The sequence below is a fragment of the Aliarcobacter trophiarum LMG 25534 genome (genome assembly GCF_003355515.1).
Lineage (GTDB): Bacteria > Campylobacterota > Campylobacteria > Campylobacterales > Arcobacteraceae > Aliarcobacter > Aliarcobacter trophiarum.
Genome location: NZ_CP031367.1, coordinates 1,730,143 through 1,787,813, shown reverse-complemented (window position 1 = coordinate 1,787,813; position 57,671 = coordinate 1,730,143). Strand labels below are relative to the sequence as shown.

Below are 57,671 nucleotides of genomic sequence, written 5' to 3'. Positions count from 1 at the left end.
GAACTTGAACAATTGGTTAATCATGGAAGCCGATTAATTGGAGTTTTACAAGTAATTGAAAATGAAGTTGTAAATTCAACAAATCGATTAAATCAAGCTGTAAGAACTAATGAAAATGTAATACAAAGATATTGGAATACAGAAAATGATAGACAATGGATTTATCATAATGAAGTTAATAAATATAATGATTTAATGTCTAAACAAAACAATTTACTAGAAAAAATCAACTATCCTGAAATTAAATTATGGCGATTCAAGAATTTATTGTATTTTCGTACCAATAGTGGACAACTTATTATAGATAATCATATTGAAATACAAAAAGAGCTTTCAAGTAGATATGGTGCTGATGTAAATATAGTAAATGATATAAACGATGTTTTAAGAAATAACAATCAATATAGAGTAAATACAATTTTCGTAGCAATAAACAACATTATTATTGTTGAAGAAGAGGTATTTGATAATAATCAATCATTTGAGATTTTTAATACTTATAATGGTGTTTGGAAAAGAAATTTATTAGCATTTACAAGATTTAACAAAAAAAGGATTCCTAGATGAGTAACAATAAGAACTGGTCAAATACAAGGTCAATTATGCAACGCATAATTGAAAATCCATCTTATAATGCTAAAGAAAGCATATCCCAATGGATTGGCAATATTGGTACAAATAAAGACACAATGCTTTTATTAGTGGGTAATAAATCAGTATCGGAAGATTTTGTAGTAAATAAAACAATTCAAGCACTATTTGATACAGGTATTTTTGCACATATAACAGCTGAATCTCTATCCAAACAAAGTTTAGCAGAAATAGTAAATGGAAAATTGTTTCTTTATATAAATCATATACCAAAGGGTGAAGAGGAACAACAAAAATTAAAAGAACTGATAATTTCTGTTGTAATTCACAAAGCAATTAAAAGTGATGGCTATAAAATACCTACACAAGCTAAAATAATAGTTACAATTGATGAAGCACATGAATTTTTTAGAGATTTTTTGGAATTATGTACTACATTATTTATCGATTCAAAAGAAAATATTTTATCAAAATTCAAAGTTAATAGCACTACACCTTTATATCAAGCTATTGAGTCCTCGTTGGATCATTATTCAGATGAAATTAGAGTTATGGAAAAAGAACAATTAGATATTAGAGTAAATGAAAATCAAAGATATATTGACTTACTTAGTGAAAGAAATGTAGCTGAAAATGAAGTAAGTTCTAATAATTTACCAATTTTAGATCCATATAGTAATGATTTTGAGAAATATTTCCCAATAGGGGAATTTCATACCTATCTAACGGGATTAACTCGTATAGGAAAAAGTTTTCTTCTTCTCTCATTAATTATGAAGCATATACATAGAAACGATTGTAGTATAATTGGAATGACCCCAAGTTAGTAGACACTTTTTTAATCAGTTAACACCTTTGGTTGAGTAACACTATCATTGTATCTTTTCTCAAATTCATTTGGACTTATAAAATCTAAAAAACTATGTCGTCTTTTTGAGTTATAAAACATTTCTATATATTCAAATATTTTATCTCTAGCTTCTGCTCTTGTATGAAATATAGTTTTTCTAACTAATTCTTTTTTTAATGTCTTAAAAAAACTCTCTGCTACTGCATTATCATAACAATTACCTCTACGGCTCATACTTGGGATAATATTATGATGCTTTAAAAATGTTTGGTATTCATAAGAACTATATTGGCTACCTTGATCTGAATGAAGAATCACTTTATGATTTTTAATTCTGTGAGTTGTTTTTTTCAAAGCTTTAATAATTAAAGATGTTGATTGTCTATGTCCTGTTGCCCAACCAATTATTTTTCTTGAATAAAGATCTATAACTGTAGCTAAATATAACCATCCTTCATAAGTTCTGATATATGTGATATCACTAACCCAAGATTCATTTGGTTTATATGTTAAAAAACATTGTTTTAAATGATTTGGATGTGCTTTATGAATTGAACCAGCCTTATGCTTTGGTTTTCTTTTATAATTTCCTATTCCACAAAGTTTTGCTTCTTTCATTAATCTTGCAACTCTTTTCTTATTTACATGTATATTTGAAGCCTTTAAATCTTTATGAATATTTCTATATCCATATATCCCATTTGACTCTCTATATGCTTTTTTTATCTCTTGTAAAATTTGTTGATTTTCAATCTCTAAATTTGAAATAGGTTGTTTTAACCATTTATAATACCCACTAGGATGAACTTTCAATACAGTACACATTCTTCTGATTGTGTACTGTATTTGATACTCCTTTATAAATGCGTACTTTAATTTGGGTTGTTTGCAAAGTACGCTGCGGCCTTTTTTAAAATATCCCTCTCTTCTGTAACTCTCTTTAATTCTTTTTGCAATCTTTTTATTTCAGCTGTTGTATCTTGAGTTTTTTTTATTTCTACTTCAGCTTCTGGTGATTTGTATTTTTTTATCCAGTTTCTCAAAGAATCATAATGGACACCTAACCTCTCAGCTGTTTCAACAACCCCATATCCATTTTCTATAACTTGTTTTACAGCATCTCTTCTAAACTCTTCACTATATTCTCTTCTTGCCATTTTTAATTCCTTCAATTGTTTACAATTTTCTCTAAATTGTTATTTTAATTAACTGAATAAATTTCTGTCTACTTTTTTGGGGTCATTCCAAATCTTATTTGATATTCATGGCGAACTTGGACAAAAACTTGCAAGGCTTGTGAAAGATAAAGAAAGACTCGTTTATATTAATCCTTTACTAAATGAATCATATTCTCCTACCATTAATCTTTTTGAAATAACTGATAAAAGTGAACAGAATATATCAAAAGTAGCTCAAATTATATTAGGTGTATTTAAAAGTATAAAAATAGATGATACATTTAGTGGTCAGATGGAAGATTTACTACTAAATTGTATCCGTGTTTTACTAAGAAAAGGTGGAGGAAGTTTTTCTGAGCTTTATAGATTTATGAATGATAAGAGAAATGACGATTTAGTTTCATATGCTAAAAATAGTTCAAATCCATTAGAAGAAGAATACTTCAATGATTATTTTTCAGGTGAAACAAATACTAAAAATGCTGTGAGAAGAAGACTTAGTACAATATTAGGTGATCCTCTATTTATGAATCTTATGAACGGTACAAATTCATTGAATTTAGAAAAGGAAATGAATACTAAAGGGAATATTATAATCTTAGATGTTCCAAAAGGTGAGATGAATGAAACTTATGAATATTACATAAGATTTATTTTGGAGTACATATTAGGACTAGTTCTTAATAGGGTGAAAATTCGTAAGGAAGATCGAGTTTTAACACATTTGTTCCTTGATGAATTTCACAACTTTGTGTCTTTAAATAATAACATTAAAACTATATTGACAGAAGTTGGTAAATATAATTTCTTTTTAACAATGGCACATCAGGCAATTTCTCAGATTCCTTATGCAGATTTGAAAGATATTCTTTTGAGTATGACAGAAAGAAAAATTATTGGTAAAAATTCTAATAAAACTCTTGAAGCGATGAATAAAACGCTCAATATGAAATTAGAAGATGTTGAAAAATTAGATAAAGGTGAATTTTATATTTCAGTAGCTAATAATGATATAGTAAAAATCAAAAATACTGATAGATTTTTAGATTCAAGTGAAGAAATATCTAATGAACAATGGGAAGAACATAAACAGTATCAATTAGCCAAATACTATAGACCTATTAAACAAAATATAGCTTCACAACCAACAGAAGAAGAAATTAATGAAATGATAAAACAATTTAAAGCTGATTTAATCTCAAAAAATTTAACTGAAACATCATGTTTATATAAACTTAAAACTTCTGCTCCAGAAAGATTTAAAGAGATTAAAAATGATTTTGAATTTAGAACACCTAAAGACAATGAATGCAAACCAAGAATTAGACAACAAGAAATTAGTACTATTTTTCAATTAGCTTTTGAATTAAATGAATTAATTTCTAACAGAAAATTTATTTCTCAACTTAAAAATGAAAATGTGGCTGACAAGTTTAATCAAATATATTCAGGTACTAGATCTTCTGAATTTACAGATAATGGAAAATCTAATACAGAGAATTATTACTATTTATAATGGTAATTTGACATATTTTAACCTATATTTTGTGTATGTTTTGGCTATATTTCAGAACATACACAAATGTTTTGACACTTTAATAAAAATCCTAAAACACACTCATAATATTTTCACAACAGCCTTAAAGATGGGCTTTATGAAGATTATACATTATCTCTTATTTCTTCTAAAAGCCCATCAAAATAGGCTAAAATATTCAATGTTTTGGAATATAAATGTAGCTTTTTTGATTAAACAATCACCATTAATCCACAGCCAATATGACAAGTAATTCTAATGTAGAAATGTATTTTTTATTTCGAGAAATCAATTTTTTTAATATTTAAACATTCAATTAGATATGCAAACTTGCATCTTAAATAGATTCACATCTTGCTCAAGATTCGAGTAATAATATAAAAAATCGACAATATAAATTATAAATTGGAGTTTAACTCTGTTTCAACTAACCATTCTTTTTGAAGGACTTCTTGATGATAGTTTTGAATTTATTATAGAATTTTAGGAGTTGTCTAATGCTGACGAAAATATTGAATACTACCAAAATAGGATATTTAACTACATTTTCAAAGTAGATAAACCTTAGAATAAAAATTACTACAATCTCTCATTTGCTTTTTTATAAACTTCCTTATCATCTCTTTTTTCAATTGCGATAGTGTAAATTAATAACTCTTCATTTTCAATTTCATAAACAACCTAATTTTTTTCAATCACATATCATAAGGTTAGACAAGCAAAGGAAATAATCCTAGCTTGTAAATAAAATACCCTTTAGGAGAAAAGATGAGAAAAATAAAAAACAGTTCAAGAGATTTAATCTCTTACTTTCCCACAACAATTAATCAAAAACTAATTGATGGATATAGAGTTAAACTATTTGCAAAAATCAAAGATAGTTTGGATAAGAAAAAACAATCTTTACAAAAAGAGCAAATAGAGTTTAAAGAGTTGTTAAAAGATTTAAAACCTTTTAACAATAGTTCATATTCACCATATATAGGAGCATAAGATGTCATTTCTAAGTACATTAGCAACAACTTTAGAAGTAGCAACAACAGTTGTAACAGTATTAAAAAATAGTGAAGATAAATTCTAAAAAGGATTTATCTTTAAATATGTTCGTATAGTAAAAATAGTTATACAAATCCACAAAATTAAAAAGAAAAATCAAAAAGGAAAAAATCATGTCAGTAAACCAAATAAATAAAACAGTTAAACCACTAAGCAATGATGAGCTATTTAAAGTAGCTCCATCAATTTTTAGCGAAAGTCCAATAGAAACAGTTAGCGATAAATATGCCTTTGTTCCAACATTTAAACTACTTGATACTTTTAGAGATGCAGGTTACTATCCAATAATGGCAAGTGAGAGTAAAGTAAGAGATGAAGAGAATCAAGGTTATCAAAAACATATTATTCAGTTTAGAAGCTTAGAAAATTTACTTCGACCAAATGCAAAAGATGAATATGAAGATATAGTTTTAACAAACTCTCATAATAGAACATCTAGCTTTATTGTTGATTTAGCAATATTTAGAATTGTGTGTTCAAATATGCTTGTAGTTCCAAGTAAAAGCTTTGTTCACGCTTCAATCGTTCATGTAGGATTTACACAAGAGAAAGTAAAAAATGCAATCGCTGAAGTAACATCATATATGCGAAAGATAAAAGAAATAGTTGCTACTTTTAAATCTATTTCTTTAACAAAGGCAGAAGAACAGATGTTAGCAAATGCAGCAATAGATATTAGATTTGATACAAACAGACACTATATCAAAGCTGATGAACTTTTAAAAGTAAACTATGAAGAGGATAATGTACCAACACTTTGGAGTGCATATAATCGTATTCAAGAAGCAATGATAAGAGGTGGTGTTAAGATGAAAAATCTAATTACAAATAAAACTTTTACCTCAAAAGCTATAAATGGTATTGATGCAACTATTAAATTTAATAAAGAGCTGTTTGAAGCAGTTGAACAAGTTGCACTTTTAAAATCAAATCATAATTTAGCAGCATAAGGAGAAAACAATGAAATTAGTAAACTATAAACTTCAAACACAAATGGAAAATCTAAATGAGTCTAGTACAAATACACACTTCAAAGAGTATTTAAAATCTATCTTAGAAGATTCAAATACACCATACTTCCAAAAAGCTGATTATATAGGATTATCTTTGCAAGATATAGCTTCAAAGATTGAACATATTGGAACAAATGTAAGAGAATTACAAAACTATAAAAAGAAACTACAAACTGCACTAACTCTAGCTAAAGAGTTAGTTGCAGATGTTTTTATTCAAAATGGTGTTGATAGAGTAGATGGGAACTTCATATCTTCACTTACTTTACAAGCTGAATCAACAACTTCAAAATCAGATGTTGTAATACTAAATGAGAATAAAGTAATGGGATTAGGTTATGTAAAGTTCACTCCTGATATTGAAGCAATAAAAATAGCACTTGAAACACCAAAAGGTAAAAAAGAGCTTGAAGGTCTTGTATCAGTTATTACAGAAACAACAACTATAAAACCAAAGGTAAAAGTAAACTCTAAAAAAGCTATCAATAATACAAACAATACTCAAAAACCAATAACACTAGAGTTAGTAACAAATGATGATACTAATTTAGAGAATGTTGCTTAATAAAGCCAATAGTAAAAATCTTTATAAAAAGGAGATAAAACAATGTTTGATAAAAAGCAATTAGAGATATTAAATCAAGAACTTGATAGTTCAAGAATTAAAACAAGAGATAAGGGAAATATTTCCCTATCTTACATAGAAGGTCATGATGTAATTGAAACTGCAAATAAAATATTTGGATTTGGTAACTGGTCTTATTCTATCTCAAAACTAGAACATGTTAGCCAAGAGCAAAATCAAAACCAAAATCAAGTTATTTGCTATAAGGCAATAGTTCAAGTATTAGTTCATAGTGAAAATCATACACAAGAGTTAAGCCGTGAAGATGTAGGATTTGGTACAGGAGTTGCAAAAACACAAGCAGATGCACACGAAGGAGCTGCAAAAGAAGCAGTAACAGATGCACTTAAACGAGCTATGCGAAGCTTTGGTAACCAATTTGGAAACTCTCTTTATGATAAAACAAAAAATCATCAAGCTAATAATGAATCAAAACCAACAACAAACTATAGACAATCTTCACCAACACCAACAGTTACAAATGTAACTACTAATCATAATAGAAACATTAAACAAAGCTATGACCCATACGAGTATGAATCACTATTTAAAATAGGTCTTGATGTAGTAGAGCAAAATGGATTTTTAATTGTAAGTGGTGATGATATATTTGCTAAGAAAGATAGTATCAAAGCTTGTGGTTTTAGATGGGATGGGAAAACAAAAACTTGGTACAAACAGCTTGAAGAAGGAGCTGCATAATGAGTAGCTTACTTACAAATGAGCAATTACAATCAATTCCAGAGCTATATGCTTCTACAATACTAAAAGACCCAATATGCAAATTTAAAATATTTCTACCAAATTCAAACTGGACTTGGTACATTATAGAGATTGATAAATCAGACTATAACACTTGTTATGGTTTAGTAGATGGCTTTGAGCAAGAGCTTGGATATTTTAGTCTAAGTGAACTTGAAACAATAAGTCATAGTTATGGACTAAAAGCTGAACTTGATAGTAGTTTTAAAGCTACAAGATTATCAAAAATTAAAGGATAGATTGTGAAAGAGTTTACATTTATCACAACTGTAAAAATTGCTAAAAATGTAGCAGAACTATATCCGAATTATAAAATAAATTGTTTTACTCCAAAATCACTAGCAAAAAGATTTGCTAGTGGTAATAGTGAAAAAAACAGTTTAAAAGAGTTTGGATTTGAATATAAAACAAAGGAGCTTAAAAATGTTGGCATGGGATTACTACATAATTAAAGAGAGTAAAAATAGATTCAAGGACTGGACTAAAGCTGGACTTGAACATTTACGAAAACATTATAAAAATCTACAAGATGAGAAAGAGAGGAAAAGAGTCAAAAAAATTTTAGATGATTTGAATAAGAGAGATTAATCCAAGCCTTAAATGGTTTGGGTTACATCTTAATATTTTTTCTTTTTTTTATTTATACAAACTTTGTATACATATTATTGAATAAGATAAAAATATCTTATAAAACTAAAACAAAGGATTGCAAATGCAAAAAGAAGAACTATCATCAGAAGATTTTGAACATATAGAAGATTATCTTGATTATATGCAATGTATGGAACGAAATAGAGAAGATGAAATCCATATTATTCCATTTGAACCAAGTAATGAATATTGTGCTTGTCAAAGTGTTAAAGGTGCAATGTATTGTCACTATTGCGAACCAGATAATAATGAAGAGAATCAATTTATATTTTCACCTTGTCATGATCCAAAGTATGATATTTGTGAACATTGCTACATACCAGATTAAATATATATTAAGTGATAGAAATACATAACACTGTATATTTTTTAAATTTAAAACTCTAAAGTTTCTTTATAGTTTACAAATTTAGTATACAAGGATTCGGGATAATTTAATATAGGTATTATAAATATTTAATAATATTTATAATTATATAAATAACTAATATTAAAGATATCAAAGATAACTGTATGTACATTAAGTACAGAACTAATTAAAGAAATAAAATACAAAAAGAAAGTAAGGATTAAAGATGAAGAAAGACCAAAAGTATAACAAAAGAAAAAATAGTATGGAAGCATACATAGATGCTCTAGTTGAGAACAACTCTAAAATTTGTACAATAAGAATAGATTTAGGTTATGGAACACCATATGCAAATAAAGTGACTCTCGATGATATGAACAAAGACATAAACAATCTACTTAACAATAGAAGAAGTAAAAAAACTCTATTTGAAAATAACATAGGCTATATAATAAAAAAGGAACATGGTGAGAATGGTAAAGGAGTACATGGACATGCATATTTATTTTACGATGGAAATAAAGTTCAAAAAGAAGTATATATAGCTAAACAAATAGGAGAGTACTGGAATAATAATATTACAAAAGGAAAAGGAGTTTACTATAACTGTAATGCAAAAGACTATAAGAACCGTGGAATTGGAATGTTAGATTATAAAGATGAAGAGAAAATAAAGATATTAAAAGAAAATGCAATATCTTATCTACTTAAAACAGATGATCAATCTATAGATGATATTAAAACTAACTCAAAAGATAGAGCAATAGTAAGAGGAACTATGCCAAAACCTAAAAGTAAAGCTGGAAGACCTAGAAAAATCAATTGAATTAGATATTAAAAATCTAGATTTTTAATATCCTCTTGGGCTCTTTTTGTTGAGTCTTTGTAGCTTTCAAGCAGATCTATAAGTGTATATAAAAACTTTTCAGAAGCATATGGAAGAATCTGTAATATGTAGTTATATAGATGATAGTTTGTGTCATTTTGTAGTTTTTGATTGTTTAGTTTTTCTTCAAATTTGAAGTAGTTTTCTAAAAGTTTTTGCTCTTCTTGGCTTGGATTTTCTAAAATATTTTGTAAAATTTTCACTCTATCTTTTTTGTTATCTTCAAATAACTCAGAAATACCAACATCTAAAACTTTTGCGATATATGGTAATAGCTCAGCTTTTATCTCTCTGCTACCATTTAGATAGCCATAAATTGTAGATGCACTAGGAACTTCTCTAGTTGATTTTAAAATAGGCTCTAAAGCAATTAACTTTTCTGCAAAAAATTTTTTACTCATTCCTTTTTCTTTTAAAAAAAGATTGATTTTATACGATAAGTCCAAATTGCACTCCAATATTATTCAAAATGAATAATATTAATTTGTTTATAAACTCTTTTTGGGCAAAATTCAACCCATTTTGAGTAAATATCTTTAGGGGAATATTTTTTGCAATCTATTTTAAAACTACTTCGACCGCATCAATATATTAAAAATCTATTTGTATTTGCACCACTATTTTTTACATTTTCATTTAATTTTGAGCAAATTGTAGATTGTATTGTAGTATTTATACTATTTTCATTTTTAGCAAGTAGTATCTATATTTTAAATGATTATATGGATATTGAAGAAGACAGACAACATCCAAAAAAGAAGTTTAGACCAATTGCAAGTGGAGAAGTTAGCAAAAATAGTGCAAAAATACTATTTTTTGTCTTATCAATTCCATCTTTAGTCGCTTCATATTTTATAAATATTGATTTATTTGTAGTTCTTGTAATCTATTTTATTTTGAATATTGCTTATTCTTTTGGATTAAAGCATATAACTATTGTTGATATTTTTATTATAGCTTCTGGATTTGTTTTAAGACTTTTTGCAGGAGCAAGTGTGATTGATAATCAGCTTTCAATGTGGATTATAATTATGACTTTTTTACTAGCACTATTTTTGGCAGTTGCAAAAAGAAGAGATGATGTGCTTCTTGCATTTGAAGGCAAAGAGATAAGAAAAAATATAGATGGCTACAACTTAGAGTTTGTAAATGCTGTGATGGTTTTCATGGCTGGAGTTATTGTAGTGGCTTATGTGCTTTATACAGTTTCAGATGATGTAATACACAGATTAAATAGTAGCAATCTATATATTACAGCATTTTTTGTGATACTTGGAGTTATGAGATATATGCAGATAACTTTTGTAGAGGGAAATAGCGGAAACCCTACAAAAGTAGTTTTAAAAGATAGATTTTTGCAAATAACTATTCTATTTTGGTTGGCTAGTTTTTTTTTGATAGTGAGAATATAATGCTTTTAGTTTTAAAATACTCTTTCTTTGCACTAATTGCAACTATTATAAATTTATTTACTCAATTTATAAGTTTGGCTATATATTCACAAGATTTTAGTCTATATATTGCCATGTTTTTTGGAACACTCACAGGACTTATTGCAAAGTATATCTTAGATAAAAAATATATTTTTTATTATGTGGTAAAAGACAAGAAAGAAGATAGTCAAAAGTTTATTTTATACTCAATAATGGGAGTTTTTACAACTCTTATTTTTTGGGGATTTGAAATTGGGTTTGATTATATATTTGATAGTGAGATTGCCAAATATATTGGTGCAATTATAGGTCTTAGCATTGGTTATATAGTTAAATATTTTTTAGATAAAAAATTTGTGTTTAAGGATTAAAATGAATAAAGTTATGTTAATTTACCCTCCAAGTAAATTGTATCAAAGAGGAGAAGATAGATCGCAAGGTAATGTTGAAGATTCTACTGCAACTTCTGTTCGGGCTTGTAATGATTTGGGTTATGCTGCATCAATGTTGCAGAAAAATCAATATGCAGTATTTTTAAAAGATTATCAGACAGAAGATAAATCATTTATTGATTTAGAAAATGATTTTAAAGCATTTGCACCAGATGTTATATTTATGAGTATAACAAATGCTACGATTCATAAAGACATTCAAGTATGTGAAAAATTAAAGTTGATATATAAAAAACTGATTATCATTTTAAAAGGTTCGATATTTTTTGATGCTGAAGATGAAATGTTAAACCAAATAAAATTAGATAACATAGATTATCTAATTGGAGGAGAAAGTGATTTTATTATTGCAAGACTATTAAATTCAATTTTTATAAATGATAATAAAATAGAAAACATAAATGGAATTTTATATAAAAAAGATAATAAATGGACAAAAACAAAATTTAATGAGTGGGATACAGACTTAGATTCTTTAGAATTTCCAAATAGAACATTAATGAATAATGAGCTATATTTAAGACCTGATACTCAAGAACCACAAGCCACAATAACTACTTCAAGAGGTTGTGCTGCGGCTTGTACTTACTGCTTAACTCCAAAAATTTCTGGTACTAAAGTAAGACTACGAAGTCCGAAAAATATTTTTGAAGAGTTAAAAGATTGTTATATTAATCATAATATAAAAAACTTTTTTTTCAAGTCTGATACTTTTACAATGAATAAAGATTGGGTTGTAGAGCTTTGTGAATATATAATTAATTCCGAATTATATGGAAAAATTGAATGGGTTGCTAATTCAAGAGTCAATCCTTTAGAGAAATATACACTTGAAATTATGAAAAAAGCTGGTTGCTGGCTAGTTGCATTTGGTTTTGAATCAGGAAATGAAGAAACTATGAAGAGAATAAAAAAAGGAGCTAAAGTTGCTGACAATTTAATTGCAGCAAAATATGCAAAAGAAGTTGGGCTTAAAATATATGGATTTTATCTTATTGGATTACCTTGGGAAACAAAGCAACACATTCAAGATACAATAGATTTAATGTTTAAAGTTGATGCTGATTTTGTCGAATTACATATTGCAACACCATATTATGGAACAAAATTATATAATGAAGCAAAAGCAGATGGTTTAATAAATCATACTGTATTGGGAAAAGATTATTTCAATGCCCCAACAATTGGTACTAAACATCTTTCTATAAATGAAGTTGAAAAAATTAAAAAAAATGCTATTTTAAAATATCATTTTCGTCCAACCTACATTCTAAAAAAATTAAAAGATTGTTTTAATAATCCAAAAATTTTAAAAAATTATTTTAAATTTGGTTTAAAATTATTGAGAAAAAATTTAACAAAATGAGTTATGTATTAATAATAGGTGCTAAAAGCGATATAGCAAAAGAGGTTGCAAGAGTTTATGCAAAAAATGGCTACAACCTATATTTAGCTTCAAGACAGAGTGAAGATTTAAAAGATTTGGCAAATGATATAAAAATAAGGTCAAATGTTGAAGTGGTTTTAAAAGAGTTTGATATAGCAAAGTTTGAGACACATAGTGATTTTTATAATTCACTAGAGCCAAAACCTTTGGGTGTGATAGTAGCTGCTGGTTATATGGCTGAACAAAAAGAGTGTGAGAATGATTTTACTAAAACATTAAATACTATAAATGTAAATTTTACAGGAGCTGTTAGTATTTTAAATATCGTCTCAAATGATATGGAGAAAAGTAAAAATGGCTTTATAGTAGGAGTTAGTTCAGTTGCTGGAGATAGAGGAAGAAAAGCTAATTATATTTATGGCTCTTCTAAAGCGGCTTTTAGTGCGTATTTAAGTGGTCTTAGAAATAGACTATTTGAAAGCAAAGTTCAAGTTCTGACTATAAAACCTGGATTTGTAGCTACAAAAATGACACAAGACCTAGACCTACCAGAGAAACTAACAGCACAGCCAGAAGATATGGCAAATGATATTTATAATGCTCAAAAAAAAGAAAAAGATATTTTATATACTAAAGGTATATGGAGGTTGATTATGCTTATAATTAAACATATACCAGAGGTGGTGTTTAAGAGGATGAGTGTATAATGATTGATACTATAAAAAATCAATTATTAAAAATAAATAATTATACAACATCTTTAATATTATTGATTTCTATTTATATTTATGGGGTACTCACATTTAGCGGTAGATATATGGATGATGCTTATATAACTTATAGATTTGCGAAAAATACTGCAGAAGGTTATCTATTTGCTTGGAATATTGGAGAAATGCCTATTGAAGGATTTTCAAATCCTTTATGGACAATAATTACTTCAATTTTTCATGTTTTAGGATTACTCCCTATCGAGAACTCTACATATTACTTTGCCACAATAATCATTGGATTTGTATTAATACATTTATATCACTATGCAACAAAAACTTTAAATATTAACTCATTACTAGTTGTATTCTTTATATCATTTTTTATACTTGGAGATTACTTTTGGCATAGTATGTTCAATGGTCTTGAAACATTTTTACAAATGGCGATACTCTACTTTTGTGTATATTATTTAACTAAACCATTAAATAAAAGAAATGCATGGATAATGTCTATATTATTAATGCTATTGATTTTAAATAGATTTGAAGGATTTTTATATGCCATTGTTGTAGCTGTAAGTTATACAGTAATACATTTCAAAAATGGAAACTACTCCAAATATATAAAATGGTTACCATTAATTACTTTTGTAATAACATTATTTTCTGTATTTTTATTTAGATATTTATATTTTGGAGAGTTAACTCCATTAAGTGTTGAAGCAAAATCTAGTGGAAAAATAAAAGATTTAGAATCTATATGGATATTATTACAAAATAAAACTGGTTGGACATATGTAATTAACTTTTTTACAACAACTAATTTAATTGCATTAGTACCTGTATTTATTTTAGTATTTTTTCTCAAACTAAAGAAGGAACTTCTTTTTGTTGTAATCCCTGTTATCTTTCTCTTTGGTGGTTCTTGTTTAATAGCTATTCAAAATGGTGGAGACTGGATGCCTGGATTTAGGATGCTTACTCCATTTGCACCAATTCTTTTATTAATATTTTTTATGATTTTCTCAAGGCTAAAAATTAACTATACTGTATCTATCCTACAAAAAGCTCTCTTCTTCTCTTTGATAGCAATATCAACATATTTTGGATTGTTTTCTACTTCTGATAAGCATAGATTTTATTTTGACAGATCTTATTACTATAGTTCTGCAAAAGAAGTTGCACAATACTGGAATTCTATGTTGACTTCAAATGAAGTTTATGTTACCGCTGTAGCTGGTGCTTTACCTTATGGTGCTAACTCACTAATAATTAAAGATTTCCATGGTTTAGTCAATCCATGTGTTGGAAGAGATGAAAATTTACGGGGAAATGCTTTTGGAAAAAGAAAATGGTCATGTATGTTTGCTGATAATTATATTATTCAATATGTTAATACATCTGGTTTTGCTAAAGAATTTGATAGACATTCGAAAAAAAATAAAGTTAAGTTTGATGTAGTTGTAAAAAATAATAATTTTGTTTTTTCAAAAGGTGGTTCAGTCACATTTATTCGTCAAAGTAATATAAAATCATTACAGATTAAAGACCCCTCATTAAAAATTATTTCTTTTGATGAGTATAGAAAATTACATAAATTTTAGGAGGACAGAGAATGAGTAGTAAATATTTCAGTAGTAATAAATCATTTCTTGCACTGATTTTATTAGCAATATCTTTTTATACATACTTTATCTATAAAACCATCTTTTTTATTGATGGACAAATGTATTTCACTTTAGTCGATGATGCAATGATAAGCATGAACTATGCAAAACATCTAGCAGATGGATATGGTATGGTCTGGAATATTGGAGAAGCACCTGTGCAAGGTTTTACCAATATGGGTTGGATGCTATATATGTCATTGTTGCATCTTTTACCAGTAGATCCTTCAAAAATATCATTTTTAGTAATGATTACTTCAATCGTAATATTATTATCAGTAGTGTCAATTGTTTACGCTATTACACGTAATCTTTATGCCTCTTCAAAACAAGCTGCCTTACTTACCGCAATCATTACAACATTTTACTTTCCTTTGGTCTTCTGGACTTTACGAGGTATGGAAGTGGGTTTAGTCACTTTATTAGTATACTTATCAGTGTTTTTTGCTTATAAACTGGCAGTTACTCAAAGTTACAAACATGCTTTTATAGTTGGTCTGTTAATGTTTGGGGCAATTATTACAAGATTTGATAGTGCTACTCAGATTGGATTGATAATTTTATATCTTTTCTTTGTATCATTGGAGAAGAAAAAGTTTAAGATAAATCTAATTCCAGTTGCTTTTTATATTTTTGCTTTACTTGGTCTTTTAAGTTTTCAGTATCTATACTTTGGAGATATACTACCAAATACCTATCATTTAAAAGTAGTAGGTGTCTCAAGTTTGGAAAAAATCCAATTAGGTATTAATGTATTTTTTGATTATGCTATTAGAGAATTTTCTCCTCTGCTTTTCGTTATTATTGGTGGCTTAGTTTATTACAAAGAGTTACGAAATAAAAAAACATTTTTACTGTTAGGTTTATTCTTTATTCAAGTTACTTACTCAATTTATGTAGGTGGAGACTATGCTGAACCATATAATATACCACAGGTTGATGCAGCTAATAGATTTATAACACAAGGTATGCCAGCACTGTTTATAATCTTTAGTATAGTAATAATAAAATTTATTGAAGACCTTAAAAGAATAAAAATTAATAGCAACCCTCAAGTTAGTAATTTAACTGTACTGTTATTAGGGGGGGCAACCCTTATAATTATCAGTTCAGAGCCATGGTATAAGTCAATGACTGATAATATACCATTACTAAAATCTGATATTTGGAGAGCTAAGTTAGGCGTACATATAAATAAAAATACTGATAAGGATGTAATTGTCGCAGTACATGCGACAGGTCAAATACCATATTACTCAGATAGAAATACTTTAGACCTTTTAGGTAAAAGTGACTCACATATAGCCAAACTACCTCCAGCAACAAAGTTTAGACCTGGGCATAATAAATGGAATTATGAATATAGTATTGGTAAGTTACAACCTGATTTAATAGCAGATGAATGGGGTAAGTCAAGATATTATTTATCTAAGCAGACAAATTATAAAAGACTTAAAAATGGAATATGGATACGAATAACCTCTCAATTTATTGATACTAAAGAATTAGAAAAGAACTTTAAATGACACTAGCCCTCTTTGACTTCGACGGAACTATCACAACAGATGACAGCCTTTTAAAGTTTATTAGGTTTGTTGTTGGTGATGTGAGGTTTATCATTGGTCTTATTGTTTTATCTCCTATTTTAGTAGCTTACAAACTAAAACTCATACCAAACTACAAAGCAAAACAAAAGATGCTTTCTTGGTTTTTTAAAGGTTGTAGCCAAAAAGAGTTTAAAAAAGTAGCCAATGATTATTCATTAAAACATATTGATGAGATTTTGAGACAAAAGGCGATGGAAAAACTCAGTTGGCACAAAAAACAAAATCATAAAATAGTCATAGTCTCAGCATCTATAGAGTGTTGGCTTTACCCTTGGTGTGAAAAAAATGGCTTTGAACTACTAGCTACAAAACTAGAGATAAAAGATGATAGAGTCACAGGAAAACTACTAAGCAAAAACTGCTACGGACAAGAAAAAGTAAATCGTATTAAAGAACTCTATGATTTAGAAAATTTTGATTATATTTATGCTTATGGTGATAGTAGTGGAGATAAACAGATGCTAGAACTTGCCCATGAAAAGTTTTATAAACCATTTAGAGATTAGCTTTAAAAACTTCAAAACTATATAATTATGTGAGTTTAAATACTATAAAAATATAATAATAATTAATTTTTATTGCATATATCTTATCTAATATAATAAAATTAGTAAATTGAACAAAAACTTTAAATCCACTCATTTTTGTCTTATGTTACTCTTTATGTTACTTTATTTTTTATACTTCTTAACAAACACATATTTATAATGCTTTAATTAAATATGTTAGAACTAGCACATCAAAATTATTTATATGTCAATTTAACTCTACACTTGATATTATATCAAAAAAATATTGGATATATTTATGGATAAAAAATATGAAAGTGCACATGATATTTTATATAAACTTCAAGATTTTGAAACTAACATCGATGATTATAGTGACAACCCTGAAGATGATGATTATTATAAAAAACATGATGATACTCCATATAGAAAAATATACAAATATATAGAGAATTTAAATAAAAAAGATTTTACTTATATGATGATATTTGAGATGGCTTATAGAAATAAAAAAGTTCAAGAGATTATTGAAAATCTTGAGACTATTTTTATTTTTTTTACAGAACGAAAACATAAATACCAAAAATTAGATAGTAAATTTAATTTTGATAGAATATCAGATATAGATAGGTTTTCAGATATAGCATCAGACATTTTTTCATGTGCCTCATCAGACATTGAATATAAACAAGATTTAGCTGAAAATCAGAAAAAGTTTATAGAGCTATATTTTTCTGAAAAAGATGAAAAAGTACTTTTTAAAGATGAACTGGAAATTTTATTAAACAATCAAGAGCTAACTGAAGATTTGGAGTTTCAAAATATATGTTTTATTTTTGAATTATTATCGAAAAAGCTGAAGAGAGATTTTTTTCTATACCCAGATGGATATGTGTCAAAAGCTATCATCGAAAATCTTGTTGTTAGCAGAGAATACATTAGGCTAAATACAGGTTTGGAATATAAAACTTTAGAAATTGACAGTGTTTCAGAAGAATTTAGAAAATTTAAAAATACAGATATGAAAAGCGTAGCAGATTTATTTTTTATCTATGATTATCACAGATACAAGTTAGATGAATCTGATAAAGAGTATTTAATAAAAAATATAAAATATGCACTTACAAAGTACCATGGAATAATTCAAAAAGGAACTTCAGAAATAATACCATATAAAGAATTTCTTGAAAATTATAATAATGAAGAAAATAATAAAGAAAATTTTTTTGGATATTACATTACAGAAAGATCAATAAGAAGTAAAATAGCAATGATGCAAAAATTTATAGATGAATGTAATTATAAATATTTATTTTTTAATTAAACAATATACCAATATCTCTTAGGTACAATAATGAACTTTTTTTGCTCATTAATTGTGCTACCGAAAATAGTATAAAACTATATAAAAAATACAAAAATAGGTAGCTATAGGGTAGCAAAGATTTGAATAAATTTAAAAAATATTTCTTAAGTACCTATAGAATAGGGCTTTAATAAGGATAAAAACAAATGGTTTTAATGATTGATAACTACGATAGTTTTACATACAATATTGTTCAATATTGCTTAGAATTAGGAGCAGATTTAAAAGTTATAAGAAATGATGAGTTAAGCTTAGATGAAATTATTGCACTAAATCCTAGTAAAATTATAATCTCACCAGGGCCTGCTACTCCAAATGAAGCTGGAGTATGTTTAGAAGTTATAGAGTATTTTACAGATAAAAAACCAATATTTGGTATTTGTTTGGGTCACCAAGCAATAGGGCAAGTATTTGGTGCAAAGGTTGTGAGAGCAAAAAATATGATGCATGGTAAAACATCAAAAATAAAAGTTTTAAAAGATACAAAAATCTTTGAGAATTTACCAAAAGAGTTTACTCAAACAAGATATCACTCTTTGATTGTAGAAAAAGAGAATTTACCAAAAGAGATTATAGTTACTTCAAAAAGTATAGATGATGGTGAAATTATGTCTTTGGAGATAAAGGGCAAAAATATTTATGGAGTTCAGTTTCATCCTGAATCAATTATGAGTGAATATGGGCATAAAATTATAGATAATTTTTTAAAGATATAAAATGTTTATAAAAAGCAAATATACAATATTTTTTTATTTAACTCTATTTTTTATTGTATTGTTGCTACTTTTAACAGCAAATTATTCATTAAGTATTTCATACAAAGAAGCCTTAAATTTATATTATAATAGTTCAATATTATCAATTATTACAAATATCTCAACACATATTTTTGGGCATAATGATTTAGCTTTACGGACTCCTTTTATACTTTTTTATTTATTAAGCTCTATTTTAATGTTTTTAATTACAAAAGATTACTTTAAATATGAAAAAGATAGGTTTCTTTCAGTTTTAATTTTTATGTCACTTCCTGGAGTTTTAAGTGCATCATTACTGGTAAATACAGCTATAGTTGTTACTTTTCTTACACTTTTATATATTTACTTTTATCAAGAGCATAAAAGGCATTTATACTATTTATTACCATTTTTATTGCTTGTAGACAACTCCTTTTCAATACTATTTTTAGCACTATTCCTATTTTCATTAAAAACAAAGGATAGAAAACTATTATATATATCATCAATATTATTTGTAATTTCACTAATTATTTATGGTGTACCAACAGATGGAAAACCAAGGGGATTTTTAATAGATACTGTTGGAACTTATGCTGCTATTTTTTCACCAATACTATTTTTATATTTTTTATATGTAATTTATAGATTAATCATAAGCAGACAGATAGATCTAACTACTTATATCTCAAGTACAGCACTTATCTTATCAATTTTAGTATCTTTTAGACAAAGAATATATATAGAAGATTTTGCCCCTTATGTTGTTATTGCAATACCATCTATGGTTAAAATGTTTTTACATTCGTATAGAGTAAGATTAAAAGAGTTTAGAAGAAACTACAGTATTATGGCATTTACAATAGTAATAATGTTAGGAATAAATGTAGTATTTACATTTATAAACAAACCTATTTATTTGCTTATTGAAAACCCACAAAAGCATTTTGTTTATCAATACCACTTTGCAAAAGAGTTATCAAATGAACTAAAAAGTAAAGGAATAAATAGGATATTTTTAGAGGATAAAGATTTATTATTAAGATTAAAGTTTTATGAAATAGAAGAGGGGACTGATTACTATTTATCAACAAAAGAGTTCTACAACTATGATGATAAAATATCTATATATTACTATCAAAAAGAGCTATTCGCAATATATATAAAAAAATTAATATGAAAAGAACATTTTTACTTATAGAACTAGTTTTTGTAATTGTGATTTTGGGAATTCTTTATACAATGTTTACACCAAAGATGCCAAATCATAAGCTTGAGGAAGTAACAAATAGAGTTTTAATATATCTAAACTATACAAGATATAAAGCTTTAGTAGATGATAAATTTGAAAAAGATGTAGCTGAATGGTTTAAGCGCCGTTGGACAATGAAATTTATGAGATGTAGATCTGATAAGGGTGGAGGGATATATTTTACTATATATAGTGAGACAAATGATAAAGGACATACAGGACAAAAAGAGAGTTTAAAAGACCCACTTACAAATAGATATATTTATAGTTCAAACCATTGCAATAAAAATATAGAAAATAGCCCTTTTGTATTGCTTAAAAACTATGGGATTGAAGATGTTCAGATATCTTGTAATACAACAGATTCTTTAGGACAAATATCTTTTGGAGTCGATGGAAGAGTATATACAAAACTAACAAGTGAAAATATAGAACTTAAAAAACCTTGTACAATTAGATTTATCTCAACTACTAAAGAGTTCAGAGATATTAAAATTTACCCAAAAATAGGTTATATAGAAAGAATAAACTAGTAGTTTTTTACAAATTCCACAATTTAAGCGTATATTAAGTGATAAGCTCTTGACAAAGAGGAAAAAAGGCACTATAATTCCCGTCCAATTTGACCGAGGGGTTAGATTAGAGTTCTTTAAAAGAGATATTGAGAGTTTAATGAAGTAATCTTTGTAAACTAAATATCATGATTGTTAAAAGTAAAAAAAATTGAACAAGAGATAAATATTGAAGAGTATTTATTAACTTGTCTATAAATTTGAGTGATAATTTTGTAATTAAGTAATTAAAAACAAAAAAGTCAGATTCAACTACTACATAAAGATTAAATTAGATTTAATCAAAAAATTTATGGAGAGTTTGATCCTGGCTCAGAGTGAACGCTGGCGGCGTGCTTAACACATGCAAGTCGAACGAGAACGGGTTATAGCTTGCTATAATTGTCAGCTAAGTGGCGCACGGGTGAGTAATGTATAGGTAATATGCCTCTTACTAAGGGATAACAAATGGAAACGTTTGCTAATACCTTATATTCCTTTTATACAGAAGTATAAAAGGGAAAGATTTATTGGTAAGAGATTAGCCTGTATTGTATCAGTTAGTTGGTGGGGTAATGGCTTACCAAGACAATGACACATAACTGGTTTGAGAGGATGATCAGTCACACTGGAACTGAGACACGGTCCAGACTCCTACGGGAGGCAGCAGTGGGGAATATTGCACAATGGACGGAAGTCTGATGCAGCAACGCCGCGTGGAGGATGACACATTTCGGTGCGTAAACTCCTTTTATATGAGAAGATAATGACGGTATTATATGAATAAGCACCGGCTAACTCCGTGCCAGCAGCCGCGGTAATACGGGGGGTGCAAGCGTTACTCGGAATCACTGGGCGTAAAGAGCATGTAGGCGGATTGATAAGTTTGAAGTGAAATCCTATAGCTTAACTATAGAACTGCTTTGAAAACTGTTAATCTAGAATGTGGGAGAGGTAGATGGAATTTCTGGTGTAGGGGTAAAATCCGTAGAGATCAGAAGGAATACCGATTGCGAAGGCGATCTACTGGAACACTATTGACGCTGAGATGCGAAAGCGTGGGGAGCAAACAGGATTAGATACCCTGGTAGTCCACGCCCTAAACGATGTACACTAGTTGTTGTGAGACTTGATCTTGCAGTAATGCAGTTAACACATTAAGTGTACCGCCTGGGGAGTACGGTCGCAAGATTAAAACTCAAAGGAATAGACGGGGACCCGCACAAGCGGTGGAGCATGTGGTTTAATTCGACGATACACGAAGAACCTTACCTGGACTTGACATAGTAAGAACTTTCAAGAGATTGATTGGTGTCTGCTTGCAGAAGCTTATATACAGGTGCTGCACGGCTGTCGTCAGCTCGTGTCGTGAGATGTTGGGTTAAGTCCCGCAACGAGCGCAACCCTCGTGTTTAGTTGCTAACAGTTCGGCTGAGAACTCTAAACAGACTGCCTACGCAAGTAGGAGGAAGGTGAGGACGACGTCAAGTCATCATGGCCCTTACGTCCAGGGCTACACACGTGCTACAATGGGGTATACAAAGAGCTGCAATACGGTGACGTGGAGCAAATCTTATAAAATATCTCCCAGTTCGGATTGTAGTCTGCAACTCGACTACATGAAGTTGGAATCGCTAGTAATCGTAGATCAGCTATGCTACGGTGAATACGTTCCCGGGTCTTGTACTCACCGCCCGTCACACCATGGGAGTCGAACTCATTCGAAGCGGGGATGCTAAAGTAGCTACCTTCCACAGTGGATTTGGCGACTGGGGTGAAGTCGTAACAAGGTAACCGTAGGAGAACCTGCGGTTGGATCACCTCCTTTCAAAGAAAAAATATTAAGATTTGGTTCTTAATATAAAAAATGAATAAAGAAACTTACTTTTAACAACATATATTTAGTTTGTAAAGATTATTTGAAGAACAACAGATAATTTATAGGTAAATATGGGGCCTATAGCTCAGCTGGCTAGAGCGCTCGACTGATAATCGTGAGGTCTCAGGTTCAAGTCCTGATAGGCCCACCAGATTATTATGGGGAATTAGCTCAGCTGGGAGAGCGCCTGCTTTGCACGCAGGAGGTCAGCGGTTCGATCCCGCTATTCTCCACCATATAGAGATAAAGAAAGAGAAGTTAGATATAAGCTTTTATAAATAAGAGTTTATATCTGGTTTTAATCAGAAAGCGTTACCTTGAGATAACTTTAGTTATTTGAAGTAGCAAGATATTTAAAAATATAATGTTAAAGTCTTTAAAATTTTTTCGTAAAGTTAAATAGAAGTATTTAATTTTAAATAAAAAAATTTCATATCTAAGATTTAATGTAATAATTAAATTTAACTATAGATAACACAACTAAATTATTAGACTTTATGTTTAATAAGATAGTAGCCAAAGAATATTATCAAATTTATAAATATAAGGAATTATATTTATAGGCAAGAAAAACTAATCTAAATAAAGTTGTAAGATTTTATTAGATTTTAATAAGCTATTAAGGGCTAATGGTGGATGCCTTGACTGTAAGAGGCGAAGAAGGACGTATTAGGCTGCGATAAGCCACGGGGAGCTGCCAAAGAGCTTTGATCCGTGGGTTTCCGAATGGGGCAACCCAATATATAGAGATATATATTACTCTACGGAGAGCGAACTTGGGGAAGTGAAACATCTCAGTACCCAAAGGAAGAGAAATCAAATGAGATTCCCATAGTAGCGGCGAGCGAACTGGGATTAGGACAAACCCTATACTTGTATAGGGGGTTGTAGGACCATAATATAAGATTAAAGAGGATAGATGAACTAGTTGGAAAGCTAGAGCGTAGAAGGTGAAACTCCTGTAATTAAAATTCTCAATAACTTTAATGGTATCCTGAGTAGGTCGGAACACGTGATATTTTGACTGAAGCTGGGGGGACCACCCTCCAATCCTAAATACTACTTACAGATCGATAGTGAACAAGTACCGTGAGGGAAAGGTGAAAAGTACTGCAGCGAGCAGAGTGAAATAGAACCTGAAACCATTAGCTTACAATCATTCAGAGCCCTATGATTTATCAGGGTGATGGACTGCCTTTTGCATAATGAGCCTGCGAGTTGTGGTGTCTGGCAAGGTTAAGCCAAGTGCGAAGCCGTAGCGAAAGCGAGTCTTAATAGGGCGACATAGTCAGATGCTGCAGACCCGAAACGAAGTGATCTATCCATGAGCAGGTTGAAGCTGGTGTAAGAGCCAGTGGAGGACCGAACCCATTGACGTTGAAAAGTCTCGGGATGACTTGTGGATAGGGGTGAAAGGCCAATCAAACTTCGTGATAGCTGGTTCTCTCCGAAATATATTTAGGTATAGCCTTGTGTTGTAGCATATAGGGGTAGAGCACTGAATGGGCTAGGGCTGCTTACCGCGGTACCAAACCCTATCAAACTATGAATACTATATGTGGAATCACAGGAGTCAGGCGGTGGGTGATAAAATCCGTCGTCGAGAGGGGAACAACCCAGACTAACAGCTAAGGTCCCTAAGTTACATCTAAGTGGAAAACGATGTGGAGTTACTGTGACAACCAGGAGGTTGGCTTAGAAGCAGCCATCCTTTAAAGAAAGCGTAACAGCTCACTGGTCTAGTGATTCTGCGCGGAAAATATAACGGGGCTAAGATGTACACCGAAGCTTTAGATTCAATTTTTAATTGAGTGGTAGGAGAGCGTTCTATTCAGCGTTGAAGGTATACCGGTAAGGAGTGCTGGAGCGGATAGAAGTGAGCATGCAGGCATGAGTAGCGATAATTAAGGTGAGAATCCTTAACGCCGAAAACCCAAGGTTTCCTACGCGATGCTCGTCATCGTAGGGTTAGTCGGGTCCTAAGTCGAGACTGAAAAGTGTAGACGATGGCAAATTGGTTAATATTCCAATACCAACATATAAGCGCGATGTGGGGACGCATAGAGTTAATCGAGCTCACTGATGGAATAGTGGGTCGAAGGATGTAGGTTGTTAAGTAGGCAAATCCGCTTAACAATAGACCGAGATCTTACAGGCTCTTGACACTCTTCGGAGGAGATGGAGAATCGATGATACTGTCGTGCCAAGAAAAGCCACTAAGTATATTATATGTTGCCCGTACCGTAAACCGACACAGGTGGGTGGGATGAGTATTCTAAGGCGCGTGGAAGAACCCTCTTTAAGGAACTCTGCAAAATAGCACCGTATCTTCGGTATAAGGTGTGCCTACCATGGTATAGAAACTTGCTTTCAAAAGCCAAGGAGGTTGCAACAAAGAGTCCCTCCCGACTGTTTACCAAAAACACAGCACTTTGCTAACACGTAAGTGGATGTATAAGGTGTGACGCCTGCCCGGTGCTCGAAGGTTAACTGATGATGTCAGCGCAAGCGAAGCATTTGATTGAAGCCCGAGTAAACGGCGGCCGTAACTATAACGGTCCTAAGGTAGCGAAATTCCTTGTCAGTTAAATACTGACCTGCATGAATGGCGTAACGAGATGGGAGCTGTCTCAAAGAGGGATCCAGTGAAATTGTAGTGGAGGTGAAAATTCCTCCTACCCGCGGAAAGACGGAAAGACCCCGTGCACCTTTACTACAGCTTGACACTGTAGCTTGGATATTCATGTGCAGGATAGGTGGGAGGCTATGATGACTAGACGCAAGTAGAGTCGGAGCCATCCTTGAGATACCACCCTTGAATATTTGAGTTACTAACTGCGATGAGTTATCCTCATTCAGGACAATGTCTGGTGGGTAGTTTGACTGGGGCGGTCGCCTCCTAAATAGTAACGGAGGCTTACAAAGGTTAGTTCAAAGCGGTTGGAAATCGCTTGTTGAGTATAATGGCATAAACTAGCTTGACTGTGAGACCAACAAGTCGAACAGAGACGAAAGTCGGTCATAGTGATCCGGTGGTTCTGCGTGGAAGGGCCATCGCTCAAAGGATAAAAGGTACGCCGGGGATAACAGGCTGATCTCCCCCAAGAGCTCACATCGACGGGGAGGTTTGGCACCTCGATGTCGGCTCATCGCATCCTGGGGCTGTAGTCGGTCCCAAGGGTATGGCTGTTCGCCATTTAAAGCGGTACGCGAGCTGGGTTCAGAACGTCGTGAGACAGTTCGGTCCCTATCTTCCGTGGGCGTAGGAAAGTTGAAGAGATTTGTCCCTAGTACGAGAGGACCGGGATGAACCAACCACTGGTGTACCAATTGTTCTGCCAAGAGCATCGTTGGGTAGCCACGTTGGGATGTGATAAGAGCTGAAAGCATCTAAGCTCGAAGCCAACTCTAAGATGAACTTTCCCTGAAGTTCCCAGCAAGACTAGCTGGTTGATAGGCTGGATGTGTAATGGGTGTAAGCCCTTTAGCTGACCAGTACTAATAGAACGTTTGGCTTATTTTTAACAATTTTTCTTTGGTTTACTATCTTATTAAGCATATTTATTATGTTTAATATGTGTTGAATATATATAGATATACAAAAAAGACTTTAGCATTAAATTTCTCAATCTCGCAATTTGAGTGTTAAGAGTTTATCTCAAGCTTTTAGCACTCAAATTTGCTGGTGGTTAAAGAGAAGTGGAAATACCCAGCCCCATTCCGAACCTGGTAGTCAAGCACTTCATCGCCGATAATACTGCAGGGTCCCCCTGTGGAAACGTAGGTCGCCGCCAGCTTATTGAGTTTTTAACTTTTACAATAAGCTTACCTTCTTTTACTCTTTCTTAGTAATTCAAGGTAAGCTTTTTTATTCCCTACAATCCTCTCTTTTAAAATATATTCTTATTTTATCAAACTATATACCTACTCTTCGACTTTTACAACCTACAATTATATTTAAATTACAAGATATCTTATTTATGAAGAAAATAAACTAGAAAAATATAAAAGTTATGTTACTATTACAAACTTATAGAAAAAGGTAAATAGAGTAATGACAAAATGTGGATATGTTTCAGTAGTTGGTCGTCCAAATGCAGGTAAAAGTTCGCTTTTAAACTGGCTTGTGGGTGAAAAAATTGCAATGGTTTCTCATAAAGCTAATGCAACACGAAGAAGATCAAATATTATAGTTATGCATGAAGAGGATCAAATAGTATTTGTAGATACTCCAGGAATTCATGAAACAGAAAAACTGCTTAATCAGTTTATGCTTGATGAAGCTCTAAAAGCTATGGGAGATTGTGATTTAATACTTTTTTTAGCTCCTGTAACTGATAGCTTAAAATATTACGAAGATTTTTTAGAAAAAAATAAAAAAAATACAAAACATATATTACTACTTACAAAGATTGATTTTGTAAATAATGATGAGTTAATGATAAAACTAAAAGAGTATGAGAAATATCAAGATAAATATGAAGCTATGATACCAATATCAATAAAAAGAGCTACAAAAAAATCTGATATTCTAGATGTTGTAGTTAAATATTTGCCAGTGCATCCATACTTATTTGATCCTGAGATTATGACAACTGAGCATTTAAGAGATTTATATAAAGAGTTTATTAGAGAATCTATTTTTGAAAATATTAGTGATGAGATACCTTATGAAGCTGATGTAATGATAAATAAAATAGAAGAAAAGCCAAATGTAGATGTAGTAAGAGCTACTATAATTGTTCAAAAAGATAGTCAAAAGGGTATGATTATTGGACAAAAGGCCACTGCTATTAAAAGAATAGGAAAAGCTGCAAGGATTAAAATAGAAAAACTTAGTGGTAAAAAATGTTTTCTTGAGTTGTTTGTTAGTGTGAAAAAGAACTGGACAAAAAATAAAGAAGCTTTAAAATCTATGGGTTATGATATGGATATATAAAAGAGCGCTTTAAAATCTATTTTTAGGAGGAAAAATGTTTTTCTTTGCTAATTGTAGCGATATCATAGTTGTTGATATTGATGTTACTGAAAAAATAGATGATAGATATTTAAAGAGTTTTATTCTTTCTAATTTAAAATTAAAAAATATATCTTTGGATGGTTGTGATAGACTATATGTAAACTACCTTAAAAGTGCAAAAGAGTATCAAGTATTTGTTGTAAATAAAAAGTTTCATTTTTTCGATTTTGAAGCTTTTTATAGTTACTATAGAAAAGTCGAGTTTATAGGCTTTGAACTACTAGTTTGTAGTAATTTCTTTCTTATTTTTAAAGATAAGAGATTTTTTTATTATCAAAAGATAAATGAAGAGTTAAATCAAGATGATTTTATTAAATTTTTAAATAAAAAGTTTAATATTGAGATTAATAGTGTTAAATACATACAAAAAGATAATTTCGAAAATATTAAAAATGATTTTTTAGATGAAAATAAATTAGAAAAAACTAGAATTAATAAAAATAAAGATGGCTTGAAGTTTATAGATTTAAAGCCAAATTTTTCTTTTTATATTTATGTTTTCTATCTTTTTTCTATCTTACTATTTGGATACTATTTTTATAATACATATTTTAAAGTTATTGAAAAAGAGGAACAGGTAATTGATTTTGAAGCAATAAAATCAAGAATTGCTTTTGATAGTTTTGAGGAGAAATTCTATGTAATCTCAAAGAATATTGATAAAAATAGATTAGTTTTAAACTCTTTTGATTATATAAATAGTACAGCAAAGATTGTTGTAAGCTCTTCAGATAAACAAAATATTGATAAATTTTTAGAGAGTTGTGAAAATATAATTTCATCTTCTACACATTTTATTGAAGAGAGTAAAGTTTTTGAGGCAACAATTGATGTTGGAAAACTTTAAAAATAGCTTTGAGAATAGCTCGCTAAAAATTAAAATAGAACTTTATTTACTCCCAATTTTAATACTATTTCTTTTATATATACTATTTAATGATGATAAAGTAATAGAGAATAGATATAGTCAAAACCATGATATATTACAAATAGAGAACAAAAAATATACAGAATCTATTTTTGAACTCTCAAATAAAATTGAAGAACTTGCAAAAACTAATAGTTTGCTTATTCAAAAAATACAAAATACAAAAGAACAAATAGTGGCTCAATTAAGAGGTAAAAGAGATAATTTACTTAAATTCTTAGAAAATATAGAGTATATAAATAATTTTACTAGAATTGATTTCTTGATTTTAAAAAAATTAGAAAATGATACTTATTTGGTAGATTTGAGGGTTGATCTTTCAAAATATTTTTTAAAAAATAAAAGAGATAAAGAGATTGTAGATGTTGAAATAGAAGATTATATAGAACAAGAAAAGGATGAGTTTTTTGAAGAAAAAGTAAAAAAAGAGTTCAAAATAAATGCAATTATAGGTAGTTACGCTTTTATAAATGGTATTTGGTTTGAGTTAAATGATGATGTTTTTGGGTATAAATTAGAGACTATTGCTAATGATTATGTGATATTAAAAAATGATAAAGATATTATAAAGTTGGAGGTATTTAGTATTGAGCATTTTAAAAACAAAAATTGATTACACTTTATTTGAGAGATATGATAAAGAGTACTTTATACAAAATAGAATTGTACCAATATATGAAGATAGTATTAGCTTAAAAGTTGCTATTTGTAAGAGCTCTAAAATAGATAAAATAAAAGATGATTTTGTAAAGATTGTGAATTTTATAGAGGAGAAAGAGAGTGATATTCTATTTATCTTGGCAAACATTGAAAAAAGAGTAACTTTATATAAAGCTGCTTTTAAATCTCTATCTTCTAATAATGATGAAAAATTTACCTCATATTTTTTGGATGAACTTATACTCTATTCTATTGAGCAAAGAGCGAGTGATATTCATATTGAGAAGTATCAAGACTTGTGTCTTTTTAAATTTAGAGTTGATGGAAGATTAAGAATTTTTTTTAGTTTTGGCAGTGAACTATTTAGAGTTTTTTCATCTTTTGTAAAGCTAATCTCAAATCTTGATATGACACAAGTGCGTCTAGCATTAGATGGCAGATTTTCAAGAGAGATTAATAATATAAAGTATGATTTTAGACTTTCTACAATGCCAACTATTGAAGCTGAATCTATAGTTTTGAGAGTTTTAGATAATAAAAATATAGATAAAAGATTAGATGATTTGGGGCTTACTAAAAATATTTATGACGAGTTAAAAGATGTATTAAAATTAACTCAAGGTTTGATTTTGATTAGTGGTCCAACAGGAAGTGGTAAAACTACAACCCTTTATTCAATATTAAAAGAGCTAAATAGTGATGAAAAAAAGATAATAACAGTTGAAGATCCTATTGAATATAAAATTAATAGTATAAATCAAGTTCCTATAAATAATAAAGTAGGTCTTAGTTTTGAACTTGTACTAAAAAATATTTTAAGACAAGACCCTGATATTATTTTTATAGGAGAAATTAGAGATAAATTTTCATTAGATGTCGCTCTTCAAGCTTCATTAACAGGGCATTTGGTACTTGCAAGTATTCATTCATCTAACTCTATTGAGACAATTACACGATTGATAGATTTAAAAGCTGACCCTTTTTTAATCTCAACTACTCTTAAAGCAGTTATGGCACAAAGGTTAGTTTTAATTCACTGCAAAAAATGTGAAGATGGTTGTATTGATTGCAATTTCACAAAGTTCTATGATAGAAGCTCTATTGCTGAGATATTAAGAGTTGATGAAGAGATTTCATCTTTGATATTTAATAAAGCGAGTTTTAATGAACTAAAAAATTGTCTAAGAAAGAGAGATTATAAGACAATGCTAGATGATGGTAAACAAAAGGTTGAGAATGGAATAACTACACTAGAAGAGGTTTACAAGGTTATAAACTACTAATGAAAAAATATAGCGTAAAATATCAGGAAAATGGCAAGATAAAAAGAGAGATTGTTGATAATGAAAAGCTTTTATCTCTCCAAAAGTCAAAAAATATTTTGGAGATAAAAGAGAACAAGAGAGTGTTTAATTTTTTAGAAAGAGAGATTAAAATTGATAATAAAATACTAGGACAACTATTTTATGAACTAAATTTGATGTTAAAATCAAAGATAAATATAAGCGACGCCTTAGAAATATTAATAAACAATAGGAAAAATAGAAAAGTTATAGACTTTTTAAAAACAATAAATTACTCTTTTTCAAACTCTAAACCAATAAAAGAGGAGCTAATAAGATTTAAAATTGATCATTCTGTAAAATCATTTTTGGAGATTTCACAAAATAGTGCAAATATTGAGTTGAATATTGAGGCAATATCTTTACTTCTAAATGAGACAAAAGATATAAAAAAGAGCTTCTATAAAGCTATCTCTTACCCTATATTTTTATTAGTTAGTTTTATAATCTCAATTTTTATTATATTCTTATTTGTTGTTCCAAATTTTAAAACAATTTTTGCACAGACACAAACTAACTTACCTCTTGCTACAAAAATATTATTGGCTAGTGAAGATTTCTTTTTAAACAATACTGCTTTTATACTTTTAATTCCAGTTATAGTGATATTTTTAATATGGATTTTATATAAAACAAGCAACAAGTTTAGTTTTTTTGTAGATAAGTTTTTTTTTAAAACAGTTCCAATAGTTAGTAAAATATACCAATATTTTGAGTTTTATAAACTATTTTTAGTGATAGAGATAATGCAAAAATCACAATATGAGTTTCATAGAGCATTTGAAAGTTCAAAGCTTTTAGTAAAAAACAAATATTTGTTGGATAAAATACATAATATTGATAATTTATTGCAAAATGGTAAAACAATTATCTACTCATTTAAATATGTAGATATTTTTGATGATATAGTTTTAAACCTCTTAAATACAGGAGAAGTTTCAAACTCTTTGGAGCTTACAATTTTTGAAATTAAAAAGATATACAAAAATAGATTTGATGATAGTGTAAATTTTATAATATTATTAATACAACCCATATTTTTATTATTGATGGCAGGTTTAACTATTTTTATAGTTATTGCTATATTTACACCGATTTGGGAAATGGGAAGTTTGATTAGATAAAGGAGAAGTCTTGATTACTTGTTATATAAAAAAACAACATAGATTGACTGTAGTTGAGGGTATTGAATACTTAAATGATCTTGAAGATAGAAAAAGTGTTATTTGGATTGATATGCTTTTTCCTACTCTTGAAGAAGTAAGAGCAATTGAAGCTATTTTCAATATAGAGTTTCCTACAAAACAAGAGAGTGAAGAGATTGAGCTTAGTTCTAGATATTGGGAAGAGCATAATAGAATAGAGATAAATAGTTATTTCTTAATAAATGATAGTAAAGAGCCTGTAAATGAGACAGTTTCTTTTATTTTACAAGAGGAGTTGTTGATATCTGTTCGATATAAAAAACTAGCAAGTTTTGATGCATCAATTAGAAAACTACTTGCAAGTCCTAGAGAGTATAAAACTGGTTACTCTATATTTTCACAAATTATTGATATAAGAATTGATGCCGATGCTGATATTATAGAAAACTTAGGAAGAGATATAGCTGCTATAAGAAAACAAGCATTTAACGATGATGTTGATAATGAAGATTTACTGGAGCAAATGTCTGCTTTTGAGAACTTAAATATGAAAATAAGAGAAAATCTTACAGATAAACAAAGAATATTAAACTCTTTATTGAAATCTCAAAGAGTAAGTGAAGATAAGAGCGATCTTCCTATTATGTTAAAGGATATTAGGTCTTTGATTGATCATACAAATTTTAATTTTGAAAGACTTGATTATTTACAAAATATTTTTGTGGGACTTTTGAGTGTGGAACAAAATAAAGTTATTAAAATTTTTACAATTGTAAATGTTATTTTTCTTCCACCAACACTTGTTGCTAGTATTTATGGAATGAACTTTCATATTATGCCAGAACTTGATTGGGAGTATGGTTATCTGTTTTCTATAGGAGTTATGGTTTTATCAGCTATTTCACCTTTGATAATATTTAGAAAAAAAGGTTGGATATAAAAATATATTTAAAAAATTAAAAGGAATTATATAATATGAATAAAGAGTTAGAGTTTGAGAATTCAATAAAGAGTATTTTAGAGTATATAGGAGAAGATACACAAAGAGAAGGGTTGCTTGATACTCCAAAGAGAGTTAGAAAAGCCTATGAGTTTATGTGTAGTGGATATAAACAGTGTCCAAAAGAGATTATTCAAAAAGCACTTTTTACTTCAACAAATGATGAGATGGTTGTTGTAAAAGATATAGAGTTCTACTCATTTTGTGAGCATCATATGTTACCAATTATTGGTAAAGCCCATGTTGCTTATATTCCAAATGGAAAAGTTGTGGGTCTTTCAAAAATTCCAAGAGTTGTTGATGTTTTTGCAAGAAGATTACAAATTCAAGAACAGATGACTGAGCAAATTTGTGATGCCTTAAATGAACACTTAAAACCAAAAGGGGTTGCAGTTATAATTGATGCAAGACATATGTGTATGGAGATGAGAGGTGTTGAAAAGATATGTTCAACTACTATAACTTCATCTTTAAGAGGACTTTTTAAAAGTGATAAGAAAACAAAAGATGAGTTTTTAAGTATAGTTTCTGCATCGTTTCAAAAATAGTATAAAAAACTGGAGAAATATCAAAATATTGGGATAATTTTTGAGTTATAATTTTTTTAAAGATAAAGAATTATAGGAGAATGAATAATTTATGAAATAAAATTTACTATATTTTTCATGTTTTCTTTAAAATTTTGTTTAGGTTCCTAGTAATATTTGTATATACTATAAATAAAGTATGTGTTACAATACAAAAAAATTATTAATCTTTGACAGGAGAGCATATTTGCAAATAGTTAAGATATTGGAACTAATTGGAAGAACAAAAGAACTTTTTGTAAAAGATATACAAACTTATGAAAAAGAGCTTTTAAAAATAGTATCAAGCTCTACATTTCTAGTTTTAGGTGGAGCCGGAAGTATTGGACAAGCTGTTACAAAAGAGATATTTAAAAGAAATCCAAAAAAGCTTCATGTAGTTGACATTAGTGAAAACAATATGGTTGAACTTGTTCGGGATATTAGAAGTAGTTTTGGCTATATAGATGGAGATTTTCAAACATTTGCACTTGATATTGGAAGTTGGGAGTATGATGCTTTTATAAAAGCTGATGGAAGATATGATTATGTTTTAAATTTATCAGCTTTAAAACATGTAAGAAGTGAAAAAGACCCTTATACTCTTATGCGAATGATTGAAACAAATATTTTTAATACAGATAAGACACTTCAACAATCAATTGATAATGGAACTAAAAAATATTTTTGTGTAAGTACAGATAAGGCTGCTAATCCAGTAAATATGATGGGTGCAAGTAAAAGAATAATGGAGATGTTTGTAAATAGAAAATCAAAACAGATAGATGTTTCAATGGCTAGATTTGCAAATGTAGCTTTTAGTGATGGATCTTTACTTCATGGATTTAATCAAAGAATTCAAAAAAATCAACCAATAGTTGCTCCAAATGATATAAAAAGATACTTTGTAACTCCACAAGAGAGTGGTGAACTTTGTCTTATGTCTTGTATCTTTGGAGAAAATAGAGATATATTTTTTCCAAAGCTAAGTGAAAATCTGCATCTTATAACATTTTCTGAAATAGCTGTAAAGTATTTGAAAAATCTCGGATTTGAACCATATTTGTGCAAAGATGAAGAAGAAGCAAGAGAGTTAGGTAAATCTTTGCCAAAAAAAGGAAAATATCCTTGCTTATTTACTGCTAGTGATACAACAGGGGAAAAGGATTTTGAAGAATTTTTTACAGATAAAGAAGTTTTAGATATGGAAAAATTTGAAAATCTAGGTATTATTAAAAATGAAGCAATTTATGAGGAAAAACTGTTAAATGAGTTTGAAAATGTAATAAAAACTTATAAACAAAAGTTATCTTGGACAAAAGAGGATATCGTAAAAGAGTTTTTTAGACTAATACCAGATTTTGGACATAAAGAAACTGGTAAATATCTTGATGGGAAGATGTAATGCAAAAAATAGTTGATTTTATAAAACAAAGTTTTAAAACGCAAGAGTTTATACCGCTTCATGAACCAAGATTTATTGGAAATGAAAAGAAATATTTAAATGATTGTATAGATTCTACATTTGTATCAAGTGTTGGAAAATATGTAGATACTTTTGAAAAAGAGTTTGCTAAAATTGTAGGAAGTAAATTTGCCATAGCAACTGTAAATGGAACAGCAGCACTTCACATCTCTCTTATTTTAGCAAATGTAAAAAAAGACGATGAAGTTATTACACAGCCACTTACTTTTATAGCAACTTGTAATGCAATAAGCTATATTGGAGCAAACCCAGTTTTTGTTGATGTTGATTTAGATACTATGGGGTTAAGCCCAAAATCACTTAAAAACTTTTTAGAGTCTAATTGCGAAGTAGTAGATAATAAATGTATAAATAAAACTACAAATAGACAAATTAAAGTTTGTGTTCCTATGCATACTTTTGGGCATCCTTGTAAGATTGATGAGATAAAAGATATTTGTGATAATTGGAATATTTCTTTAGTAGAAGATGCAGCTGAAAGTTTAGGAAGTTATTATAAAGATAAACATACTGGAACTTTTGGAAAAGTAGGGGCATTCTCTTTTAATGGAAATAAAATAATCACAAGTGGTGGTGGTGGAGTAATAGTTACAGATGATGTAGAATTGGCAAAAAGAGCAAAGCATATTACTACAACAGCAAAAATACCACATCCTTATGAATATGTTCATAGTGAAATAGCATATAATTATAGATTGCCAAATTTAAATGCAGCTTTACTTGTAGCTCAACTCGAACAGCTAAATAAATTTTTAGATTCAAAAAGAGAGTTAGCAAATATTTATAAAGATTTCTTTGAAACTACAAATATGAAATTTATAAGTGAAGCAAAAAATAGTAAATCCAACTATTGGCTTCAGGCAGTTTTATTGGGTGATTTAAAGCAAAGAGATGATTTCTTAGATTTTACAAATAAAAATGGTGTTATGACAAGACCTATTTGGAGACTGATGAATGAGCTTGAGATGTTTAAAGATTGCCAAAAAGATGATTTAAAAAATGCAAAATATTTAGAACAAAGAGTAGTTAATATTCCAAGTAGTGTGAGAGTATAATGAAAGAAAAAATAGTTCTTATTGGTGGTGGTGGACATTGTCATAGTGTTATTGATGTTATAGAACTTGAAAATAAATATGAAATTATTGGTATCGTTGATATTAAAGAGAATATCGGAAAAAAAGTTTTAAATTATCCTATAATTGCTCGTGATGATGATTTGGAAGAGCTATTTAAAACTTGTAAAAATGCTGTTATTACAATAGGACATATAAAATCAAATGAATTGAGAAAAAAGCTATTTGAAAAAGCAAAAAATATAGGATTTACTTTTCCATCTATCATATCACCAATCGCTTATGTTTCAAAACATACTTTTGTAGATGAAGGAACAGTTGTTATGCATAATGTACTTATAAATGCAAATACAAAAATAGGTAAAAATTGTATAATAAATACAAAAGCTTTAATAGAGCATGATTGTATAGTAGAAGATAATTGCCATATTTCAACCGCAACTGTAATAAACGGTGGAGTAGTTGTAAAAAGTGATAGTTTTGTTGGAAGTAATGCTACTTTAAAACAAAGTATAAAAATAGATGGATTCGTAAAAGCAGGGAGTTTGGCTAAATGAGGAAAGTATTTATCATAGCAGAAGCTGGGGTTAATCATAATGGAAGTATTGAATTAGCTAAAAAACTAATCGATGTAGCAGTTGAAGCAAAAGTTGATGCAGTAAAGTTTCAGACCTTTAAGGCTGAAAATTTAGTTTCAAAAAATGCACAAAAGGCTGATTATCAAAAAGAAACAACTAGTAAGGAAGAGTCTCAATTTGAGATGATAAAGAAACTTGAGTTAGATGTAAAAACTCATAAAGAACTTATCTCTTATTGTAATTCAAAAAACATTATGTTTTTATCGACTCCTTTTGACCATGATAGTATTGAACTTTTAAATGATTTAGGACTTGAAATATTTAAAATTCCAAGTGGAGAGATTACAAATCTTCCATATTTAAGACATATAGGAAAACTAAATAAAAAAGTCATACTTTCGACTGGAATGGCTAATATTGGTGAGATTGAAGATGCTATAGATATTTTAATAAATTCTGGAACAAAAAAAGAAAATATTACAGTTTTACATGCAAATACAGAGTATCCAACTCCTATGGAAGATGTAAATTTAAGAGCAATGCTTACTATTGGAAATACCTTTGATATAGAGTTTGGATATAGTGATCATACTTTGGGAATAGAAGTTCCAACAGCAGCAGTTGCCTTAGGAGCTAGTTGTATAGAAAAACATTTTACTTTAGATAAAACTATGGAAGGTCCTGATCATAAAGCTAGTTTAGAACCAGATGAGCTAAAAGCTATGGTAAAAGCTGTTAGAAATATTGAGAAAGCTTTAGGAAATAGTGTAAAAAAACCAAGTCAAAGTGAGTCAAAAAATAAGCCAATAGCTAGAAAATCAATAGTTGCAAAAAGTAGGATAAAAAAAGGTGAAGTATTAAATGAAAATAATCTTGTAATAAAAAGACCAGGGAATGGAATCTCTCCTATGAGATGGGATGAAGTTATTGGAACTATTGCTAGTAAAGATTATAAAGAAGATGAATTAATATGAAAATTTGTGTAGTAACAGGAACAAGAGCTGAATACGGATTACTTTATTGGCTAATGAAAGAAATTGAAGCCGATAAAGATTTAGAACTTCAACTTATAGTTACAGGAATGCATTTAAGCCCTGAATTTGGCTTGACATATCAGACAATAGAAAAAGATTTTAAAATTGATAAAAAAATAGAGATGCTTTTATCTTCTGATACATCAATTGGTATCTCAAAATCTATGGGATTAGCTCAAATATCTTTTAGTGAAGTATATGAAGAGTTAAAACCAGATATTTTAGTGGTATTAGGAGATAGATATGAGATATTTAGTGCAACAAGTGCGGCTATGATAGCTCGTATTCCTATTGTTCATCTTCATGGTGGAGAGACAACGGAAGGTGCATTTGATGAGTCAATAAGACATAGTATTACAAAAATGAGTCATTTACACTTTACAGCTACAGAAGAGTATAAAAATAGAGTAATTCAGCTAGGTGAAAATCCTTTTAGAGTTTTTAATGTTGGTGGAATGGGAATTGAGAATATCAAAAGATTAAAACTTTTATCTAAAGATGAGTTTGAGAAATCAATTGATTTTAAATTAAATAAAAAAAATATACTTGTAACTTTTCATCCTGTAACTTTAGAGAGGGACACAGCAAGAGAACAATTTCAAGAATTGATAGATGCTATAGATGAACTAAAAGATACAAATATTATATTCACAAAAGCAAATAGCGATACAGATGGAAGAGTTATAAACGAAATGATTGATGAATATGTAGCTAAGAATAATACTAAATCAGTTTGTTTTACTTCTTTAGGACAATTAAGATACCTAAGTGCTTTACAATATGTAGATGCAATGGTTGGAAATAGTTCTAGTGGATTAGCAGAAGCTCCTAGTTTTAAAAAAGGAACTATAAATATTGGAGATAGACAAAAAGGAAGAATAAAATCTTCTAGTGTGATTGATTGTGAAGCAAATAAAAATTCTATTTTAGAAGGATTTACTAAACTATATTCAAAAGAGTTTCAAGAAACTTTAAAAACCATAAATAATCCATATGGAGATGGCTGTGCAAGTAAAAAGATAGTTGAGATTATAAAAAGTGTAGATTTGAAAAATATACTTAAAAAACCATTTTATGATTTAAAGGATTAAAATGCAAAATATAGAAAACATAAAATTAACAGCAAATTCAACAATAAAAGAGGCATTACAAATAATCAACCAAGGTGCTATACAAATAGCACTAGTGGTAGATGAAAATGATAGATTAATAGGAACTCTTACAGATGGAGATATAAGAAGGGGACTTCTAAAAAATTATACTTTAGATGATACTATAAATGATTTATATTTTAAAAATCCTATTACTTCTTTAAATACTGAGACAAAAGATAAAATAATACAAAAAGCTATAAAAAATCAAATTTATCAAATTCCAATTGTAGATGAAAAGAATGTTTTGGTTGATATAGTAAATTTAGCAACTTTACTTAAAACCACAAATAAGAGAAATAGAGTTATTTTAATGGCAGGTGGACTTGGAACAAGATTAAGACCACTTACAGAAGATACTCCAAAGCCTATGTTAAAAGTTGGGAATAAGCCTATTTTAGAAACAATTATTAAAAACTTTGCAAGTCACGGGTTTATAAATATTACAATTAGTTTAAACTACAAAGGTGATATTATAAAAGATTATTTCAAAGATGGAAGTGATTTTGGAGTAAATATAGATTATATTGAAGAAAATAATAGATTGGGAACAGCTGGAGCCTTGAGTCTTCTAAAAGATAAACCAAACGAGCCTTTTTTTGTTATGAATGGAGATCTATTAACAGATGTAAATTTTTCAAATTTATTAGATTTTCACTCTTTTGCAAATGCGAATGCTACAATGTGTGTAAGAGAGTATGAGTATCAAATACCATATGGAGTAGTACAGACAGAAGATGATAATATTATAGCAATAGAAGAAAAACCTATAAAAAAATTCTTTGTAAATGCAGGAATTTATGTTTTATCTCCAAATATTTTTGAGCTTATTCCAAAAAATGAGTTCTTTGATATGCCAACTCTTTTTAATATATTAGTGGAAAAAGAGAGAAAAGTTTTATCTTTTCCTATTCATGAATATTGGCTTGATATTGGTAGAATGAGCGATTTTGAACAAGCACAAAGTGAATATTTTAGAGTATTTAATGAAAAATAGATATTTAGCAATAGTCCCAGCTCGTGGAGGAAGTAAAAGACTTCCAAGAAAAAATATACTTGATTTATACGGCAAACCACTTATTGCATACAGTATTGAAGCTGGACTTAAAAGTAAATATATTGATAAAGTTGCTGTAAGTAGTGATGATGATAAAATTTTAGAGATTTCAAAAAAATATGGAGCAGAAGCTATAAAAAGACCAGATGAATTAGCAAGTGATACAGCCACAACATTTGATACAATAAAACATGCAATAGATAACTTTGAAGAGTATGATTATATAGTTTTACTTCAACCGACAAGCCCTCTTAGAAATGAAAAACATATAAATGAAGCAATAGAGTTTTTAGAAGAAAAAAAAGCTGATGCAGTGATAAGTATTTGTGAAATGGAGCATAGCCCACTTTGGAGTAATACTTTGCCAGAAGATAGAAAAATGGATAGTTTTTTAAGAGATGAAGTTATAAATAAACGAAGTCAAGATTTAGAAAAATATTATAGGCTAAATGGAGCTATTTATATATGTAAAACTGATAAACTTTTAGAAAATAAAAGCTTTTTTCTAAAAGACAATATTTTTGCATATATTATGAATAAAGAGAGTTCTATTGATATTGATGAAGAGATAGATTTTGAAATGGTTAAATTATTAATGATACATAAGTAAATTAAGGAAAGATATGACAGAAGCACAAATACAATTACAAAATGCACTCACAACTACTTTTTTGGCAAATTTAGTATTTTTAAGTGAGTATGATAATGAACTCTATCATAGAGTAGATGAGTTATCAAGAATGATAGAAAGAGGAGAATATAAAGAGAAATATGCACTAGAATTTAATATGAATGATGGTGACTTTGATATTTATGATATTTTAAATGATAAATATTTGTACAATAAGAATCCAAAAAAATTTAATAGTGAATTACTAAGAAAATCTGAACAATATGAAGGAAATTATATATTGGATTTAGCAGAACATTTTTCTCCTATTCATAAAGGTGTACCTATTATTGATAAAACAAATAGATTTGAGTTTGAAAATATGACTCAGTTTAATACTTTAAGTGTAAATAATGCTTGGGAGTATCTAAATGCTATTGGAGACTATATTGATAACAAGAAAAAAAGATTAAAAAATATAAAAAAATTTATTTTTTTAGGGACGCTTTTAGGAAGGCATATACCAAAAATTGCAAAAAATATAGATGCAAATATGTATTTAGTTTTAGAAAGAAATTTAGAAATATTTAGATTGTCTCTTTTTACTGTTGATTATACAATTCTTGCAAAAAAACATGTAACCTTTTCTATTATGGATAATGTATTTGATACGGAAACTAAAATTAGTAGGTTTTTTAAAATGAATTATTTAGAGAATTATCTAATTAAATTCTCAACAACAACGATTAATATAGAAGAATATATAGATAATATTTTAAATAGTTTACATATATTAAATCCTGTTGCTTATGACTATAATAGAATGCTTTATGTTCATTTTAATAGAGCAACAAAATATATTAAAGATGGATATAAATTTTTGCTTTTTAATAAAACAAAAAAGAGTTTAAATTTATTAAAAAATATTCCTGTCTTATATATTGCAGCAGGACCATCATTAGATGATAATATAGAGTGGATAAAACAAAATCATAATAGATTTTTTATAGTAACTATTGGAGCAGCATATAAAAAATTACTTTTAAATAATATTCATATAGATGTTATATCTACATTAGATCAAGATTTTAAAGCTTTAAATGAAAAACAATTTGATGATGAAAGTGTGGAAAAAATTTCTAAAAATACTATTATCTTTGCTTCAAATATGACAAATGAAAATATACTAAAAAAATTTAATAAAGATAATCTATTTTTATACGAAGTTTTTAGTAAACTTCATAAGGATAATATAGTTTTTCAAGGTTTTAGTGTTGGAGAAATAACTCTTAATATTTTGTTAGATTTAAATATAAAAGAGCTTTATTTAATAGGACTTGATTTAGCACTAAATCAAGAAACTGGTGAAAGCCATTCAAAAGATTCAAATTCTGCTACAACTAAACTAAATTTAAATGAAAAAATAAATAGAGATACCTATAGTGCAAGAGAAAGTTTAATTAAGGTAAAAGGTAATTATAGAGAGTATGTATATACAACCCCAATGTTTTTTAGTTCAATAAAAAGCCTTGAAGAAAAAGTAAAAATAAAATTTAAAGATGTAGTAATTTATAACTTATCTACAAATGGAGCATTTTTTAATGGAGTAATTCCAGTAAAACAAGAAGATATCAACTTTAATGAATTAAAAAAGGTAGAGTTTGGATATGATGAGCTTATAAAAAAATTAAAATACTACTCTTTAACAGGAATCTCATCAAAATCAAAAGAAATTATTAATAAAGAGATAGGGTTTATTGAAAAAAATATTATAGAAATTATAGATAAAATAAAGAAAACTAAATATAAAAACTTTGAAGAACTTCTTGTAGATGAATATTCAATATTAACTACATTGGATATTAATAATTGCGACCTTTTATACCAAATTTTAGTAAATTATTTCCAAATTAGTGCACCATATTTACTATATCATTTTAATGATATAAAAATAAAAGATGAAAGTAAAAAGGTTAAGAAAATACATGAGATATCTATAAGACAAATTAGGGATATTATTGAAGATTATCTTTTATGTTTAAAAAGAGTTATTTAATAAGATTACTTTAATTAATTAAAGTAATCTTAAAATATTTTATAAAGTTGCTCTTTTATTGAAGTAGTCTAAGAACATTTTGAGAAACTGCATTTGATTGACTAATAGCATATGACCCAGCTTGAGATATTATATTTAGTTTATTAAAGTTTGCACTCTCTTCCGCATAATCAACATCTCTTAATACAGATTCAGCATTTTTAATATTTGTAGATTGAGTCATAAGGTTTCTAACTGCTGATTCAACTTGGTTTTGAGTAGAACCTATATCTCCTCTATAACCATTTAATACAGTTATAGCTCTATCAACAGCTTTTTGACCAGCAGAAGCAAAAGATCTTGTGAATGCATTAGCAGTACCAGCAGAAGCACCAGCAGAAAGTGCAGCTCCATTTGAAACATGACCTTTTAATGAAACAAGGCTAAATCCAGTTATATTTGCTTGAATAGTTGCTGTTGAAATTAAATCTGCTGTACTTTCACCAATTTGAAAAGATAAAGCAGATTTAGCAGCTCCATTTGTAGCACTTTCTTGAAGTAAAGCAGTACCATTGTAGTTAGTTTGTTTTGCAATATTATTTAATTGGTCAAGTAATTTAGTAACATCTTTTGCAATAGCAGTTCTACCAGCTTGAGATGTAGTATCTGTATTTGCTTGGATTAGTTTTGCTTTTACAGTATCAAGAATCTTTGACTGCTCAGCCATAGATTTATCAGCAATTTGAAGTAAAGCAATAGCTGAGTTACCGTTTGAAATACCTTGGTTTATAGATGTAACTTGTGTTCTAAGTTTATCAGCAATTGCAAGACCAGAAGCATCATCGCTAGCTTTATTGATTTTTAAACCTGTACTTAGTTTTTCTAAAGAACTAGCTATACTTCTATTTGTATTTGTAGAAGCTTCTTGAGCTGTAAGCGAAGATATATTTGTGTTAATTTTCATAAGTTTGTCCTTAGTTTTGATTTATTTCACAGTGTAAATAAAACTTAATGACACAATTATTACAAACTAATTCATAAAATTAGTTTAAATAAAAATTAAAAATAAGAAAAGTGGAGAAAAATCTCCACTTTTTAATAAAAGAGAACTAAAACTACTTAACTATTGAAGTAATCTAAGAACATTTTGTTGAGTTGCATTTGATTGGCTAATCGCATATGACCCAGCTTGAGAGATGATATTTAATTTATTAAAGTTTGCACTCTCTTCAGCATAATCAACATCTCTAATTACAGACTCAGCTGCTTTAATATTTGTAGATTGAGTCATAAGGTTTCTAACTGCTGATTCAACTTGGTTTTGAGTAGAACCTATATCTCCTCTATAACCATTTAATACAGTTATAGCTCTATCAACAGCTTTTTGACCAGCAGAAGCAAAAGATCTTGTAAATGCACCAGTTGCTGTTTTCGTAGCACCAGCAGAAAGTTTAGCACCAGCAGAAACTTGAGTTTTTAAAGAAGTTAAACTATAACCAGTAACATTAGCTTTAATTGATTTTGTTTTTATCATATCAGCTGTACTTTCACCAATTTGGAAAGATAGTCCAGTTTGAGCACCTTTAGCTGAACCAGCAGTACCTACACTTTTTTGTAATAATGCAGTACCATTATAGTTAGTTTGATTTGCAATATTATTTAATTGGTCAAGTAATTTGTTTACGTCTTTTGCAATAGCAGTTCTACCAGCTTGAGATGTAGTATCTGTATTTGCTTGGATTAATTTAGATTTAATAGTATCTAAAATCTTTGATTGCTCAGCCATAGATTTATCAGCAATTTGAAGTAAAGCAACAGCTGAGTTACCATTTGAAATACCTTGATTTATAGATGTAACTTGTGTTCTAAGTTTATCAGCAATTGCAAGACCAGAAGCATCATCAGAAGCTTTGTTGATTCTTAAACCACTTGAAAGTTTTTCTAAAGAGCTTTTGATACTGTTGTTTGTGTTAATCGAAGACTCTTGTGCGTTTAATGAAGATACGTTTGTATTAATTCTCATAATAAATCCTTTATGAATTTGTAAAATAGTTTATGAATATTCAAAAAATATCCAAAGCCTAAAACCTTCTTGTCTTTAAAAAAATCCAAGCATAGAGTTCAAATTTTACTTTGTCTCTTCGGATTGAATCCAACCCTAAATTTTATAATCGAATTATTATATAACTTTTCTTAAATTTAGTTTAAATTATAGCTGTATTTGAACTCTTTTTTAAAATTACACCACTTTCTATATGTTTGGTATATGCAAACTGGTCAAATAGTGCAAATTTTACTATTTTGTGAGTTTTTGTTAATTCTTCTAAATCTCTATGCAGAGTCTCTGGATTACAAGAGATATAGATAATATTTTCAAATTTCTTTGCTAAAGCTCTTGTATTATCATCTAGTCCACTTCTTGGTGGATCCATAAAAATAGTGTCAAAATCGTATGATTTTAAATCAATATTTTTTAATCTATTAAAAGCTCTTTTCTCTTCTAAAGCTTCTGTTAGCTCTTCTGAACTCATTCGTACAAACTCAATATTTGATATATTATTTAAAGTACAATTTCTAAGAGCTGATTTTATAGAGGTTTTTGATATCTCTGTTGCTAAGACTTTGTTAAATTTTTTACTTAAAGGTATAGTGAAATTTCCACCTCCACAATAAAGCTCACATAAATCTTTGCTTGAGCTAGGAGTGTTTTTTAAAACCCACTCAATCATTTTTATATTTACAGCGGTATTTGGTTGAGTAAAACCATTCTCTTCATAAGCAAATTTGAACTCTTGGTTTTCAACATTGAGTGTTTCGTTTATAAAATCACTACTTAAAATAATTTTTTGTTTTCTGCTTCTTCCAATTATTTTGATATTTAGGTTTTTTTCTATCTCTTTTGCTAGATTTATCCACTCATCTTCTAGCTTTTTGTGATAAATCAAAGTTACTAACATATCATTTGTGCTACTACTTAAAAATTCAATAGCAAAAAGCCTAAAAGATAGAAGCATAGATTTTTGAAGCTCATTTAAAATTTTTGGCATAAGGCTTGCAATACTTAAACTAACCATAGAACAACTATCTATTTTTAAGATATTTTTATCAAAATCATTCATAGCAAAAGATAATGTATCTTTGCTATTTTCTTCATCTTTCTCCCACCAAATTCTAAACTCAGCACGATTTCTAAAATTTTGAGAGTTGCTTTTTATGATATCAAAATCAGTTTCTACTAGATTTTTAAATCTATCTTTTTCTCTTTCTATCTTATAGTTTAGTTGCTCATCATAATTTTTATCATAAAGTGTACAAGAAGCACAAGAGCCAAAATATTTGCAGTTCATAAAATGTTATCCTTTTTTTAAAGTTTGTATTATATGTAAATATTGGTAAAAGTAGATATAATCATTTAATATTTAAAAAGAAGAGTTTATGAAAGAAAATTGGCAAGAGCAACTAAAAGATTTATTAAATTGTGATTTAAAAACATTATATCCATTAGCAAGAAGCCTAAATAGAAAGTTAGAATTTTATGTTGGACCTACAAATAGTGGTAAAACTTATAATGCTATGAAAAAATTAAAAGAGGCAAATAGTGGACTTTATCTTGCTCCATTAAGGCTACTTGCACTTGAAGGTTATGAAGATTTAAAAGAGAGCAAAATAGAAGCATCTTTAATAACAGGTGAAGAGCAACAGTTAAGTGAAGAGGCAGCACATATTTGCTCAACTATTGAGATGTTAGATTTTGATATGGAAGTTGATGTTGCAGTTATTGATGAAGTACAAATGCTAGAAGATGTTGATAGAGGTTGGGCTTGGGTAAATGCTATTATTGGTGTTCCTGCTAAAAAAGTTATTATGACTGGAAGTGTAAATGCTCTTGATGCTGTAAAAAAAATAGTTCAATACTTGGGCGAAGATTTAGAGATAATAAGGCATAAAAGAAAAAATGAGTTAAAAGTTTTGCAAAAATGGACGGCACTTGAAAAGCTTGAGAATGGAACAGCTTTGATAGCTTTTTCAAGGGCAGAAGTTTTAAAACTAAAACAAAAACTTCAAAAAAAATACTCTGTATCTGTGATTTATGGAAATTTATCTCCTGAAGTAAGAAGAGATGAAGCAAGAAGATTTAGAAATGGACAAAGTCAAATTTTAATAGCAACAGATGCTATAAGTATGGGGTTAAATCTACCTATAAAAACAATACTTTTTACAACAGACACAAAGTTTGATGGAGTTAGTAAAAGAAAAATAAGTGTAAATGAGATAGTACAAATTGCAGGTCGTGCTGGAAGATTTGGAATTTTTGAAGCTGGATATTTGGGTGCTACACGAAGAGATGTTTTAGAGTATATAAAAGAGGAGTTTACAGCTTCTATAAAAACTATAAAACCTCCATTTAAAGTAAAAATCAATAATTCTCAATTAGAAAACCTTTCTATGCATCTAAAGACAAAATCGCTAACAAAAGTTTTAAACTTTTTTGCTTTAAATATGAAGTTTGCTGGTCCTTTTGAAGCTGCGAATTTATCAAGTATGCTAGAAGCTTCTAGGATAGTTGATAGTAAAGATGGTTTGAGTTTGGAAGAGAAATATCTTTTATCACAAGCTCCGATTACTACAAAATCAACTATTATTGTTCAAGCCTATAACTCATACATTGCAAGTGTAATTAAAAAACGACCAAATCACTACAAACCATCTATTACTTTACCAAAAAAAGCAATTACACAAAAAGATTTACTGCTTGTTGAAGATGAGGTAAAAAAAATATCTTTATATCTTTGGCTCTCATATAAGTTGCCTGAACTCTTCCCAGACCATGATAAAGCTTTTATTTTAAGAGAATCTTTTAATAGATTTATTGAAAAGTCTTTAAAAGGTGTTTTAATAGATGAAAAAGTAGAAGCGAAACCTTTTTATAAAGATGAAAGCGAGAAAAAAAATAATTTTAATTCAAGAAGAAGAAAAAGATTTTAATATATCTTTTGATAAAATATAAGCTTAATTGAGTATAAATAATTAGAATAAGGAAAATATTGTGTTAGGTTTTTTTAGAGCCGATGAAAATGCTTTTATAAAAGAGTTGATGTCTACAAACATTAATATTGCAAAAGTTAAAAAATATATTGCAAATGGTGTAAATATAAATGAAGTAGATGAAAAAGGAAGAAATTATCTTTTTTTCTTTGCAACTAAAAAGAATTTTAATGCAATAAAAGTTTTGATAAGCCTAAATATAGATATGTACAAAGAGGATAAGCTTGGCAAAACAGTCTTGAGTGAGGCCTGTGAAAAATATGATTTTATGATGATAAAATTTTTACTAGATAATGGTTTTGATGCAAATAGAAAAAACTCTGCTGGAAGAACTGTTTTGCAAGATAGTGTACTTTTAGGAAATGATAAAGTTTTTCAGATACTTTTAAACTATAATTTAGATTTTGATATAAAAGATAATGATGGGAAAAATGTAGTTTTTGATGCTATAGAGAATGGAAATTTAGAGACACTAAAAAAAGTTATTGATAATGTAAAAGATATAAATGCTGTTGATAAAAATGGGCAAACAGCACTTTTTGAAGCAGTTTTAAAAGATGATTTAAGATTGGCTTTGGCTTTAATTAATATTGGAATAGATGTAAATATCATAGATAATCACGGACAAAATGTATTATATAATACTATTTTACAAGGTATGAAAAATGAGATACTTCTAAAACACCTTGCAAAGCGAGGGATAGATTTTAATATATGTGATAGTAGAGAAAAGACAATTTTAGATGAGATTTTCTACATAATGATTTTGCAAAAATATGATAAGGATATTGAAGATAAAAGATATATGCTTATAAATCCAAAAGATGATTATCTATCTTTGGCTGTACAGATTATAGAGTTTGGATTTAAAGTTGATTTGCTTGATAAACAGGGAAAAACTGCTCTTCAAAAAGAGTTAGATAGGAAGAATTTTGCAAATGCAGAGTTTTTAATTAATTGTGGAGCTAGTCTAAATATATTTGATGAACATCATAGAAGCCTCTTTCATATAGAGGTTTTAAAAGGCTACTCAAACAATAAAATTATAGATTTTCTTATGACAAAAGGTGCAAATCTTAATCAAAGAGATAAATATTTTAGAACAATAATAGATAACCTAATAGAGATAATTCTAATTTCAAATGGAGAGAAACCTAGAAATTCTAGTTTGGATGAGTATATAAAAGAAGATGGTGGTTTTGATATTTTGCTAAAGAAACTTTTAGTTCATGAAGCAGATATAAGTTATACAAGAGTAGATGGTAAAAATATAGTTTTTGATTTAATCCCTTACGATAGTTTTGAAATTCTTGATATTTTAGTTGAGTATGGAATTGATTTAAATCAGAAAGATTTAGATGGAAATACTCCATTGATGTATCTGGTTGATGAAGGACTAAGATTAGAAGATAGAACTTTGAAAGCATATTTTGTAAAAAGGTTACAAAACTTTTTAAAATATAGAATAAATATGGATATTCAAGATAAAAATGGCAAAACAGTTATTCATAAGGCTGTAATTGCAGATGATTTACTAATAGTTGAAAAATTAATGATAAAAAAAGCAAACTTAAATATAAAAGATAATCATGGACGAACTGCACTTCATCACACACAATGGAAAGGAAACTATGAGATAGCAAGATGGTTAATTCTAGCTGGGGCTGATATAAATATGCCTGATAATAGTGGATTTAATATTTTAAATTATGCTGCAATTTTAGGACATACTAGACTTGTGATTACACTTATCTCTTCAGGTGTTCTAATGAATAATCCAAATCCAAAAAATAAAAAGGTGGCAGAGTTTTTTAAAAGTAAAGAGAAGATATTAGATAGACTAATTGCTGCAGAAGATATTAGTGATAGTAAGATGAAAAATGCTCTTATGGAAGTTGTTACAAACTTTAAAAAAGAGATAAATGAAGCTTTAAAATAAAAGGAAAAAATTTGAATAAAAGATCTATAATAATTCTTGCTGCTGGGCAAGGAACTAGAATGAAATCAAGCTTTCCAAAGGTTTTGCATAAAATCTCTGGAAAGCCTATGTTGTATTACTCAATAAAAGAGGCTTTAAAACTAAGTGATGATATCACAGTAGTCCTTTACCACCAATATGAGAAAGTAAAAGAGCAGATTGAGAAATATTTTACAAATATAAACTTCATAATTCAAGACCATGAAAACTATCCAGGAACAGGCGGAGCTGTTATGAATATAGTTCCAAAGTATGAAAAAGTTTTAGTTCTAAATGGTGATATGCCACTAATTCAAGCAAGTGAATTAGAGAAGTTTGATATAGATGCAACAATTGTAATGTCAGTTTTAGAATTGGAAAGTGCTGATGGTTATGGAAGAGTAATCATTAAAAATGGTGATGTTAAGAAAATAGTTGAGCAAAAAGATGCTTCAAAAGAGGAACTACAAATTACAACAGCAAATGCAGGTATTTATCAGTTTGAAACAAAATTTTTACTTGAAAATTTACCAAGATTAAATAATAATAATGCTCAAAAAGAGTATTACATCACTGATTTAGTAGAAATGGCAATAAATCAGAACTTGGTTTTAAAACCTTTAATTGTAAATGAAGAGAATTTCAAAGGAGTTAATTCAAAAGTAGAGTTAGCAGATGCAGAGGTTATTCATCAAAATAGAATTAAAAAAGAGTTTTTAAAAGCAGGTGTTATTATGAGATTACCTGAAACTATCTATATAGAAGAGGGTGTGGAAATAGAGGGTGAAACTATTATTGAAAATGGGGTTTCTCTTCTTGGAAATTCAAAAATCATAAATTCTCATATAAAAACAAATAGTGTAGTTGAAGATTCAATAATTATTGATAGTGATGTTGGACCAATGGCAAGAATAAGACCAGCTAGTGAGCTAAATAAAACTCATATAGGAAACTTTGTAGAGACAAAGAAAGCTATTTTAAATGGTGTAAAGGCTGGACATTTAAGTTATTTGGGAGATTGTTTTATAGATGAGGGTACAAATATTGGTTGTGGAACAATTACTTGTAACTATGATGGTGTAAATAAGTATCAAACAATAATAGGCAAAAATGTTTTTGTAGGAAGTGATACACAATTTGTTGCTCCTATAAAAGTGGAAGATGATGTAATAATAGGTGCGGGAACAACTGTAACAAGTGATATAAAAAAAGGTGAACTATATGTTTCAAGAGCTAAAACAAAAACTATAGATGGTTACTTTTATAAACATTTTGAAAAAGCAAAAAAAGAGAAAAAATAGTGATTTTAAAAGATAAAAATATACTTATAGGAGTTACTGGCTCAATTGCTATATATAAAACTTTGGATTTGATACGGCTTTATATAAAAGCTGGAGCAAGTGTACGAGTTATTATGAGTGAAAGTGCTAAGAAGTTTATAAATCCAATAACTTTTGAAGCTATTTCTCAAAATAAGATTTTAGATGAAGATAGTGAAAATTGGGATAAAACTAGTGATTATAATCATATAGATATAGGAAAGTGGGCTGATATTTTGGTAGTTGCTCCTGCAAGTGCAAATACAATAAATAAAATGGCAGTTGGTATTACAGATAATTTACTACTTCAAACTGTTTTAGCTTTTAAAAAAGAGATTATTGTAGCTCCTGCTGCAAATACAAATATGATTGAAAACCATATTACAAAAAATAGTTTGGAAAGATTAAGTAGTTGCGGCTTTAAAGTTCTAAAAACACAAACAAAAGAGCTAGTATGTAAAGATGTTGGAAATGGGGCAATGCTTGAACCTATAGATATTTTTTATAAAACTTGCAGAGAACTTCTAAAAGAAGATTTTTGGAAAGATAGAAAAGTTGTAATTAGTGGTGGTGGAACAGTAGAGAAAATAGATGATGTTCGATATATATCAAATTTCTCAAGTGGTAAAATGGCAAAAAGTTTGGCTTTAGCACTATACTATTTAGGAGCAGATATATCTTTGGTGGCTTCAAGAGGATATGAAAATATTCCATTTGAGGTAGATTTAAAAGTAGTAAAAACGACTTTAGAGTTTAAAGAAGATTTAGAGAAGGCTTTAAAAAGTAGTATGGTGAAAAAACCATTTTTATTTATGGCTGCAGCAATAAGTGATTATATTCCAAAGATAAAAAGTAGTGGAAAAATAAAAAAAGATAGTTTGGGAGACATTTGGGATTTAAAATTAGAGAAGAATATAGATATTTTAGCTTCTTTAAATAAACAAAGTATTATATCTATTGGCTTTAAAGCTGAAATGGATAGAGAAAATGCAAAAACAAATGCCAAAAATATGCTAAAAAATAAAAATCTAAATGGAGTCTGTTTAAATATTTTAGATGAAAATAATACTTTTGGAAGTGATACAAATACTGTAGAGTTAATCTTAAACAATAAAAGTTTTGATTTTAGTGGAGAAAAACTAGATATCTCACTAAAACTTTTAGAAGTTTTGCAAAAAGAGTTTACAAATGAGTAGTATAAATTTGCCCACTCATATTGCAATAATCATGGATGGAAATGGAAGATGGGCAAAAGAGCGAGGATTTAAAAGAACAGCTGGTCATGAAGAGGGTGCAAAAGTTGTGAGAAACATTACAAAACATTGTGCAAAAATAGGGGTAAAATATCTTACTCTTTATGCCTTTTCAACTGAAAACTGGACAAGACCTAAATTAGAAGTTGAGTTTTTGATGAAGCTTTTAGAAAAGTATCTAAAAAATGAGTTAGATACTTTTCTAGAAAATAGTATAAGATTTAAAGCTATTGGAGATTTAAGCCGTTTTTCTAAATCTTTGCAAGTTACTATAAAAGATATTGAAGAGAAGACAAAGCAATGTAGCTCTCTCACACAAGTTTTAGCATTAAATTATGGCTCAAAAGATGAGATAATAAGAGCTATAAAAAAGCTAAATGAAAAAAATCTTGAAGTAAATGAGCAAAACTTTGAATCTTGCCTTGATACATATTTTATGCCAAATGTAGATTTACTTATAAGAACAAGTGGGGAGATACGACTTTCAAACTATTTGTTATGGCAAAATGCCTATGCTGAGATGTTTTTTACATCTACACTTTGGCCAGATTTTTCAATAAATGAGCTAGAAGATATAATAAGCGATTATAAAAAAAGAGAGAGACGATTTGGTGGAGTTTAATCTTTTTCAGACTATAGTTTTTGTACTTTTTATAATAAATTTAGTTGTTCTAACTATATATGATTTTAGATATAAAGCTGTGCCAGATTATCTTTTACTGTTCTCTTTTTTGACATCTTTTTTTATTACAAAACTAGATATTTATGAAGCACTTCAAAGTGCTTTTATAGTTGCTGGAGCTTTTGTAATACTAAATTTCTTAGTTACATTTTATATACAGAATATAAAGTCAAGATTACTAAAAGATGAAAGTTTAAAGACTCAAATGGCATTAGGGGAAGGAGATATTCCTTTAATCGCATCTTTTAGTGTAATTTTAGGAGTTTATAATACATTTATTGCAATATTCTTAAGTGCAATTTTGACCATATTTTATGCAATTTATTTAAAGAATAGAAAAAATGAAATTGAAATACCTTTTATTCCATTTTTGGTTTTTGGTTTTTTATTGGAGTATTTTTTTAATTTATCAAATATTATTAAGGATTTTTATTGAGATTAAGTAACTATTTACATTCACAACTAGCAATTAGCTTTTTCCCTATATTTTTAGGACTGTTTTTTATAACTTCTGTTGTTTTTTTGGTTAAAATTGCAAGTCTTACTTCTGTTATTACTATGACATCTTTTGAACTCTTAAAACTTTATATCTATTCAATTCCACAAGTTGTATTTTATACTTTACCTATATCATTTTTTATGTCATTAGCAATTTGTTTATCAAAGTTATCAAGTGAGTATGAGCTCGTTGTTATCACATCTTATGGTCTAAATCCACTAAATATAATCAAAATATTATTTCCAGTGACAGCTTTTTTAACTATATTTTTACTAATAATATCTTTGGGACTTATTCCAAAAACAAAATATTTAACAAAATCATTCTCTGAAATTAAGAAAAAAGAGGCAAATTTTAATATAAAAGAGAGTGAATTTGGACAAAAATTTGGAGATTGGTTGATTTATATAAATAAAAAAAATGAAAATATTTATAAAGAGGTTACTCTATTTAAGAGTGAAAAAAATTCAGAAAATTTTATTGTAAGTGATGAAGCTTTACTTGAAAATGATAAAAATCATTTGAGTTTTAAGCTTATAAATGGAAAGGTTTTTGCAATAGATGATAATGAGCTTAGTCAAATTGATTATAGTAGTATGTATATAAATGATTCAATTACAAACACAGATATTGAAGCTTTTGATACATCTTATAACTTTTGGAAAAGAGCTTTAAAACATAACAAAGATATTGATGATTTCTCATTTTATATCTTATCTTCTATATTTCCTCTAATATCTCTATTCTTAGTGATAGTTTTTGGTTATTTTAATCCACGTTATGAAAAAAACAGAGCAGTGGTTTACTCTGTACTAACAGTTGTAATATATTATGTATTTATAAAATATATAGGAGAGAGGCTACTTTTACACTCTTTATATATAATTCCAACTATTTGGATTATGTTTAGCTATATTATATATAGTAAAACTACAAAAAAAGAGTATTAATTTTGAGTATAAACTTAAAGTTTACTATCTCTTATGATGGAAGCTCTTTTTTAGGAAGTCAAAAACAACCAAGTAAAATAACAGTAGAAGATGAGCTTTTAAGAGCTTTTAAAAGTATAAATATTGATACAAAAATAGTTTTAAGTGGAAGAACAGATAGAGATGTTCATGCAACAGGGCAAGTTTTTAACTGTTTTGTTCCAAATTATTGGGAAGATTTTTATAAACTGAAAGAGATTTTAAATAAGAGACTTCCAAATTCAATAAAGATAAAAGATATAGTAAAAGTAAAAGATGATTTTCACTCAAGATTTAGTGCAAAAAAGAGAATTTATAGATATATAGTTACTACAAAACCAACAACTCCATTTAATTCAAAATATATAACTTATATAAAAAATATTGATGAGCCACTCTTAAGAAGTGCAATAAAAGAGTTTATAGGAGTTTATGATTTCTTATACTTTCAGAAAACAGGAAGCCAAAAAGAGATTACGAAAAGAGAGATATTTTCTACAAAATTTTATAAATATAGAGATATTTATGTATTTAAATTTTGTGCAAACTCTTATTTGAGAAGCCAAATAAGGCTTATGGTTGGGTTTTTGTTGGCAATAAATGATAAAAAGCTAAATATAAATGATTTAAAACAACAGTTAAATTGTGAAAAGTGTATTTTTAAAACTCCTATAAGTCCAAATGGTTTATATTTGGCAAAGATTATTTATAAATGAAAAAGATATATCTTATAATATCTATATTATTCATAAATAGTTTTGCTTATGAGCTTAAATTAAATAGCTATGATATAAATACAATTGAGAGTTCAAAACAAAAAAGTGCTATTTATAAAAGAGTAGAAAAATATAAAGAGTTTAGAGCAAAGACTAAGAATCTAACATTAAATGAGAAACTAGATAGAGTAAACTTCTTTATAAATAGAACTTTGCCTGAACTTGATAATTTTAGTATAGGAATTGATGATTATTGGATGACCCCAAAAGAGTTTTTAATAAAAGGTAGAGGTGATTGTGAAGATTATGCAATAGCAAAATATTTTACTCTTTTAGAGTTAGGAGTAAAAAAAGAAAATCTATATATGGCAGTTGTAAAAGAGAGAACTAGTTCTGGAATGCATATGGTTCTTTTTTATATAGAAGATAAAAATAAATCTCCTTTGGTTTTAGATAATCTTAGCTTTAAGGTTTTACCACTTTCAAAAAGAGTTGATCTACTTCCTAATGTAGCTTTTAATGAAATTGATGCGTACCAATTTAGTTCTGATAAGTTTACAAATAAGGTAGTTATAGATTGGCAAAACGATAATAAATGGGATAGATTGTTAAATAGAGTTTATAAACAAAAACATTAAAATCTAAAATTCTTTAAATAAATTATAATAAGACTTGACAAATGTTGGCTCAATAAGATATAATTCTTTAGCAGTTTGAGTAACAGAGTGCTAAAAATTGAAAAAGTAGGGTTTTATGATAGATAAAAAAGAGTTTTTGCTACAATCTATTATTAAAGCATATATAGAAAACTTAGAACCAATAGGTTCAAAAGAGTTAAAATCTATGTATGAATTAGAGTACTCAACTGCAACAATTAGAGGTTATTTTAAAAAATTGGGTGAAGAGGGTTTCTTAGCTCAAGAGCATATAAGTAGTGGAAGAACTCCTACAAATGAAGCTTTGAAACAATATTGGATAGGAAAATTAGATTTTCCAATATTGGGTGTAAATATAAAAGCTATGGAGTTTTTAGCAAATAAAATAGGGTTAACGGTTCTTTTAAAAAAAGAGATTAGTGATGTTTTACAAAATATCATAAATGTTGAAAATAGATATATAATTTTGGAGTTTACTAGTTTTGCAGTTAGTATAAAATATAACTCAGCATTATATAAATTTTTAAGTGACTTTTTACAAAGCTCTTTAAAAGATATTTTAAAAGTATCAAAAGATGTTGGGGCATATGAGCTTTATAGTGCAATAAATCAAAGTTTACAAAGTAGTAATTTTGATATTTTTAACTACAAAGAGTTTTTATCTTTAGCATTAAATTTTGATTTTGATGAGTTTACAATAGATAGATTTTTAAAAGGCTCAATTTTAGATGAGTTAAAAGAGGGGCTATATTTTGATGGTTTTTTACCACAAAATTATATAGGAATTTGTAAATTCTGCAAAATCAATAATGAAGATGTAAAAATATTTGTTGTTGGTGAATTATCAAAAGATTATGAATATTTTTTTGAACAAATTATAAGTTATTAAGGAGAAAAAATGAGTGAAGTAAAACAAGATGAAGTTTTGGAAGAAAAAGTAGAAGAGACTAAAAGTTGTTGTGAAGAGTCTCAAGAGTGTAAAGAGAGCCAAACTGAAAGTTTAGAAGATGTTATTTCTAGGCTTGAAAATGAGCTAAAAGAGAGTGAAGAGAAGATTTTAAGAGTTCATGCTGATTTTGAGAATATCAAAAAAAGGCTAGAAAGAGAGAAATTTATGGCAATAGATTATGCAAGTGAGAAGTTTGCAAAAGATCTATTAACTCCTCTTGATACATTGGAGATGGCTTTGAAATCAGCTGATGTAAATATTAGTGCGGAAGAGCTTTTACCAAAACTAAAAGAGGGAATTGAACTAACTCTAAAAAGCTTTTTAACAACTTTTGAAAAATATGATATTGTAAAAGTTGATACAACTGGTGAATTTGATCCAAATGTACATAATGCAGTTATGCAAGTAGATAGTACTGAGCATGAGAGTGGGAAAATAGTCCAAGAGTTACAAAAAGGGTACTTATTAAAAGATAGATTGCTAAGACCTTCTATGGTTAGTATAGCTAATTAGAAATAAGATAAGAGAGTTGACCGAAATGTCAATAAACTATAAATAAAATTTAAAATTAAAAAAACTTAATAAAAGGAAGAAAAAATGAGTAAAGTTATTGGTATAGATTTAGGAACAACAAACTCTTGTGTTGCAGTTTATGAAAATGGAGAGGCAAAAATTATTCCAAATAAAGAGGGAAAAAATACAACTCCTTCAATTGTTGCTTATACAGATAAAGGTGAAGTACTTGTAGGTGATCCTGCAAAAAGACAAGCTATTACAAATCCTGAAAAAACTATCTATTCTATAAAGAGAATTATGGGTTTAATGATGAATGAACCAAATGCAAAAGAGGCTCAAAGTAAAGTAGGATATAAAATTGTTGATAGAAATG

General features: G+C 28.5%; 55 protein-coding genes, 2 tRNA genes and 3 rRNA genes (2 of these 60 only partly in view). 55 read left to right on the top strand and 5 right to left on the bottom strand.

What is annotated here, in order from left to right; translation table 11 throughout:
- Both ATR_RS09190 and ATR_RS09185 read left to right on the top strand, forming a co-directional pair.
- Positions 1-567, top strand: the 3' portion of a protein-coding gene (locus ATR_RS09190; RefSeq protein ID WP_115429149.1) for a hypothetical protein. 72 nt of this gene lie to the left of the window's left edge; only the last 567 of its 639 coding nucleotides appear in the window; its start codon lies off the left edge, out of view; its stop codon occupies positions 565-567.
- A 35-nt stretch (positions 568-602) separates the two neighbouring features.
- Entirely contained in the window at positions 603-1,418 is an 816-nt protein-coding gene (locus ATR_RS09185) for a hypothetical protein (RefSeq protein WP_152031133.1), read from the top strand.
- 11 nt (positions 1,419-1,429) lie between these two features.
- Here ATR_RS09185 and ATR_RS09180 read toward each other — a convergent pair.
- Positions 1,430-2,598 (bottom strand): IS3 family transposase gene (locus ATR_RS09180; RefSeq protein ID WP_115427524.1). Its coding sequence is split into 2 segments (ribosomal slippage): positions 1,430-2,346 and positions 2,346-2,598, totalling 1,170 coding nucleotides; the frame shifts between segments, so codons are not numbered across the junction.
- Positions 2,599-2,737: 139 nt separating this feature from the next.
- Between ATR_RS09180 and ATR_RS09175 the strand changes: the two genes are divergently transcribed.
- The 10 genes from ATR_RS09175 to ATR_RS09135 all read left to right on the top strand — a co-directional run bounded on the left by ATR_RS09175 (position 2,738) and on the right by ATR_RS09135 (position 9,438).
- Entirely contained in the window at positions 2,738-4,135 is a 1,398-nt protein-coding gene (locus ATR_RS09175; RefSeq protein ID WP_235657211.1) for a TraM recognition domain-containing protein, read from the top strand.
- A gap of 789 nt (positions 4,136-4,924) precedes the next feature.
- Positions 4,925-5,149 carry a hypothetical protein gene (locus ATR_RS09170; RefSeq protein WP_115429144.1) on the top strand — a complete coding sequence of 75 codons (225 nt, stop codon included), beginning with the start codon at positions 4,925-4,927 and terminating at the stop codon, positions 5,147-5,149.
- Positions 5,150-5,325: 176 nt separating this feature from the next.
- Complete coding sequence (locus tag ATR_RS09165; protein ID WP_228254227.1) at positions 5,326-6,162, top strand: DUF932 domain-containing protein; 837 nt, start codon at positions 5,326-5,328, stop codon at positions 6,160-6,162.
- Positions 6,163-6,172: 10 nt separating this feature from the next.
- Positions 6,173-6,790 carry a siphovirus Gp157 family protein gene (locus ATR_RS09160; protein WP_115429142.1) on the top strand — a complete coding sequence of 206 codons (618 nt, stop codon included), beginning with the start codon at positions 6,173-6,175 and terminating at the stop codon, positions 6,788-6,790.
- 42 nt (positions 6,791-6,832) lie between these two features.
- Positions 6,833-7,552, top strand: coding sequence for a Rad52/Rad22 family DNA repair protein (locus ATR_RS09155; protein WP_115429140.1), 720 nt, complete (start codon positions 6,833-6,835; stop codon positions 7,550-7,552).
- Positions 7,552-7,851 (top strand): DUF2958 domain-containing protein, encoded by a 300-nt coding sequence (locus ATR_RS09150; RefSeq protein ID WP_115429138.1) that lies wholly within the window; start codon positions 7,552-7,554, stop codon positions 7,849-7,851. Before ATR_RS09155 ends, ATR_RS09150 begins: the two co-directional genes overlap by 1 nt.
- 3 nt (positions 7,852-7,854) lie before the next feature.
- Entirely contained in the window at positions 7,855-8,064 is a 210-nt protein-coding gene (locus tag ATR_RS09145) for a hypothetical protein (RefSeq protein WP_050071012.1), read from the top strand.
- Positions 8,036-8,200 carry a hypothetical protein gene (locus ATR_RS09890; RefSeq protein WP_164966914.1) on the top strand — a complete coding sequence of 55 codons (165 nt, stop codon included), beginning with the start codon at positions 8,036-8,038 and terminating at the stop codon, positions 8,198-8,200. Before ATR_RS09145 ends, ATR_RS09890 begins: the two co-directional genes overlap by 29 nt.
- 124 nt (positions 8,201-8,324) lie before the next feature.
- Complete coding sequence (locus ATR_RS09140; RefSeq protein ID WP_115429136.1) at positions 8,325-8,591, top strand: hypothetical protein; 267 nt, start codon at positions 8,325-8,327, stop codon at positions 8,589-8,591.
- Positions 8,592-8,838: 247 nt separating this feature from the next.
- Positions 8,839-9,438, top strand: coding sequence for a YagK/YfjJ domain-containing protein (locus ATR_RS09135; RefSeq protein ID WP_115429134.1), 600 nt, complete (start codon positions 8,839-8,841; stop codon positions 9,436-9,438).
- A gap of 8 nt (positions 9,439-9,446) precedes the next feature.
- On the opposite strand, the gene ATR_RS09130 is transcribed toward ATR_RS09135, so the two are convergent.
- Positions 9,447-9,899, bottom strand: a complete 453-nt coding sequence (locus ATR_RS09130; RefSeq protein ID WP_128997264.1) for a helix-turn-helix domain-containing protein — start codon at positions 9,897-9,899, stop codon at positions 9,447-9,449.
- A gap of 150 nt (positions 9,900-10,049) precedes the next feature.
- Between ATR_RS09130 and ATR_RS09125 the strand changes: the two genes are divergently transcribed.
- From ATR_RS09125 to ATR_RS08975, 31 genes are all read left to right on the top strand, one after another.
- Complete coding sequence (locus ATR_RS09125) at positions 10,050-10,910, top strand: decaprenyl-phosphate phosphoribosyltransferase (protein ID WP_115429131.1); 861 nt, start codon at positions 10,050-10,052, stop codon at positions 10,908-10,910.
- Entirely contained in the window at positions 10,910-11,302 is a 393-nt protein-coding gene (locus ATR_RS09120; RefSeq protein ID WP_115429129.1) for a GtrA family protein, read from the top strand. Before ATR_RS09125 ends, ATR_RS09120 begins: the two co-directional genes overlap by 1 nt.
- A 1-nt stretch (position 11,303) precedes the next feature.
- Positions 11,304-12,749, top strand: a complete 1,446-nt coding sequence (locus tag ATR_RS09115; RefSeq protein WP_179948457.1) for a B12-binding domain-containing radical SAM protein — start codon at positions 11,304-11,306, stop codon at positions 12,747-12,749.
- Positions 12,746-13,477 (top strand): SDR family oxidoreductase, encoded by a 732-nt coding sequence (locus ATR_RS09905; RefSeq protein WP_179948456.1) that lies wholly within the window; start codon positions 12,746-12,748, stop codon positions 13,475-13,477. Before ATR_RS09115 ends, ATR_RS09905 begins: the two co-directional genes overlap by 4 nt.
- Positions 13,477-15,087, top strand: a complete 1,611-nt coding sequence (locus ATR_RS09110; protein ID WP_115429127.1) for a hypothetical protein — start codon at positions 13,477-13,479, stop codon at positions 15,085-15,087. Before ATR_RS09905 ends, ATR_RS09110 begins: the two co-directional genes overlap by 1 nt.
- 11 nt (positions 15,088-15,098) lie before the next feature.
- Positions 15,099-16,676 carry a hypothetical protein gene (locus ATR_RS09105; protein WP_115429125.1) on the top strand — a complete coding sequence of 526 codons (1,578 nt, stop codon included), beginning with the start codon at positions 15,099-15,101 and terminating at the stop codon, positions 16,674-16,676.
- On the top strand, positions 16,673-17,263 hold the full coding sequence (locus ATR_RS09100; RefSeq protein ID WP_115429123.1) for an HAD-IB family hydrolase: 591 nt from the start codon (positions 16,673-16,675) through the stop codon (positions 17,261-17,263). Before ATR_RS09105 ends, ATR_RS09100 begins: the two co-directional genes overlap by 4 nt.
- A 301-nt stretch (positions 17,264-17,564) precedes the next feature.
- Positions 17,565-18,590, top strand: coding sequence for a hypothetical protein (locus ATR_RS09095; RefSeq protein ID WP_115429121.1), 1,026 nt, complete (start codon positions 17,565-17,567; stop codon positions 18,588-18,590).
- Positions 18,591-18,778: 188 nt separating this feature from the next.
- The gene (locus ATR_RS09085; protein ID WP_115429119.1) at positions 18,779-19,348 is read left to right on the top strand and encodes an anthranilate synthase component II; all 570 of its coding nucleotides are present in this window, start codon (positions 18,779-18,781) and stop codon (positions 19,346-19,348) included.
- 1 nt (position 19,349) lies between these two features.
- Complete coding sequence (locus tag ATR_RS09080) at positions 19,350-20,549, top strand: ArnT family glycosyltransferase (RefSeq protein WP_115429117.1); 1,200 nt, start codon at positions 19,350-19,352, stop codon at positions 20,547-20,549.
- Positions 20,546-21,154, top strand: coding sequence for a pilus assembly FimT family protein (locus ATR_RS09075; protein WP_115429115.1), 609 nt, complete (start codon positions 20,546-20,548; stop codon positions 21,152-21,154). Before ATR_RS09080 ends, ATR_RS09075 begins: the two co-directional genes overlap by 4 nt.
- A 328-nt stretch (positions 21,155-21,482) precedes the next feature.
- Positions 21,483-23,000: ribosomal RNA gene (locus ATR_RS09070) — 16S ribosomal RNA — on the top strand.
- 125 nt (positions 23,001-23,125) lie between these two features.
- Positions 23,126-23,202: transfer RNA gene (locus ATR_RS09065), tRNA-Ile, on the top strand.
- A gap of 9 nt (positions 23,203-23,211) precedes the next feature.
- A tRNA-Ala gene (locus ATR_RS09060) sits at positions 23,212-23,287 on the top strand.
- Between the two features lie 373 nt (positions 23,288-23,660).
- Positions 23,661-26,574, top strand: a 23S ribosomal RNA gene (locus tag ATR_RS09055).
- A 158-nt stretch (positions 26,575-26,732) separates the two neighbouring features.
- Positions 26,733-26,848: ribosomal RNA gene (gene rrf, locus ATR_RS09050) — 5S ribosomal RNA — on the top strand.
- Together the 16S, 23S and 5S rRNA genes with 2 tRNA genes alongside form the textbook arrangement of a ribosomal RNA operon.
- Positions 26,849-27,105: 257 nt before the next feature.
- Positions 27,106-27,990 (top strand): GTPase Era, encoded by an 885-nt coding sequence (gene era, locus ATR_RS09045; RefSeq protein WP_115429113.1) that lies wholly within the window; start codon positions 27,106-27,108, stop codon positions 27,988-27,990.
- A gap of 34 nt (positions 27,991-28,024) precedes the next feature.
- Positions 28,025-28,918, top strand: a complete 894-nt coding sequence (locus tag ATR_RS09040; protein ID WP_115429111.1) for a hypothetical protein — start codon at positions 28,025-28,027, stop codon at positions 28,916-28,918.
- The gene (locus ATR_RS09035; protein ID WP_115429110.1) at positions 28,902-29,612 is read left to right on the top strand and encodes a hypothetical protein; all 711 of its coding nucleotides are present in this window, start codon (positions 28,902-28,904) and stop codon (positions 29,610-29,612) included. Before ATR_RS09040 ends, ATR_RS09035 begins: the two co-directional genes overlap by 17 nt.
- A complete protein-coding gene (locus ATR_RS09030; RefSeq protein WP_115429108.1) occupies positions 29,587-30,942 on the top strand; it encodes a GspE/PulE family protein in 1,356 nt (451 codons plus the stop codon). Before ATR_RS09035 ends, ATR_RS09030 begins: the two co-directional genes overlap by 26 nt.
- On the top strand, positions 30,942-32,126 hold the full coding sequence (locus ATR_RS09025) for a type II secretion system F family protein (RefSeq protein ID WP_115429106.1): 1,185 nt from the start codon (positions 30,942-30,944) through the stop codon (positions 32,124-32,126). Before ATR_RS09030 ends, ATR_RS09025 begins: the two co-directional genes overlap by 1 nt.
- Positions 32,127-32,136: 10 nt before the next feature.
- Positions 32,137-33,087 carry a magnesium/cobalt transporter CorA gene (gene corA / locus ATR_RS09020; RefSeq protein WP_115429104.1) on the top strand — a complete coding sequence of 317 codons (951 nt, stop codon included), beginning with the start codon at positions 32,137-32,139 and terminating at the stop codon, positions 33,085-33,087.
- 35 nt (positions 33,088-33,122) lie between these two features.
- The gene (gene folE, locus ATR_RS09015) at positions 33,123-33,695 is read left to right on the top strand and encodes a GTP cyclohydrolase I FolE (protein WP_115429102.1); all 573 of its coding nucleotides are present in this window, start codon (positions 33,123-33,125) and stop codon (positions 33,693-33,695) included.
- A 232-nt stretch (positions 33,696-33,927) separates the two neighbouring features.
- A complete protein-coding gene (locus ATR_RS09010) occupies positions 33,928-35,118 on the top strand; it encodes a UDP-N-acetylglucosamine 4,6-dehydratase (protein WP_115429502.1) in 1,191 nt (396 codons plus the stop codon).
- Positions 35,118-36,254 (top strand): LegC family aminotransferase, encoded by a 1,137-nt coding sequence (locus tag ATR_RS09005; RefSeq protein ID WP_115429101.1) that lies wholly within the window; start codon positions 35,118-35,120, stop codon positions 36,252-36,254. Before ATR_RS09010 ends, ATR_RS09005 begins: the two co-directional genes overlap by 1 nt.
- Positions 36,254-36,829 (top strand): NeuD/PglB/VioB family sugar acetyltransferase, encoded by a 576-nt coding sequence (locus ATR_RS09000; protein WP_115429099.1) that lies wholly within the window; start codon positions 36,254-36,256, stop codon positions 36,827-36,829. Before ATR_RS09005 ends, ATR_RS09000 begins: the two co-directional genes overlap by 1 nt.
- Positions 36,826-37,824 carry an N-acetylneuraminate synthase gene (gene neuB / locus ATR_RS08995; protein ID WP_115429097.1) on the top strand — a complete coding sequence of 333 codons (999 nt, stop codon included), beginning with the start codon at positions 36,826-36,828 and terminating at the stop codon, positions 37,822-37,824. Before ATR_RS09000 ends, neuB begins: the two co-directional genes overlap by 4 nt.
- On the top strand, positions 37,821-38,975 hold the full coding sequence (gene neuC, locus ATR_RS08990; RefSeq protein ID WP_115429095.1) for a UDP-N-acetylglucosamine 2-epimerase: 1,155 nt from the start codon (positions 37,821-37,823) through the stop codon (positions 38,973-38,975). The genes neuB and neuC overlap by 4 nt, the downstream gene beginning before the upstream one ends.
- 1 nt (position 38,976) lies before the next feature.
- Positions 38,977-40,032 carry a nucleotidyltransferase family protein gene (locus ATR_RS08985; protein ID WP_115429093.1) on the top strand — a complete coding sequence of 352 codons (1,056 nt, stop codon included), beginning with the start codon at positions 38,977-38,979 and terminating at the stop codon, positions 40,030-40,032.
- Positions 40,022-40,702, top strand: a complete 681-nt coding sequence (locus tag ATR_RS08980) for an acylneuraminate cytidylyltransferase family protein (protein WP_115429091.1) — start codon at positions 40,022-40,024, stop codon at positions 40,700-40,702. The genes ATR_RS08985 and ATR_RS08980 overlap by 11 nt, the downstream gene beginning before the upstream one ends.
- 13 nt (positions 40,703-40,715) lie before the next feature.
- Positions 40,716-42,758 carry a motility associated factor glycosyltransferase family protein gene (locus ATR_RS08975; RefSeq protein WP_115429089.1) on the top strand — a complete coding sequence of 681 codons (2,043 nt, stop codon included), beginning with the start codon at positions 40,716-40,718 and terminating at the stop codon, positions 42,756-42,758.
- Positions 42,759-42,813: 55 nt separating this feature from the next.
- Here ATR_RS08975 and ATR_RS08970 read toward each other — a convergent pair whose 3' ends face one another.
- From ATR_RS08970 to trmA, 3 genes are all read right to left on the bottom strand, one after another.
- Positions 42,814-43,701 (bottom strand): flagellin, encoded by an 888-nt coding sequence (locus ATR_RS08970; protein ID WP_115429087.1) that lies wholly within the window; start codon positions 43,699-43,701, stop codon positions 42,814-42,816.
- A gap of 159 nt (positions 43,702-43,860) precedes the next feature.
- Positions 43,861-44,760: a flagellin gene (locus ATR_RS08965; protein WP_115429086.1), complete on the bottom strand. Its 900-nt coding sequence runs from the start codon at positions 44,758-44,760 to the stop codon at positions 43,861-43,863.
- 181 nt (positions 44,761-44,941) lie between these two features.
- Positions 44,942-46,084, bottom strand: a complete 1,143-nt coding sequence (trmA, locus tag ATR_RS08960; protein ID WP_115429084.1) for a tRNA (uridine(54)-C5)-methyltransferase TrmA — start codon at positions 46,082-46,084, stop codon at positions 44,942-44,944.
- Between the two features lie 88 nt (positions 46,085-46,172).
- On the opposite strand from trmA, the gene ATR_RS08955 reads away from it, so the two are divergent.
- The 12 genes from ATR_RS08955 to dnaK form a co-directional block, all read left to right on the top strand.
- Positions 46,173-47,723, top strand: a complete 1,551-nt coding sequence (locus ATR_RS08955) for a helicase-related protein (protein WP_115429082.1) — start codon at positions 46,173-46,175, stop codon at positions 47,721-47,723.
- A gap of 61 nt (positions 47,724-47,784) precedes the next feature.
- Positions 47,785-49,722, top strand: coding sequence for an ankyrin repeat domain-containing protein (locus ATR_RS08950; protein ID WP_115429080.1), 1,938 nt, complete (start codon positions 47,785-47,787; stop codon positions 49,720-49,722).
- Positions 49,723-49,733: 11 nt separating this feature from the next.
- A complete protein-coding gene (glmU, locus tag ATR_RS08945; protein WP_115429079.1) occupies positions 49,734-51,041 on the top strand; it encodes a bifunctional UDP-N-acetylglucosamine diphosphorylase/glucosamine-1-phosphate N-acetyltransferase GlmU in 1,308 nt (435 codons plus the stop codon).
- Positions 51,041-52,255, top strand: a complete 1,215-nt coding sequence (coaBC, locus tag ATR_RS08940) for a bifunctional phosphopantothenoylcysteine decarboxylase/phosphopantothenate--cysteine ligase CoaBC (protein ID WP_115429077.1) — start codon at positions 51,041-51,043, stop codon at positions 52,253-52,255. Before glmU ends, coaBC begins: the two co-directional genes overlap by 1 nt.
- Entirely contained in the window at positions 52,248-52,934 is a 687-nt protein-coding gene (locus ATR_RS08935; RefSeq protein WP_115429076.1) for a di-trans,poly-cis-decaprenylcistransferase, read from the top strand. The genes coaBC and ATR_RS08935 overlap by 8 nt, the downstream gene beginning before the upstream one ends.
- Entirely contained in the window at positions 52,924-53,430 is a 507-nt protein-coding gene (locus tag ATR_RS08930; protein ID WP_164966898.1) for a prepilin peptidase, read from the top strand. Before ATR_RS08935 ends, ATR_RS08930 begins: the two co-directional genes overlap by 11 nt.
- A complete protein-coding gene (locus ATR_RS08925; protein ID WP_115429074.1) occupies positions 53,427-54,443 on the top strand; it encodes an LptF/LptG family permease in 1,017 nt (338 codons plus the stop codon). The genes ATR_RS08930 and ATR_RS08925 overlap by 4 nt, the downstream gene beginning before the upstream one ends.
- 2 nt (positions 54,444-54,445) lie before the next feature.
- Positions 54,446-55,177, top strand: coding sequence for a tRNA pseudouridine(38-40) synthase TruA (gene truA, locus ATR_RS08920; protein WP_228254226.1), 732 nt, complete (start codon positions 54,446-54,448; stop codon positions 55,175-55,177).
- On the top strand, positions 55,174-55,815 hold the full coding sequence (locus tag ATR_RS08915) for a transglutaminase-like cysteine peptidase (RefSeq protein WP_115429073.1): 642 nt from the start codon (positions 55,174-55,176) through the stop codon (positions 55,813-55,815). Before truA ends, ATR_RS08915 begins: the two co-directional genes overlap by 4 nt.
- 115 nt (positions 55,816-55,930) lie before the next feature.
- Entirely contained in the window at positions 55,931-56,722 is a 792-nt protein-coding gene (locus ATR_RS08910; protein ID WP_115429072.1) for a heat-shock protein, read from the top strand.
- A 9-nt stretch (positions 56,723-56,731) separates the two neighbouring features.
- Positions 56,732-57,295 carry a nucleotide exchange factor GrpE gene (grpE, locus tag ATR_RS08905; RefSeq protein WP_115429071.1) on the top strand — a complete coding sequence of 188 codons (564 nt, stop codon included), beginning with the start codon at positions 56,732-56,734 and terminating at the stop codon, positions 57,293-57,295.
- A gap of 84 nt (positions 57,296-57,379) precedes the next feature.
- A protein-coding gene (gene dnaK, locus ATR_RS08900) for a molecular chaperone DnaK (RefSeq protein ID WP_115429070.1) crosses the window boundary here: on the top strand, positions 57,380-57,671 show its 5' end (the start). The gene runs 1,592 nt beyond the window's last position; the window shows 292 of its 1,884 coding nt (coding positions 1-292); the start codon lies at positions 57,380-57,382; its stop codon lies off the right edge, out of view.

Bases quoted from the DNA above. Each gene is read 5' to 3' on its own strand.
- ATR_RS09005 (WP_115429101.1), top strand. From the start codon at position 35,118: ATGCAAAAAATAGTTGATTTTATAAAACAAAGTTTTAAAACGCAAGAG.
- ATR_RS08970 (WP_115429087.1), bottom strand. From the start codon at position 43,701: ATGAAAATTAACACAAATATATCTTCGCTTACAGCTCAAGAAGCTTCT.
- ATR_RS09905 (WP_179948456.1), top strand. From the start codon at position 12,746: ATGAGTTATGTATTAATAATAGGTGCTAAAAGCGATATAGCAAAAGAG.
- neuC (WP_115429095.1), top strand. From the start codon at position 37,821: ATGAAAATTTGTGTAGTAACAGGAACAAGAGCTGAATACGGATTACTT.
- grpE (WP_115429071.1), top strand. From the start codon at position 56,732: ATGAGTGAAGTAAAACAAGATGAAGTTTTGGAAGAAAAAGTAGAAGAG.
- ATR_RS09160 (WP_115429142.1), top strand. From the start codon at position 6,173: ATGAAATTAGTAAACTATAAACTTCAAACACAAATGGAAAATCTAAAT.
- ATR_RS09105 (WP_115429125.1), top strand. From the start codon at position 15,099: ATGAGTAGTAAATATTTCAGTAGTAATAAATCATTTCTTGCACTGATT.
- ATR_RS09115 (WP_179948457.1), top strand. From the start codon at position 11,304: ATGAATAAAGTTATGTTAATTTACCCTCCAAGTAAATTGTATCAAAGA.
- folE (WP_115429102.1), top strand. From the start codon at position 33,123: ATGAATAAAGAGTTAGAGTTTGAGAATTCAATAAAGAGTATTTTAGAG.
- ATR_RS09140 (WP_115429136.1), top strand. From the start codon at position 8,325: ATGCAAAAAGAAGAACTATCATCAGAAGATTTTGAACATATAGAAGAT.
- ATR_RS09120 (WP_115429129.1), top strand. From the start codon at position 10,910: ATGCTTTTAGTTTTAAAATACTCTTTCTTTGCACTAATTGCAACTATT.
- ATR_RS09130 (WP_128997264.1), bottom strand. From the start codon at position 9,899: ATGAGTAAAAAATTTTTTGCAGAAAAGTTAATTGCTTTAGAGCCTATT.
- era (WP_115429113.1), top strand. From the start codon at position 27,106: ATGACAAAATGTGGATATGTTTCAGTAGTTGGTCGTCCAAATGCAGGT.
- ATR_RS08975 (WP_115429089.1), top strand. From the start codon at position 40,716: ATGACAGAAGCACAAATACAATTACAAAATGCACTCACAACTACTTTT.
- ATR_RS09040 (WP_115429111.1), top strand. From the start codon at position 28,025: ATGTTTTTCTTTGCTAATTGTAGCGATATCATAGTTGTTGATATTGAT.
- ATR_RS09035 (WP_115429110.1), top strand. From the start codon at position 28,902: ATGTTGGAAAACTTTAAAAATAGCTTTGAGAATAGCTCGCTAAAAATT.
- ATR_RS09170 (WP_115429144.1), top strand. From the start codon at position 4,925: ATGAGAAAAATAAAAAACAGTTCAAGAGATTTAATCTCTTACTTTCCC.
- ATR_RS09155 (WP_115429140.1), top strand. From the start codon at position 6,833: ATGTTTGATAAAAAGCAATTAGAGATATTAAATCAAGAACTTGATAGT.
- neuB (WP_115429097.1), top strand. From the start codon at position 36,826: ATGAGGAAAGTATTTATCATAGCAGAAGCTGGGGTTAATCATAATGGA.
- ATR_RS09025 (WP_115429106.1), top strand. From the start codon at position 30,942: ATGAAAAAATATAGCGTAAAATATCAGGAAAATGGCAAGATAAAAAGA.
- ATR_RS08965 (WP_115429086.1), bottom strand. From the start codon at position 44,760: ATGAGAATTAATACAAACGTATCTTCATTAAACGCACAAGAGTCTTCG.
- ATR_RS09890 (WP_164966914.1), top strand. From the start codon at position 8,036: ATGTTGGCATGGGATTACTACATAATTAAAGAGAGTAAAAATAGATTC.
- ATR_RS09085 (WP_115429119.1), top strand. From the start codon at position 18,779: ATGGTTTTAATGATTGATAACTACGATAGTTTTACATACAATATTGTT.
- ATR_RS08915 (WP_115429073.1), top strand. From the start codon at position 55,174: ATGAAAAAGATATATCTTATAATATCTATATTATTCATAAATAGTTTT.
- ATR_RS09080 (WP_115429117.1), top strand. From the start codon at position 19,350: ATGTTTATAAAAAGCAAATATACAATATTTTTTTATTTAACTCTATTT.
- ATR_RS09150 (WP_115429138.1), top strand. From the start codon at position 7,552: ATGAGTAGCTTACTTACAAATGAGCAATTACAATCAATTCCAGAGCTA.
- ATR_RS09100 (WP_115429123.1), top strand. From the start codon at position 16,673: ATGACACTAGCCCTCTTTGACTTCGACGGAACTATCACAACAGATGAC.
- ATR_RS09110 (WP_115429127.1), top strand. From the start codon at position 13,477: ATGATTGATACTATAAAAAATCAATTATTAAAAATAAATAATTATACA.
- trmA (WP_115429084.1), bottom strand. From the start codon at position 46,084: ATGAACTGCAAATATTTTGGCTCTTGTGCTTCTTGTACACTTTATGAT.
- ATR_RS08935 (WP_115429076.1), top strand. From the start codon at position 52,248: ATGAGTAGTATAAATTTGCCCACTCATATTGCAATAATCATGGATGGA.
- ATR_RS08985 (WP_115429093.1), top strand. From the start codon at position 38,977: ATGCAAAATATAGAAAACATAAAATTAACAGCAAATTCAACAATAAAA.
- ATR_RS09095 (WP_115429121.1), top strand. From the start codon at position 17,565: ATGGATAAAAAATATGAAAGTGCACATGATATTTTATATAAACTTCAA.
- ATR_RS08980 (WP_115429091.1), top strand. From the start codon at position 40,022: ATGAAAAATAGATATTTAGCAATAGTCCCAGCTCGTGGAGGAAGTAAA.
- ATR_RS09165 (WP_228254227.1), top strand. From the start codon at position 5,326: ATGTCAGTAAACCAAATAAATAAAACAGTTAAACCACTAAGCAATGAT.
- ATR_RS08955 (WP_115429082.1), top strand. From the start codon at position 46,173: ATGAAAGAAAATTGGCAAGAGCAACTAAAAGATTTATTAAATTGTGAT.
- ATR_RS09135 (WP_115429134.1), top strand. From the start codon at position 8,839: ATGAAGAAAGACCAAAAGTATAACAAAAGAAAAAATAGTATGGAAGCA.
- ATR_RS09185 (WP_152031133.1), top strand. From the start codon at position 603: ATGCAACGCATAATTGAAAATCCATCTTATAATGCTAAAGAAAGCATA.
- ATR_RS09000 (WP_115429099.1), top strand. From the start codon at position 36,254: ATGAAAGAAAAAATAGTTCTTATTGGTGGTGGTGGACATTGTCATAGT.
- ATR_RS09075 (WP_115429115.1), top strand. From the start codon at position 20,546: ATGAAAAGAACATTTTTACTTATAGAACTAGTTTTTGTAATTGTGATT.
- ATR_RS08910 (WP_115429072.1), top strand. From the start codon at position 55,931: ATGATAGATAAAAAAGAGTTTTTGCTACAATCTATTATTAAAGCATAT.